Source organism: Leclercia sp. LSNIH8 (assembly GCF_002920195.1).
In the GTDB taxonomy this organism is placed as follows: domain Bacteria; phylum Pseudomonadota; class Gammaproteobacteria; order Enterobacterales; family Enterobacteriaceae; genus Enterobacter.
The window spans coordinates 1-57,126 of the sequence record NZ_PQJY01000010.1; the positions used below are offsets into that span (position 1 = coordinate 1).

At 56.8% G+C, this 57,126-nt stretch carries 54 protein-coding genes, 1 tRNA gene and 1 pseudogene; 39 read left to right on the top strand and 17 right to left on the bottom strand.

Features of this window, described 5'->3' with window-relative positions:
* From C3406_RS26315 to C3406_RS21435, 4 genes and pseudogenes are all read left to right on the top strand, one after another.
* On the top strand, window positions 1–2,368 hold a 2,368-nt coding region (locus C3406_RS26315), incomplete at its 5' end, for a hypothetical protein (RefSeq protein WP_199187379.1).
* 167 nt (window positions 2,369–2,535) lie between these two features.
* Window positions 2,536–3,884, top strand: a pseudogene (locus tag C3406_RS21425) (TolC family outer membrane protein).
* 137 nt (window positions 3,885–4,021) lie between these two features.
* A complete protein-coding gene (locus C3406_RS21430) occupies window positions 4,022–6,172 on the top strand; it encodes a type I secretion system permease/ATPase (protein ID WP_103825192.1) in 2,151 nt (716 codons plus the stop codon).
* Window positions 6,159–7,523: an HlyD family type I secretion periplasmic adaptor subunit gene (locus C3406_RS21435; RefSeq protein WP_103825187.1), complete on the top strand. Its 1,365-nt coding sequence runs from the start codon at window positions 6,159–6,161 to the stop codon at window positions 7,521–7,523. The genes C3406_RS21430 and C3406_RS21435 overlap by 14 nt, the downstream gene beginning before the upstream one ends.
* A gap of 45 nt (window positions 7,524–7,568) precedes the next feature.
* Here C3406_RS21435 and C3406_RS21440 read toward each other — a convergent pair whose 3' ends face one another.
* From C3406_RS21440 to C3406_RS21460, 5 genes are all read right to left on the bottom strand, one after another.
* Window positions 7,569–8,108, bottom strand: a complete 540-nt coding sequence (locus C3406_RS21440; RefSeq protein WP_103825186.1) for a DUF2058 domain-containing protein — start codon at window positions 8,106–8,108, stop codon at window positions 7,569–7,571.
* 89 nt (window positions 8,109–8,197) lie between these two features.
* Window positions 8,198–8,737, bottom strand: coding sequence for a cysteine hydrolase family protein (locus C3406_RS21445; protein ID WP_103825185.1), 540 nt, complete (start codon window positions 8,735–8,737; stop codon window positions 8,198–8,200).
* 164 nt (window positions 8,738–8,901) lie between these two features.
* Entirely contained in the window at window positions 8,902–9,123 is a 222-nt protein-coding gene (locus tag C3406_RS21450; protein ID WP_103180578.1) for a hypothetical protein, read from the bottom strand.
* 163 nt (window positions 9,124–9,286) lie between these two features.
* Window positions 9,287–9,358: transfer RNA gene (locus tag C3406_RS21455), tRNA-Arg, on the bottom strand.
* 75 nt (window positions 9,359–9,433) lie between these two features.
* The gene (locus C3406_RS21460) at window positions 9,434–10,375 is read right to left on the bottom strand and encodes a formate/nitrite transporter family protein (protein ID WP_103825184.1); all 942 of its coding nucleotides are present in this window, start codon (window positions 10,373–10,375) and stop codon (window positions 9,434–9,436) included.
* 315 nt (window positions 10,376–10,690) lie between these two features.
* Here C3406_RS21460 and mlaA point away from each other — a divergent pair, with 315 nt between their 5' ends.
* Window positions 10,691–11,443 carry a phospholipid-binding lipoprotein MlaA gene (gene mlaA, locus C3406_RS21465; RefSeq protein WP_103825183.1) on the top strand — a complete coding sequence of 251 codons (753 nt, stop codon included), beginning with the start codon at window positions 10,691–10,693 and terminating at the stop codon, window positions 11,441–11,443.
* 48 nt (window positions 11,444–11,491) lie between these two features.
* Here the strand turns inward: mlaA and fadL are convergent, their stop codons facing one another.
* A complete protein-coding gene (gene fadL, locus C3406_RS21470; RefSeq protein WP_199182754.1) occupies window positions 11,492–12,814 on the bottom strand; it encodes a long-chain fatty acid transporter FadL in 1,323 nt (440 codons plus the stop codon).
* A 371-nt stretch (window positions 12,815–13,185) separates the two neighbouring features.
* On the opposite strand from fadL, the gene C3406_RS21475 reads away from it, so the two are divergent.
* The 4 genes from C3406_RS21475 to sixA all read left to right on the top strand — a co-directional run bounded on the left by C3406_RS21475 (window position 13,186) and on the right by sixA (window position 17,779).
* Entirely contained in the window at window positions 13,186–13,470 is a 285-nt protein-coding gene (locus tag C3406_RS21475) for a YfcZ/YiiS family protein (protein WP_103825181.1), read from the top strand.
* Window positions 13,471–13,625: 155 nt separating this feature from the next.
* Window positions 13,626–14,936, top strand: coding sequence for an acetyl-CoA C-acyltransferase FadI (gene fadI / locus C3406_RS21480; protein ID WP_103825180.1), 1,311 nt, complete (start codon window positions 13,626–13,628; stop codon window positions 14,934–14,936).
* Window positions 14,936–17,083, top strand: coding sequence for a fatty acid oxidation complex subunit alpha FadJ (gene fadJ, locus C3406_RS21485; protein ID WP_103825179.1), 2,148 nt, complete (start codon window positions 14,936–14,938; stop codon window positions 17,081–17,083). The genes fadI and fadJ overlap by 1 nt, the downstream gene beginning before the upstream one ends.
* 210 nt (window positions 17,084–17,293) lie before the next feature.
* A complete protein-coding gene (gene sixA, locus C3406_RS21490) occupies window positions 17,294–17,779 on the top strand; it encodes a phosphohistidine phosphatase SixA (RefSeq protein ID WP_103180541.1) in 486 nt (161 codons plus the stop codon).
* 45 nt (window positions 17,780–17,824) lie between these two features.
* Here the strand turns inward: sixA and smrB are convergent, their stop codons facing one another.
* The gene (gene smrB, locus C3406_RS21495) at window positions 17,825–18,376 is read right to left on the bottom strand and encodes an endonuclease SmrB (RefSeq protein ID WP_103825178.1); all 552 of its coding nucleotides are present in this window, start codon (window positions 18,374–18,376) and stop codon (window positions 17,825–17,827) included.
* A 157-nt stretch (window positions 18,377–18,533) separates the two neighbouring features.
* On the opposite strand from smrB, the gene prmB reads away from it, so the two are divergent.
* The 6 genes from prmB to C3406_RS21525 all read left to right on the top strand — a co-directional run bounded on the left by prmB (window position 18,534) and on the right by C3406_RS21525 (window position 23,103).
* Window positions 18,534–19,466 (top strand): 50S ribosomal protein L3 N(5)-glutamine methyltransferase, encoded by a 933-nt coding sequence (gene prmB, locus C3406_RS21500; RefSeq protein ID WP_103825177.1) that lies wholly within the window; start codon window positions 18,534–18,536, stop codon window positions 19,464–19,466.
* 76 nt (window positions 19,467–19,542) lie between these two features.
* Window positions 19,543–20,628 (top strand): chorismate synthase, encoded by a 1,086-nt coding sequence (gene aroC, locus C3406_RS21505; protein WP_103825176.1) that lies wholly within the window; start codon window positions 19,543–19,545, stop codon window positions 20,626–20,628.
* A 2-nt stretch (window positions 20,629–20,630) separates the two neighbouring features.
* A complete protein-coding gene (mepA, locus tag C3406_RS21510) occupies window positions 20,631–21,455 on the top strand; it encodes a penicillin-insensitive murein endopeptidase (RefSeq protein ID WP_103825175.1) in 825 nt (274 codons plus the stop codon).
* Window positions 21,455–22,264: a sulfite exporter TauE/SafE family protein gene (locus C3406_RS21515; protein ID WP_103180532.1), complete on the top strand. Its 810-nt coding sequence runs from the start codon at window positions 21,455–21,457 to the stop codon at window positions 22,262–22,264. Before mepA ends, C3406_RS21515 begins: the two co-directional genes overlap by 1 nt.
* On the top strand, window positions 22,264–22,812 hold the full coding sequence (locus C3406_RS21520; protein WP_103825174.1) for an elongation factor P hydroxylase: 549 nt from the start codon (window positions 22,264–22,266) through the stop codon (window positions 22,810–22,812). Before C3406_RS21515 ends, C3406_RS21520 begins: the two co-directional genes overlap by 1 nt.
* A gap of 9 nt (window positions 22,813–22,821) precedes the next feature.
* On the top strand, window positions 22,822–23,103 hold the full coding sequence (locus tag C3406_RS21525; protein WP_103825173.1) for a YfcL family protein: 282 nt from the start codon (window positions 22,822–22,824) through the stop codon (window positions 23,101–23,103).
* Between the two features lie 97 nt (window positions 23,104–23,200).
* On the opposite strand, the gene mnmC is transcribed toward C3406_RS21525, so the two are convergent.
* A complete protein-coding gene (gene mnmC / locus C3406_RS21530; RefSeq protein ID WP_199183292.1) occupies window positions 23,201–25,204 on the bottom strand; it encodes a bifunctional tRNA (5-methylaminomethyl-2-thiouridine)(34)-methyltransferase MnmC2/FAD-dependent 5-carboxymethylaminomethyl-2-thiouridine(34) oxidoreductase MnmC1 in 2,004 nt (667 codons plus the stop codon).
* A gap of 157 nt (window positions 25,205–25,361) precedes the next feature.
* Here mnmC and fabB point away from each other — a divergent pair, with 157 nt between their 5' ends.
* Together fabB and C3406_RS21540 are read left to right on the top strand one after the other, a co-directional pair.
* The gene (gene fabB / locus C3406_RS21535) at window positions 25,362–26,579 is read left to right on the top strand and encodes a beta-ketoacyl-ACP synthase I (RefSeq protein ID WP_103180525.1); all 1,218 of its coding nucleotides are present in this window, start codon (window positions 25,362–25,364) and stop codon (window positions 26,577–26,579) included.
* A 68-nt stretch (window positions 26,580–26,647) separates the two neighbouring features.
* Window positions 26,648–27,826 (top strand): MFS transporter, encoded by a 1,179-nt coding sequence (locus C3406_RS21540; RefSeq protein ID WP_103825171.1) that lies wholly within the window; start codon window positions 26,648–26,650, stop codon window positions 27,824–27,826.
* 90 nt (window positions 27,827–27,916) lie between these two features.
* Here the strand turns inward: C3406_RS21540 and flk are convergent, their stop codons facing one another.
* Window positions 27,917–28,921, bottom strand: a complete 1,005-nt coding sequence (gene flk, locus C3406_RS21550) for a flagella biosynthesis regulator Flk (protein WP_103825170.1) — start codon at window positions 28,919–28,921, stop codon at window positions 27,917–27,919.
* Window positions 28,922–29,035: 114 nt separating this feature from the next.
* Here flk and pdxB point away from each other — a divergent pair, with 114 nt between their 5' ends.
* The 15 genes from pdxB to hisP all read left to right on the top strand — a co-directional run bounded on the left by pdxB (window position 29,036) and on the right by hisP (window position 43,085).
* The gene (gene pdxB, locus C3406_RS21555; protein ID WP_103825169.1) at window positions 29,036–30,172 is read left to right on the top strand and encodes a 4-phosphoerythronate dehydrogenase PdxB; all 1,137 of its coding nucleotides are present in this window, start codon (window positions 29,036–29,038) and stop codon (window positions 30,170–30,172) included.
* Window positions 30,173–30,239: 67 nt separating this feature from the next.
* A complete protein-coding gene (locus tag C3406_RS21560) occupies window positions 30,240–31,253 on the top strand; it encodes an aspartate-semialdehyde dehydrogenase (protein ID WP_103825168.1) in 1,014 nt (337 codons plus the stop codon).
* On the top strand, window positions 31,253–32,065 hold the full coding sequence (gene truA, locus C3406_RS21565; protein ID WP_103180516.1) for a tRNA pseudouridine(38-40) synthase TruA: 813 nt from the start codon (window positions 31,253–31,255) through the stop codon (window positions 32,063–32,065). Before C3406_RS21560 ends, truA begins: the two co-directional genes overlap by 1 nt.
* Window positions 32,066–32,093: 28 nt before the next feature.
* Window positions 32,094–32,753 carry a DedA family protein gene (locus C3406_RS21570; RefSeq protein WP_103825167.1) on the top strand — a complete coding sequence of 220 codons (660 nt, stop codon included), beginning with the start codon at window positions 32,094–32,096 and terminating at the stop codon, window positions 32,751–32,753.
* 142 nt (window positions 32,754–32,895) lie between these two features.
* Window positions 32,896–33,801, top strand: coding sequence for an acetyl-CoA carboxylase, carboxyltransferase subunit beta (gene accD, locus C3406_RS21575; RefSeq protein WP_103825166.1), 906 nt, complete (start codon window positions 32,896–32,898; stop codon window positions 33,799–33,801).
* 68 nt (window positions 33,802–33,869) lie between these two features.
* Entirely contained in the window at window positions 33,870–35,138 is a 1,269-nt protein-coding gene (gene folC, locus C3406_RS21580) for a bifunctional tetrahydrofolate synthase/dihydrofolate synthase (RefSeq protein ID WP_103825165.1), read from the top strand.
* Window positions 35,128–35,823 carry a cell division protein DedD gene (gene dedD / locus C3406_RS21585; RefSeq protein WP_103825191.1) on the top strand — a complete coding sequence of 232 codons (696 nt, stop codon included), beginning with the start codon at window positions 35,128–35,130 and terminating at the stop codon, window positions 35,821–35,823. The genes folC and dedD overlap by 11 nt, the downstream gene beginning before the upstream one ends.
* Window positions 35,824–36,020: 197 nt before the next feature.
* A complete protein-coding gene (cvpA, locus tag C3406_RS21590; RefSeq protein WP_039030950.1) occupies window positions 36,021–36,509 on the top strand; it encodes a colicin V production protein in 489 nt (162 codons plus the stop codon).
* Window positions 36,510–36,542: 33 nt separating this feature from the next.
* Window positions 36,543–38,060 (top strand): amidophosphoribosyltransferase, encoded by a 1,518-nt coding sequence (gene purF, locus C3406_RS21595; RefSeq protein ID WP_103825164.1) that lies wholly within the window; start codon window positions 36,543–36,545, stop codon window positions 38,058–38,060.
* An 89-nt stretch (window positions 38,061–38,149) separates the two neighbouring features.
* Window positions 38,150–38,719, top strand: coding sequence for a UbiX family flavin prenyltransferase (locus C3406_RS21600; RefSeq protein ID WP_103825163.1), 570 nt, complete (start codon window positions 38,150–38,152; stop codon window positions 38,717–38,719).
* A gap of 297 nt (window positions 38,720–39,016) precedes the next feature.
* On the top strand, window positions 39,017–39,799 hold the full coding sequence (gene argT, locus C3406_RS21605; protein WP_103180503.1) for a lysine/arginine/ornithine ABC transporter substrate-binding protein ArgT: 783 nt from the start codon (window positions 39,017–39,019) through the stop codon (window positions 39,797–39,799).
* 241 nt (window positions 39,800–40,040) lie between these two features.
* Window positions 40,041–40,823 carry a histidine ABC transporter substrate-binding protein HisJ gene (gene hisJ, locus C3406_RS21610; protein ID WP_103825162.1) on the top strand — a complete coding sequence of 261 codons (783 nt, stop codon included), beginning with the start codon at window positions 40,041–40,043 and terminating at the stop codon, window positions 40,821–40,823.
* An 83-nt stretch (window positions 40,824–40,906) separates the two neighbouring features.
* Window positions 40,907–41,593: a histidine ABC transporter permease HisQ gene (locus C3406_RS21615; RefSeq protein ID WP_103180501.1), complete on the top strand. Its 687-nt coding sequence runs from the start codon at window positions 40,907–40,909 to the stop codon at window positions 41,591–41,593.
* On the top strand, window positions 41,590–42,303 hold the full coding sequence (locus C3406_RS21620) for an ABC transporter permease (RefSeq protein WP_103825161.1): 714 nt from the start codon (window positions 41,590–41,592) through the stop codon (window positions 42,301–42,303). The genes C3406_RS21615 and C3406_RS21620 overlap by 4 nt, the downstream gene beginning before the upstream one ends.
* An 8-nt stretch (window positions 42,304–42,311) precedes the next feature.
* A complete protein-coding gene (gene hisP / locus C3406_RS21625; protein ID WP_103825190.1) occupies window positions 42,312–43,085 on the top strand; it encodes a histidine ABC transporter ATP-binding protein HisP in 774 nt (257 codons plus the stop codon).
* Between the two features lie 74 nt (window positions 43,086–43,159).
* On the opposite strand, the gene C3406_RS21630 is transcribed toward hisP, so the two are convergent.
* The 4 genes from C3406_RS21630 to yfcG are packed head-to-tail and all read right to left on the bottom strand — an operon-like array spanning window position 43,160 to window position 45,683.
* The gene (locus tag C3406_RS21630; RefSeq protein ID WP_103825160.1) at window positions 43,160–43,669 is read right to left on the bottom strand and encodes a GNAT family N-acetyltransferase; all 510 of its coding nucleotides are present in this window, start codon (window positions 43,667–43,669) and stop codon (window positions 43,160–43,162) included.
* A 57-nt stretch (window positions 43,670–43,726) separates the two neighbouring features.
* Complete coding sequence (locus tag C3406_RS21635; RefSeq protein WP_103825159.1) at window positions 43,727–44,620, bottom strand: TIGR01777 family oxidoreductase; 894 nt, start codon at window positions 44,618–44,620, stop codon at window positions 43,727–43,729.
* A 19-nt stretch (window positions 44,621–44,639) separates the two neighbouring features.
* Window positions 44,640–45,002 (bottom strand): dihydroneopterin triphosphate 2'-epimerase, encoded by a 363-nt coding sequence (gene folX / locus C3406_RS21640; protein ID WP_103180493.1) that lies wholly within the window; start codon window positions 45,000–45,002, stop codon window positions 44,640–44,642.
* Between the two features lie 51 nt (window positions 45,003–45,053).
* Window positions 45,054–45,683, bottom strand: a complete 630-nt coding sequence (yfcG, locus tag C3406_RS21645; RefSeq protein WP_103825158.1) for a GSH-dependent disulfide bond oxidoreductase — start codon at window positions 45,681–45,683, stop codon at window positions 45,054–45,056.
* A 144-nt stretch (window positions 45,684–45,827) separates the two neighbouring features.
* Here yfcG and yfcF point away from each other — a divergent pair, with 144 nt between their 5' ends.
* Genes yfcF through yfcD form a run of 3 tightly spaced genes read left to right on the top strand, consistent with a single transcriptional unit; the run spans window position 45,828 to window position 47,677 of the window.
* Window positions 45,828–46,472, top strand: a complete 645-nt coding sequence (gene yfcF, locus C3406_RS21650) for a glutathione transferase (protein WP_103825157.1) — start codon at window positions 45,828–45,830, stop codon at window positions 46,470–46,472.
* A gap of 55 nt (window positions 46,473–46,527) precedes the next feature.
* A complete protein-coding gene (yfcE, locus tag C3406_RS21655) occupies window positions 46,528–47,079 on the top strand; it encodes a phosphodiesterase (RefSeq protein ID WP_139157087.1) in 552 nt (183 codons plus the stop codon).
* A gap of 55 nt (window positions 47,080–47,134) precedes the next feature.
* Entirely contained in the window at window positions 47,135–47,677 is a 543-nt protein-coding gene (gene yfcD / locus C3406_RS21660; RefSeq protein ID WP_103825155.1) for an NUDIX hydrolase YfcD, read from the top strand.
* A 54-nt stretch (window positions 47,678–47,731) separates the two neighbouring features.
* Here the strand turns inward: yfcD and pta are convergent, their stop codons facing one another.
* Complete coding sequence (gene pta, locus C3406_RS21665; RefSeq protein WP_103825154.1) at window positions 47,732–49,870, bottom strand: phosphate acetyltransferase; 2,139 nt, start codon at window positions 49,868–49,870, stop codon at window positions 47,732–47,734.
* Between the two features lie 76 nt (window positions 49,871–49,946).
* Complete coding sequence (gene ackA, locus C3406_RS21670; protein ID WP_103825153.1) at window positions 49,947–51,149, bottom strand: acetate kinase; 1,203 nt, start codon at window positions 51,147–51,149, stop codon at window positions 49,947–49,949.
* Window positions 51,150–51,485: 336 nt separating this feature from the next.
* Between ackA and yfbV the strand changes: the two genes are divergently transcribed.
* From yfbV to C3406_RS21690, 4 genes are all read left to right on the top strand, one after another.
* Window positions 51,486–51,941 carry a terminus macrodomain insulation protein YfbV gene (gene yfbV, locus C3406_RS21675; RefSeq protein WP_103825152.1) on the top strand — a complete coding sequence of 152 codons (456 nt, stop codon included), beginning with the start codon at window positions 51,486–51,488 and terminating at the stop codon, window positions 51,939–51,941.
* 92 nt (window positions 51,942–52,033) lie between these two features.
* Complete coding sequence (locus C3406_RS21680; RefSeq protein ID WP_103825151.1) at window positions 52,034–52,528, top strand: YfbU family protein; 495 nt, start codon at window positions 52,034–52,036, stop codon at window positions 52,526–52,528.
* 11 nt (window positions 52,529–52,539) lie between these two features.
* Window positions 52,540–53,199, top strand: coding sequence for a sugar phosphatase (locus tag C3406_RS21685; RefSeq protein WP_103825150.1), 660 nt, complete (start codon window positions 52,540–52,542; stop codon window positions 53,197–53,199).
* A 77-nt stretch (window positions 53,200–53,276) separates the two neighbouring features.
* Window positions 53,277–55,109, top strand: coding sequence for an SLC13 family permease (locus C3406_RS21690; protein WP_103825149.1), 1,833 nt, complete (start codon window positions 53,277–53,279; stop codon window positions 55,107–55,109).
* Between the two features lie 75 nt (window positions 55,110–55,184).
* On the opposite strand, the gene yfbR is transcribed toward C3406_RS21690, so the two are convergent.
* Window positions 55,185–55,784, bottom strand: a complete 600-nt coding sequence (yfbR, locus tag C3406_RS21695) for a 5'-deoxynucleotidase (protein WP_103180476.1) — start codon at window positions 55,782–55,784, stop codon at window positions 55,185–55,187.
* Between the two features lie 93 nt (window positions 55,785–55,877).
* Window positions 55,878–57,092 carry a pyridoxal phosphate-dependent aminotransferase gene (locus C3406_RS21700; protein WP_103825148.1) on the bottom strand — a complete coding sequence of 405 codons (1,215 nt, stop codon included), beginning with the start codon at window positions 57,090–57,092 and terminating at the stop codon, window positions 55,878–55,880.
* Between the last annotated feature and the right edge of the window lie 34 nt (window positions 57,093–57,126).

Below are 57,126 nucleotides of genomic sequence, written 5' to 3' on the forward strand. Positions count from 1 at the left end.
GGAGGCGAGTCCTGATGAGGGTGCTGACTATGATGCACATGCGGATCAGGAGGCTGATGCTGATGCTGATGCTGATGCCGACGCCGATGCCGATGCCGATGCTGATGCTGATGCGGACGCGGACGCCGATGCTGATGCTGATGCGGATGCCGATGCCGATTCTGATGCGGATGCAGACGCCGATGCGGATTCTGATGCCGATGCCGATGCCGATGCCGATGCTGATGCGGACGCAGATGCCGACGCCGATTCTGATGCAGATGCAGATGCTGACGCTGATGCGGATGCTGACGCTGATGCGGATGCGGATGCCGACGCTGATGCCGATTCCGATTCTGATGCGGATGCAGACGCCGATGCGGATGCTGATGCCGATGCGGATGCTGATGCCGATGCCGATGCCGATGCGGACGCAGATGCGGATTCCGATTCTGATGCGGATGCCGATTCTGATTCTGATGCAGATGCGGATTCTGACTCCGACGCGGACGCCGATGCCGATGCAGATGCTGATGCCGATTCTGATGCAGACGCTGACGCGGATGCTGATGCAGATGCAGATGCAGATGCAGATGGAGACGCGGATGCCGATGCGGATTCTGACTCCGACGCGGACGCCGATGCCGATGCAGATGCTGATGCCGATTCTGATGCAGACGCAGACGCAGACGCTGATGCTGATGCTGATGCTGATGCTGATGCTGATGCGGATGCGGACGCCGATGCCGATGCGGACGCCGACGCCGATTCTGATTCCGATGCGGACGCGGACGCAGATGCAGACGCCGATGCGGATTCCGATGCTGATGCCGATGCGGATGCAGATGCAGATGCCGACGCTGATGCGGATGCCGACGCCGACGCTGATGCGGATGCAGACGCTGATGCCGACTCTGATTCCGACACCGACGTCAAACTGACCGTTACCGTCACTCCAGGCAGTAAGACGACCGAGACGACAGATGACCAGATCATCCACGTTAATGGCGGCAGCGGCGATCCTAACGGTTACGACATCCAGAACGGCGTGATTGTGGCGATCGGCAGCAACGTACATGTCTGGCTGACTCCGGATAGCCCGGACGGTAAGATCCAGGGCGACTTCGTGCCGAAGGCCGACAGCCCGGATCAGATCCACTACTACAACAGCCAGGGTAACGCCAATGCCAATAACGGCGACAAGACCTACACCGATATCTTTGTGGTCGGTGACCATACGGGTGGCTATTACCAGCAGGGTGACTGGCCGCAGGATCGCTATGAATTCCGGCCGCTCAACGGCATCACTGGCAACCAGGGCTTACCGCAAAGCAGCGTGGGTAAGGACTATATCTTTGTTCAGGGCAATGAGGCTGACTACACCGTTACCGGTGTCGACCATCCACAGAATGGTAAAAACAACGATATAGATAACCTGCATGTGGTTGATAACGAGACCGGGAAGTCACCGTTCCAGAATGCCAACGGCATCGAAGGCGTTGTTTTTGGTGACGGACCCTCCTCCACGCACGGCGGCAATACCACCGTCAGCTATACGGTGACGCTGAATCTGGATGTCAATCTCGAAAGCTCAGACAGCAGCGATCACCTTAACAGCATCACCCTGAGCGGTATCCCGGAAAACGCGACCTTTACTGGCAACTATGCGAGCGTCAGTTACAACGCCGAAGAGAAGAGCTACACCCTGACCTTTGACAACGACACCTCGCACTTCAACGGCCAGGTGAGCGTTGAACTGCCGGACGGTCAGAGCGATTTCGGGGAGATCGGGCTGAAAGTGGACTCTACCGCCGTCGATCAACACGAAACCGACTTCACCGTTGACGGGAAAGAGGGCGGAACGTTTGTCAGCGAAAGCCACGGTGGAGAAGAGCACGCCGATGATAACGTTGACGATCACCCTCTGATGGCTGACCACAGCGTTGAGGAGAATCATGTTGAAAGCGACAGTGAAGAGAATCACAAGCAGACGAGCAGCCTGACGGCTGATGAGCATGACGCCGACCACACTCTGGCGAACGGGGATCACGCCGCATCGTTAATCGATGACGACAACCTGATGCTCAATACCAGCAGTGTGGATAACAACGGCACGCCAACGGTCGATAATGCGCAGAGCGAGAACCTCACGCTCCAGAGCACGGATCAGGAGGAGCAGCTGAACTTTAGCGATCTCATTCATGATGAAGAGCATAACGATCTCAGCACGCTGATCCAGGCGGGGCCGCAGAGCGACACGGCGGAGGGCCCGGCGGAGGTCGAGCATGTCCCTGCTGAAGGCGGTGAGATCGCCGGAACGGAGGGGTATGACGCGGGTAACGACACGATGCTCGACAGCCTGATCGCCAAACCGGAAGAGCACGCCTGACTGGCGTCGCGCAGGGCTGGTCTGGCCTGCGCGGCAAACATTATTCAGGACAGACGAGGGATCCCGTCTGCCCGCAAAATCGCAGGGTACATTTTTCCCCCTCTCTCTGATGGGGTTTCTCTGGTGAATATTGACCAATAATCAAGGGATATGAAGGAAAAAATAAGATGAAACAGTATAGTCAGTTCGTTATAGGGGCTACCCTGGCGCTGAGCGCCACATATAGCCAGGCCACGACCCTGGAACAGGCCGTGAAAGACAGCCTGTTATGGCATCCGGAAGTTAACGCCTCGGTAAACAGCCGCTATTCCGCCGATCAGGATCTCCGCGCCGCCAAGGGTGGCTATCTCCCGACCCTGGATCTCACCGCCGGTACCGGCTGGGAGCAAACCGATAACGCCAGCACCCGCGGGGCAGGCGATCATCTGCGTGATTTGCACCGCAGCGAGTCCGCCATCAATCTGCGCCAGAACGTCTTCAACGGTTTTGCCACCACCAGCGAAGTGGGCCGCCAGAAAGCGACGGTCAACTCCCGCGCCTGGACGGTAATGAATACCAGCGAATCCACCGCCCTGCAGGCGATCCAGAGCTATCTCGATGTACTGATGCGCCAGAAGATGGTGGCGCTGGCAGAAGATAACCTGAAGAATCACGAGCGGGTGTTCGATCAGATCCGCCTGCGTACCGAGCAGGGGGTAGGGCGTCAGGCAGATTTTGAGCAGGCCCAGGCTCGTCTGGCCCAGGCGCGCAACAACCTGCTGACCGAGCAAACTAACCTCGAAGACGCTCGCGCTAACTACCAGAGTATCACCGGCAAAGAGCCTGACACTCTCGTCATGCCCGCCAAAATCGCGGTACCCGCCTCGCTGGAGGCCGCGCGGACCGTCATGCTGGCAAACAATCCGCTGCTGAAACAGGCCGATGCCGATGTGGAAGCGACCCGCCAGCAGTACGAGGCGGCAAAATCGCGCTTTATCCGGATGTGAATGTCGAAGTCGGGCGCACCATGGATAACAACATCGATGGGACCCGCGGACACAGCCAGGAGTGGCAGGCGATGCTGCGCATGCGTTACAACCTCTATAACGGCGGCAGCGACCAGGCGACACTCACCTCTTACGCCTACAAAATGAAAGAGGCTCAGGATGTGAAAAATAACGCCTAGCGTCAGCTGAACGAAGAGCTGCGTCTGGCCTGGAACGCCCTGAAAAACGCCGGGCAGCAGGTGCCGATCGCCAAAGAGTATGCCGATCGCAGCGTGCAGGTGCGTAGCGCCTACCAGGAGCAGTTCAGCCTTGGCGACCGGACCTTGCTCGATATGCTGGACAGCGAAAACGAGGTGTTCAGCGCCCAGCGCCGCTACGTCGAGCTGCAGTTTGTCGACATGTTTACCACCTACCGCATCAGCGCCCGTACCGGCGAACTGCTTAAGAGCCTGAATATTCAGCCGCCGACGGCAGCGGAGCCGCTCGCGCAAGCGAAATCTTCCCAGGCAGAACTGCCTGAATTAAAGTAAGACGCCCTGAGAGGCTGACGGGGTTGTTGCTGGCAGAGATAACGGCAACAACCCTCTCTTTTTTATCTGCGGTTCCCGTCCGCAGAACACTGAGGCAGAGAATGACGCCTGATATTGACTCCTCTGATCGCATCGAGATGACCCCGCAGGCGCAGGGCAGGCTGGATCCGCGGCAAAGCCATGACGATCCCCTGCTGGATGCGCTGATGATCGTCTGTAAATTGCATAACATTGTCACCAGCCGCAACGTCCTGACCGCGGGGTTGCCGCTGGCAGCCCACACCCTGACGACAGAGACCTTTCCCCGCGCCGCCGGACGGGCCGGGCTCAAGGCGCGGGTGGTACAGCGTGGGCTTGAAAACATCACCGCGCTCTCTCTGCCTGCCATTCTCCTGCTGAAGAACAATCAGGCCGCGGTGCTGATTGGCTGGGATGCGCAGCAGCGCGCCCGGCTGCTGCCCAGCGAAACGGAGGGCGGTGAGATCACCGTGTCGCCAGAGACGCTGGCGGAGAATTACAGCGGCCGGGTGATTTTTATCTCTCCGGAGCATGAGTTTGATGCCCAGCCGACGGCCACACTGCCGCGTACCAAAGCCTGGTTCCAGGATACGCTCAAACTGTCGAAATCCCTCTACCTGGATGCGGTGGTCGCCAGTTTCCTCGTCAACCTGGTGGCGCTCTCCGCTCCGCTGTTTGTGATGAACGTCTATGACCGGGTGGTGCCCAATCAGGCCACCGCCACGCTGTGGGTGCTGGCGATTGGCATCAGCATTGCCTTTGTGTTCGACTTTGTGCTGAAGATCCTGCGAGGAATTTGCCTCGATCTGGCGGGCAAAAAAACCGACCTGGTGGTCTCCTCGGCGCTGTTCGAGCGGCTGCTGGGGATGAAGATGAAGCTCCGCCCGCAGCGGGTGGGCAGCTTTGCGCAGAATTTCCAGGAGTTCCAGTCGATTCGTGATTTTCTGTCGTCGCTGACGCTGACCGCCTTTATCGATCTCCCCTTTACCCTGCTGATCCTGCTGGTCATTGGCATCATCGGCGGCCCGCTGGTGTTTATCCCGCTGCTCGCTTATCCGCTGGCGCTGCTGGTGAACTGGTTGATCCAGCGCCCGCTGATGTCGCGGGTCAGGAAAACCTATCAGCTCTCTAACGAACGCCAGGCGATGCTGGTGGAGACACTCACCGGTCTCGATGCCATCAAAATCAACAACGCCCAGAGCGAGCGTCAGTATCAGTGGGAACACCTCACCGGTCAGCTAAGCAAGCTGGAACTGCGGGTGAAGTCGCTCTCCTATGTGGCGGTGAACTTTACTGCCTGGCTGCAGCAGTTCAGCGGCGTGGCCCTGATCGTGGCCGGGGTCTACATCATTATCGGCGGCAACCTGAGCATGGGTGGGCTGATTGCCTGCTATCTGTTGCACCGTCGCGCCATGATGCCCATCGGCCAGCTGTGCAGCCTGATCACCCGCTACCAGCGCGCGCGAATGACCAAGGCCACCATCGACCGGATGATGGATCTTGAGCAGGAGGTGCAGGACGACGAAGTGCCGCTGAAGCGGGAAACTCTCTCCGGCGCCATTGAGCTGCGCGATGTGACCTTTATCTATCCCGGCAATCAGTATGCCTCGCTCAGCAACGTCTCGCTGACGATCCAGCCCGGCGAGAAGGTGGGGATCATTGGCCGCAGTGGGTCCGGGAAAAGCTCGCTGGCGAAACTGTTGGTCGGCTTTTACCAGCCGGACAGTGGAAATGTGCTGATCGACGGCATTGATGCCCGTCAGATCGATGTTCACGACTTGCGGCACAATATCGGCTACGCGCCGCAGGATATTCATCTGTTCAGCGGCACCCTGCGGGAGAACCTGGTGTACGGCGCCAGCTACGTTGATGACGAAACCATGCTGCGGGTGGCCACCCTGACCGGGGTGCACGAGTTTGCCCGTCGTCACCCCTCCGGTTACAACATGCAGGTGGGTGAGCGGGGAATGAGTCTTTCCGGCGGCCAGCGACAGGCTGTCGCCCTGGCGCGGGCGCTACTGCTCGACCCGCCGGTGCTGTTGATGGACGAACCCACTAGCTCCATGGATAACACCAGCGAAGATCTGATCAAAAAGGCGCTTGCGCCAGTGATTGCCAACAAAACGCTGCTGATGGTCACCCACCGTGCGTCGCTGCTGACGCTGGTGGATCGTCTGATTATTGTCGACAACGGCAAAATCATTGCCGATGGCCCGAAAGAGAGCGTCATGAGTGCGCTGAAGAAGGGACAAATTCATGCGAATCGTTGAGATGCTTAGCCGTCTGATGAGCTGGCTGTCAGGAGATAAACAGCCCGCGCCGTTTACCACCAACGAGGTCAACAAAGCGTTGCTGGATGATGCCCCCCGGGTGGTACGCGTCACGCTGTGGGCTATCTTCGCCTTTTTTATCGCCATGATCCTCTGGGCATCGCTGGCCAGCATTGATGAAGTCACACGCGGGGAAGGGCGGGCGATCCCCTCATCACGTCTGCAGAAAGTGCAGAACCTCGAAGGGGGGATCGTCGCCGAGGTCTTTGTGCATGAAGGCGAGGTGGTGAAAGCCGGCGCGCCGCTGCTGCGTCTGGATGATACTCAGTTTCGTTCCAACGCCGGGGAGAGCGAGGCCGATCGGCTGGCGCTGCAGGCGCGCATCCAGCGTCTGACCGCGCAGCTGAACGATGCCACAACCCTGACCCTGGCGCCGGAAATAGTGAAGCAGGCGCCGGAGATCGCCAGCGGTGAGATGGAGCTTTTCGCCAGCGTGAACAAACGCATTCAGAGCGAACTGGCGGGGCTTAATGAACAGCTGGTGCAGAAGAAGCAGGAGCTGCTCGACTTCCAGGGCAAAGCCAGCCAGTACCGTCGTAGCCTGGGGCTGCAACAGCAGGAGGTCGCCATGTCTGAACCGCTGGTGGCGAAAGGGGCGATCTCAAAAGTCGAAGTGCTCCGTCTGCGTCGTGGCGTGGTAGAAACCCAGGGACAGCTCGACTCCGTGACCCTTGCCATTCCCCGGGCGGAAGCGGCCATTAAGGAGATTGAGAGCAAAGTCAGTGAAACGCGCGGGCGTTATCGCAGCGAGGCGCTGGGGCAGCTCAACGAGGCGCGAACCGATCTCAGCAAAATAGAGGCCTCGGGCAAGGCGATTTCTGACCGGGTGAACCGTACCCTGGTCACCTCGCCGGTGCGCGGCGTTGTGCAGCAGCTGATGGTCAACACTATCGGCGGGGTGATCCAGCCGGGCAAAGACCTGGTGGAGATTGTACCGCTGGACGACAAGCTGCTGGTGGAGGCCAAAATCCGCCCGCAGGACATCGCGTTTTTACGTCCGGGCCAGGAAGCAACGGTGAAGTTCACCGCCTACGACTACACCATCTATGGCGGCCTGAAAGGGACGCTGGAGCAGATCAGCCCCGACACGGTAACCGACAAAGATGGGAAGAGTTTTTACGTGATTCGCCTGCGCACCGATAAAAACCATCTCGGCACGGATGAAAAGCCGCTGTTAATTATTCCGGGGATGGTGGCGTCGGTGGATATTATTACCGGTAAGAAAACGGTGATGGCCTATCTGCTGAAACCGATTCTGCGCGCCAGAGCGGAGGCGTTCCACGAACGCTAATAAGTATGGAGAAAGGCCACCTCGCCGGGAGGTGGCCTTTAAGTGTTACCACATCAAATCGTCAGGCACGACAAAATCGGCGTACGGATCGTCTTCATCCTTCGCTTCCTGCGTCAGTTCACCGCTGAAGACGATATAGCTCGCATCACGCTGGATAATTTTATTCGCCACAACGGCAGGGATGATGGCGTATTCGCTCTCGCGACCCGCTTCAGCAACCAGACGCGCAATCGCCAGACGGCCATTGATCAGCTGTTTTTGCGTGGTCTTATCCACAGTGATTTTTTTAATCAGATTGCCGTCGGTGAAGTTAAAGCCGATATCGCCTTTGGCAATGACGATGCGGTTCATTTCAATCAACTGCTTGATCTGCGCCTTATACTCTTTTGCCAGCGTCGCCTGCTTTTGCTGTTCGCTAAGCTCTTTGTCGCGCTCAATTTGCGCCTGCTTATTCACTTCTACCGCTTCCCGGGCCTCACGCGCCTGGACGCGGGACTTTTTAGCGGTGCGCTGCACTTTTTCCAGCTTTTTACTGCTGACTAAGCCAGCTTTCAGCATCTGCTCTTGTAGTGTGAGTTTGGTCATCGTCGTTTCTGAAATCTGTCAAATGATTGGCAGATTATACCCTGGAGCGTGAGGGGCGTGCCAGGAGATGGTCGCCCACGGCACACTATTCAGGACAGCTGTAGTTCCGTGGCGTCTGCCACCTGGGCAAAATCTGCCGCAAGCAGCGCAAGGGTGACATCATGAATGATTTTTGCGCTGAGCTGAGATTTTACCAGTTCAAAACTGAGCACCGCATCTTTTACTACCGTCATCTTTAACCCAAGGTCGGCACCCATTCTGACGGTGGAGTTCACGCAAAATCCGGCCACCGCGCCAATAACAACAACCTCTGAAATCTGCGCGTCCTGAAGATAAGGCATTAATTCCGTTGAGCTGAACGCGGAGGAGGTGTGTTTGATAAAGACCGGTTCGTTCGCTAATTCTTTGAAGGCATCCATGGGTGAGCTGGATGATAAGTGGGGATGGAAAAGTGAGCCCTGTTCAGGCGTCTGGTGGCGAACGTGGATGACGGGACGGCCTGATTTTCTGAATTTTTCAATTACAGAGGTCATGTTTTCAATGCTGTTATGCGGGAAGTAATCCACGCCCTGCTGAATTCTCTCTGTGACAAAATTCTGCATATCGATGATGAGTAGTGCTTTTGGCATTTGACCCTCTGTAAAACGGATGAGTGGCAGGGTTAGCTGCGCTCACGGGCAAGTAAACTGCCTCTCATGTGAACGAGACCGTTAAAGAATATCCGTTTTGCTCAGGGGTGTCAGCGCCCGGGTTTGGTGGGTTTGAGCCCCGATCTTTCGGGGCTCCGTAACGCTTAGCGAATGACGTTACCGCGCTGTACGCAATGCCCATCGTTGCAGTTAACGGCATCGACCCTGGCGGCACGATGATTTCTTGCCTGCGCGGTAACCGTTGCAGCCGCTACCGGGTGGGCGGAATTTGCGACCACGGCTGCGCGTTCTACAGGGTGAAACACAACCCCAGCAAAGGCTGAGCATGGGGCGATTAAAGCCAGCGCGATCAGGATCTTTTTCATCAACTTTCTCCGTTCAATTTTGTATTACCTGGTAAGCAGGGATACGTTCTGATGGCGGGAGAGTACATTACAGCAACCCGTTAAGTTGTGTTTATGGGTGCTATTGAACAGAAAGTAACTTACGAAGTTGCGGGAAAAAATGGTAAATCTGACGGCAGGAAAGTGTCCCCTGCAGGAATCGAACCTGCAACTAGCCCTTAGGAGGGGCTCGTTATATCCATTTAACTAAGGGGACAAAGCGGCACGAGTATAACGTCATTTATACAATGCGTTAAGCGCGTGACCGCCTGACTGCTTAAAGTGTCGCCACTCACACCGCTTTTTTGCCTTCTTCCTCTTTTTCCTGCTGGGCTTGCTCTTTCGCTTTTAGTTCAGCTTTACGCTTATTCGACATATCGTTGCGGATTTGCGCATGGCTGAGCAGGGCAAAAATAAAGGTACCGCCGCAGATGTTACCTGCAAGGGTAGGGAGCGCGAAGGGCCAGAAAAACTCGGTCCAGTGAATGGTGCCGTTAAATACCAGGTACAGGATCTCCACCGTCCCCACTACGATGTGGGTGGTATCGGCCAGGGCGATAAGCCAGGTCATCAGGATAATGACCACGATTTTCGCTGAACCGGCCGCCGGGAACATCCAGACCATGGTGGCGACAATCCAGCCGGAGATGATCGCGTTGGCGAACATCTCTGCCGGGCTGTTTTCCATCACCCCCATCCCGATTTTCACAAAGGCGTCGCGGGTGGGCTCATCAAATATCGGCATAAACTCGAACGCCCAGGCGGCGACACCGGTGCCGATAATATTGCCGAGCAGTACCACGCTCCACAGGCGCATCAGCAGGCCGAAATTACCCCAGGTTGGGCTTTGCATCACCGGCAGTACGGCGGTGACGGTATTCTCGGTGAAGAGCTGCTGGCGCGCCATAATCACGATAATAAAGCCAAAGGTGTATCCGAGGTTTTCGATGATTATGCCGCCGGGCACCCCTTCAAGCTCGACATGAAAAATCCCTTTTGCCAGCAGGGAAGCGCCCATCGATAATCCGGCGGCAATGGCCGACCAGAACAGCGCCATGGCGTCGCGCTCCAGCTCCTTTTCACCATCCTGGCGAATATGTTCGTGGATTGCCATTGCACGTGAGGGCAGGCGATCCTCGTCAACCTCAATCTTCTTTCCCCGGCGATTCTCCTCGCTTTCAACTTCCAGCTCTTCGGTATGGTTATCAATTTTTTCTTCTTTTAGCTCGTCCATCGCAATGCTCCATAGGTTGCAGATACCTTTAAGCGTAGCGCTTTTTCTCCCGCCGCCCGTGGGGAAGCTCTTAAATTCCTGTAATGGCAATAAAGGCGATACATCGCTGGCAAAGGCCGTATAAAATTGCCAGCCAAACGAAAACCTAAAGCCAGGCTATTCTGAGATCATACCAGAGAGTGTTTATTGCCCCGATTTGTGGTCGTAGACATCAGTAAACGCGCTGATACAATCACTTACACGTTTACAGACAGAGCGCGAAAGCGCCATGACGGATGGCTTTTGCTGATAGCCATACTTAACAGGGAGAAAGATATGAAACTTCGGCTGTCGGTGGTTGCGTTGAGCACCACGTTGCTGATGGGCTGCGCCAGCTCTGGCGAGCAGCAGGGGCGCTCCGATCCTCTGGAAGGATTTAACCGCACCATGTACAACTTCAACTACAACGTGCTGGATCCGTATGTGGTGCGTCCGGTTGCGGTGGCATGGCGGGATTATGTTCCACAACCTGCCCGTAACGGGCTGAGCAACTTCACCAGCAACCTCGAAGAGCCAGCGGTGATGGCGAACTACTTCCTGCAGGGCGATCCCTATCAGGGGATGGTCCACTTTACCCGCTTCTTCCTGAACACCCTGTTAGGTATGGGTGGCTTTATTGACGTTGCCGGGATGGCGAATCCGAAGCTGCAGCGCGAACAGCCGCACCGTTTCGGTAGTACGCTGGGTCACTACAATGTGGGTTACGGCCCGTATGTGCATCTGCCGTTCTACGGTAGCTTCACATTGCGTGATGACGGCGGTGATATGGTCGATACGCTCTATCCGGTGCTGTCGTGGCTGACCTGGCCGCTGTCGGTGGGTAAATGGACGCTGGAAGGGGTGGAGACGCGCGCGCAACTGCTGGATTCAGACGGTCTGCTGCGTCAGTCTTCCGATCCGTATCTCATGGTGCGTGAAGCGTACTTCCAGAATCACGACTTCATTGCTAATGGCGGTAAGCTGAAACCGGAAGAGAACCCGAACGCGAAAGCGATCGAGAATGAACTCTCCGAGATTGATGCGGAATAAAAAAGAAAAGGTGAGCACGAGGCTCACCTTTTTTTTATCCCTGCGTGATTAGAACGCGTAGTTGAAGTTCATGCCATAGAGCCAGGCTTTACCTTCAGAAGAGAACTCATACGGACCTTCCTGGAACGATACTTTCTGACCATGCATATAAGAGACACCCGCATCAATTGAGGCATCTTTGTTGAATGCATAGGTCGCACCGGCGCTCAGCCAGAAGCGATCCTGATCCGGAATGGAGATAGAGCGTTTGTCTGCCGGAACCGGGCTGTCATCGAAGGCGATACCGGTACGGAATGTCCAGTTATCGTCCATATAGTAGGTGGTACCCAGAGCGATACGGTAAGCGTCACGGAAGCTTTCGTCTTTATAGAAGAGCGTATCACCGCCGCTGTTAGTCGCTTTCAGCTCCTGGAACTGGCTCCAGCTCGTGTAGGTCAGGCTATAGTGGATGGCCCATTGCGGCGCGACTCTGTTATAACCGGACAGTTCCCACATCTCAGGTAAGTTCAGGGTCAGAGAACCGCCAGTGGTGCGGCCATCCGTCCCCATTGGCAGACCAAAGTTGCCGAGGATCTGGTTGTAGGCTGAAGGCAGGCTGCTCTTATAGTCGCCATCGAAATCGATTTTTACTTCAGAGCGGTAGGTCAAGCCGTAACGGTTGTTCTTGTCGATCTCATACAGAATACCGGCGTTCCAGCCAAAGCCCCACTCATCACCCTTCAGGTAGGCAATCTGGGTATCTCCCGGGATCCCCGCGACCTGTCGTGTCAGGCCAGGAGGCAATGCGCCGGAGCCTGCGACGATGCGACCCAGGTCGCCCGCGTAGCGCTCAATTTTTGCTTTCGCATACACGGCATCAAAGCCAACACCGAAACTCCAGTGGTTATCCAGGCGATAAGCACCGCTCAGGTTCAGGTTAAGGGTTTCCAGGTCGGTTTTACCGCCGTATGCCCCTGCCGCGTAGTTGTTATTGAATTCGGTCGCGAGTCCGTAGTTAGAGGTAACGGACGCGCCCCAGCCAAATTGTTCATTGATTGGCGCGACGAAGTGCAGGTTCGGAACCCATGCTGTTGGCGCGATATTATCCGCGTTCAGGCTGGCGCCCGTTGGAGAGCGTCCGGTGATATCCACACCAGGGTCAACAAAAATGGCACCTGCGGAGAAGGTTGGACGATCAAACATCATGATCAGGGCAGGGTTACGGCTCGCGTTTCCTGCATCATCAGCGATAGCACCTTCCCCGGAATAGGCGCGGCCCAGGCCTGAGGAAGAGAACTCATTCAACTGAAAGCCCGCTGACCATGCGGAGGTGGAGACAATTGCCACTGCGATTGCGAGCGCAGTTTTTTTGAACAGGGTTTTCTGGCTCATGACCATAACCTCATTGAGTTATTTTTATTCTATATTTGTTACATACCGTAACAGGAGCGCGAAGTGTAGGGTCTGTGGTAACACTTAGAAATCAGACCAGTGGCGAGAGTATAGGTCTGACCAGATGGAATGTTGCAAGTCTGTTTATAAATATTTACTGATATGTTTTTCGAAACGGGATCTGGTTGGCAAAATTGTGACCAGTTCGCTTACTCCGAACGGGTGATTTTTGTTTTAGATCATTTTAACGTGTGATATTGCTCACTTAGCGGCTTTTACGTCATTAACGACTGGAGCCACTACCGGGCGGGGCGTAAAATATCAGCATTGTATCTATTTCGCGCCGTGCGCGACGACAGAGGAAATCTACTATGAGTAAATGCAGTGCTGATGAAACCCCGGTTTGCTGCTGTATGGATGTGGGCACCATTGTGGACAACACGGATTGCACCGCCTCTTACAGCCGTGAGTTTACCCGCCGTGCCGACGCCGAAGAGACGCTGGCCGCGCTGACCGAAAAAGCCCGCAGCGTGGAGTCCGAACCGTGCGCAATCAACGCCAACTTCACCGAAGTGGAAGGGGGCGTTCGTCTGGACATCGACTTCGTGTTCAGCTGCGAAGCAGAATCCCTGATTTTTCAACTCGGTCTGCGTTAATCCCTTCCCGCGCCTCCCTTCCGGGAGGCGTTTCGTCTCCTCTCTGTGTGTTCGCTCGCAATTTTTCCTCTCCCCGATTGGCTAATGTAAAAATTTAGTTAAGACTGTTATCAGGTCAGACCACTTTGCGCATTTGTTATTCACAGGGGAGCGTTATGAGTCAGGCATTACCGCTAATCACCCGTCAGGGGGATCGCATTGCCATTGTCAGTGGATTACGCACGCCATTTGCCCGTCAGGCGACGGCGTATCATGGCGTACCTGCCGTCGATCTGGGAAAAATGGTTGTAGGGGAGCTGCTGGCTCGCAGTGAAATCCCCCCCGAGGTGATTGAACAGCTGGTCTTTGGCCAGGTCGTGCAAATGCCGGAAGCGCCGAATATCGCCCGTGAAATCGTGCTGGGCACCGGAATGAATGTCCACACTGATGCCTACAGCGTCAGCCGCGCCTGCGCCACCAGCTTTCAGGCGGTAGCGAACGTGGCAGAAAGCCTGATTACCGGTACCATTCGCGCCGGGATAGCCGGGGGCGCAGACTCCTCGTCCGTATTACCGATTGGCGTCAGCAAAAAGCTCGCGCGCGTGCTGGTGGACGTCAACAAGGCCCGGACCACCGGGCAGCGGTTGTCACTGTTCTCGCGCCTGCGTCTGCGCGATCTCCTTCCTGTTCCGCCCGCGGTCGCGGAATACTCCACCGGGCTGCGAATGGGGGATACCGCCGAACAGATGGCGAAGACCTATGGCATCACCCGTGAGCAGCAGGATGCCCTGGCGCACCGCTCGCACCAGCGCGCCGCTCAGGCCTGGGCCGAAGGCAAGCTGGCGGAGGAGGTGATGACCGCCTACACCCCACCATTCCGCGAACCGCTAAGCCAGGATAACAATATTCGCGGCACCTCTACGCTGGCGGATTATGCGAAACTGCGTCCGGCATTCGACCGCAAACATGGCACCGTCACGGCGGCGAACAGCACGCCGTTAACCGACGGCGCGGCAGCGGTGATCCTGATGACCGAATCCCGCGCCAGAGAGCTGGGCCTGAAGCCGCTCGGCTATCTGCGCAGCTATGCCTTTACCGCCATTGATGTCTGGCAGGACATGCTGCTGGGGCCGGCCTGGTCCACGCCGCTGGCGCTGGAGCGCGCCGGACTGACGATGGGCGATCTGACGCTCATCGACATGCATGAAGCCTTTGCCGCGCAAACTCTGGCCAACCTGCAACTGCTGGCAAGCGATCGTTTTGCCCGGGATGTGCTGGGCCGCGCCCACGCCACCGGTGAAGTGGACGAAAGCAAATTTAACGTGCTGGGGGGCTCCATTGCCTACGGTCACCCCTTTGCGGCGACCGGGGCGAGGATGATCACCCAGACGCTGCATGAGTTGCGCCGTCGCGGCGGTGGGTTTGGACTGGTCACCGCCTGTGCTGCGGGTGGCCTGGGTGCCGCAATGGTTCTGGAGGCAGAGTAATGGAGATGACAACGGCATTCACCCTGGACGTGCGTCCGGACAACGTGGCGGTAGTCACCATTGACGCCCCAGGCGAAAAGATGAATACCCTGAAAGCGGAGTTTGGCGGTCAGGTTCGCGCTATCCTCAAACAGGTCCGAGAAAACAAAGCCTTGCGCGGGCTGGTATTTATCTCGGCCAAGCCGGATAACTTTATCGCCGGGGCCGATATCAACATGATTGCCCGCGCTGAAAGCGCCCAGGAAGCGGAAGATCTGGCCCGTCAGGGGCAGCAGATCATGGCCGAAATTCACGCCCTGACCATTCCGGTGATTGCGGCGATCAACGGCGCCTGTCTCGGCGGCGGCCTGGAGCTGGCGCTGGCCTGCCACGGACGAATTTGTACCGACGACGCCAAAACGGTGCTGGGCCTGCCGGAAGTGCAGCTTGGCTTACTGCCGGGCTCAGGCGGCACCCAGCGCCTGCCGCGACTGGTGGGTGTCAGCACGGCGCTGGAGATGATCCTCGCCGGCAAACAGCTGCGTCCGCGTCAGGCCCTGAAAGTCGGGCTGGTGGATGAGGTGGTTCCGCATTCCATTCTGCTGGAGGCTGCCGTGGCGCGCGCGCTGAGAGGCAAACCCGACAGTCGCCGCTTACCGGTGCGCGAGCGTGTGCTGGCAGGGCCGCTGGGCCGTGCGCTGCTGTTTAAAATGGTGGCGAACAAAACCGAGCAAAAAACCCAGGGCAACTACCCGGCGACAAAACGCATTCTTGAGGTTATTCATACCGGTCTGACCCAGGGCAGCAGCAGCGGCTATGCCGCAGAAGCGAAAGCCTTTGGCGAGCTGGCGATGACGCCGCAGTCTCAGGCGCTGCGCAGCATCTTTTTTGCCAGCACCGACGTGAAGAAAGATCCCGGCAGCGAAGCCGAGCCTGCGCCGCTGGCATCAATTGGCGTGCTGGGCGGTGGGCTGATGGGGGGCGGGATCGCCTTCGTCAGCGCCAGCAAAGGCAAATTACCGGTGCGGATCAAAGACATTAACCCGAAAGGGATCAACCACGCCCTGCAGTACAGCTGGCAGCTGCTTGATAAAAAGGTCAAACGCCGCCATATCAAAGCCAGCGAGCGCGATCGCCAGCTGGCGCTGATCTCCGGCACCACTGACTACAGCGGATTCCGTCATCGCGATGTGGTGATTGAGGCAGTATTTGAAGATCTGGCGCTGAAACAGCAGATGGTGGCCGAGGTCGAAGCGAACTGTGCGCCGCACACTATCTTTGCTTCTAACACCTCGTCGCTGCCTATCGGCGATATTGCGGCCCAGGCCGCACGTCCTGAGCAGGTGATCGGGCTGCATTTCTTTAGTCCGGTCGAAAAAATGCCTCTGGTGGAGGTTATCCCCCATGCCGGAACCAGCCCGCAGACCATTGCCACCGTCGTTAAGCTGGCAAAAATGCAGGGCAAAACGCCGGTGGTGGTGGCTGATAAAGCCGGGTTCTACGTCAACCGCATTCTGGCCCCCTATATCAACGAGGCCATGCGCCTGCTGACCGAAGGCGAAAAGGTCGAGCATATCGATAATGCGCTGGTGAAGTTTGGTTTCCCCGTTGGCCCAATCCAACTTTTGGATGAGGTGGGAATCGATACCGGCACTAAAATTATACCTGTGCTGGAAAGCGCTTACGGCGAACGGTTTAGCGCGCCCGCAAACATTGTTTCTGCAATTTTGAATGACGATCGCAAAGGCAGAAAAAATGGCCGCGGTTTCTATCTTTACGACCCAAAAGGGCGTAAAAGCAAGAAGCGGGTCGACCCGGCGATTTATGGGCTTATTAAGTCTGGCGGCGAGGGCAAACTCTCTGCGACCCAGTGCGCGGAACGCTGCGTGATGATGATGCTCAACGAAGCGGCACGCTGCTTTGATGAGAAGGTCATTAAAAATGCCCGCGATGGCGACATTGGCGCCGTCTTTGGCATTGGTTTCCCACCTTTCCTGGGTGGCCCGTTCCGCTATATGGATAGCGTAGGTGCGGGTGAAGTTGTTGCGATTTTACAACGACTGGCTGTGCAATATGGGCCGCGGTTTACACCGTGTGACACATTATTGCAGATGGCGGATCAGGGGCTGCGATTTTGGCCAGCAAAGGAAACTGACCTTGTAAATTAAGGTCAAATAAGAGTAAATCCGCCGTTGAAGGGTCTGGTCCTGTCTAATTTGTAAACAGACATTGACTATACTTACGCCGTTGAGGTAAAAAACAGCGTTTCATTCAACGGATGGATCAGGCACAATGCCCGGCCATCGGGTTTTCTACCTCGTTATGTGTTCACACGGGGTAATAACACCGGTGATCCTGGTCAACAAAAGCGGTGCAATATGCAAGTTTTTATCATGCGTCACGGTGACGCGGCACTTGATGCTGCCAGTGACTCTGTACGTCCTCTGACGCCTTGCGGCTGTGACGAGTCCCGTCAAATGGCTACCTGGTTGAAAGGGCAAAAAGTGGATATTGAACGTGTCCTCGTCAGCCCGTTCTTACGCGCTGAACAGACGCTGGATGTGGTAGGGGAGTGTATGAACCTGCCAGCCAATGTCGATGTTCTGCCAGAGCTTACCCCGTGTGGCGACGTGGGTCTTGTCAGTGCCTATCTTCAGGCGCTGTGCAATGAAGGTGTCGCCTCTGCGTTGGTAATTTCCCATCTGCCGTTAGTCGGCTATCTGGTGGCTGAACTCTGCCCGGGCGAAACGCCGCCGATGTTCAGCACCTCTGCCATTGCCAACGTTACCCTCTCTGAAACGGGTGCTGGCGTCTTCAACTGGCAGATGAGCCCCTGCAATCTGAAGATGGCGAAAGCTATCTGATGTAAATCGGACCCAGGCGGGTAGCATGAGCCACCCGCCTGCCTCTCAGGGCAGCTCAGGCGGTTGCCACTCTTCCACTTCAATCAACACCAGCAAGGCGGCATCACCGCCATACTCTTTCGGTGCCTGATGAAATGCCATTACGTGTGGATGCTGAGCCAGCCACAGTGGGGTTTGCTGCTTGAGAATATGTTTGCCGTGGCCGTGCATCACGCAGGCACAAAAAACATGTTCGCGACGGCAGGCGGCAATCAGCGCGCCCAGCTCCTGTTTCGCCTGCATCTGGGTCAGCCCGTGCAGATCGAGGAACAGCTCCGGCGAATAATCTCCCCGACGCAGTTTTTTCAGCTCGAAATGGCTGACGTCCGCGCGCACATATTTCACCGCACCTTCCGTGTTCAGCAGCGGCTGAAACTCGTCGGAAAAGTAGTGGCTGGCGTCGGCCTGCTCCTGAATCAGCCGTTTTACCGGAACTTCACTCACTTTTTTGCGCTGCGGGCGGTGGACAATGGTGTCCTGCTTGATTTGACGCGTGCCGGTCATTAGCTGACGAAACAGCGTTTGATCCTCCTCGCTGAGCGATATTTTCTTTTTCATGGGGTCGTCTCATCTCTTATTTCCGACAGTGTACCTGACTCACTGCGCGGCAAAACGCATTTTTTACCCGCAAGCCGTTAGCGACAGTGCTGATTTATCGCCGTCTTCATGGCACACTAGCCGCCGAAAATTTAGCGAGCATGCCCTGGAGAACATAGTGGATAAAATTTTTGTCGATGAAGCGGTGAATGAGCTGCAAACCATTCAGGACATGTTGCGTTGGGCGGTCAGCCGTTTCAGCGCGGCCAATATCTGGTACGGCCATGGTACCGACAACCCGTGGGACGAGGCGGTACAGCTGGTTCTGCCATCCCTCTATCTGCCGCTGGATATTCCTGAAGATATGCGCTCCGCGCGCCTTACCTCCAGCGAAAAACACCGCATCGTTGAGCGCGTGATCCGTCGCGTTAACGAGCGCATTCCGGTAGCGTACCTCACTAACAAAGCCTGGTTCTGCGGCCATGAGTTTTTTGTCGATGAACGCGTGCTGGTGCCGCGCTCGCCGATTGGTGAGCTGATCAACAACCAGTTCGCTGGCCTGATTGACCATCAGCCTGAGCATATCCTGGATATGTGTACCGGCAGCGGCTGCATCGCCATTGCCTGCGCGTACGCCTTCCCGGAAGCGGAAGTGGATGCTGTCGATATCTCTCCTGATGCGCTGGCGGTAGCGGAACACAATATTGAAGAGCACGGTCTGATCCATCATGTCACGCCGATCCGTTCCGATCTGTTCCGTGACCTGCCAAAAGTGCAGTACGACCTGATTGTGACCAATCCGCCGTACGTTGACGCAGAAGATATGTCAGACCTGCCAAACGAATACCGTCACGAGCCAGAGCTGGGCCTGGCTTCCGGCTCGGACGGCCTGAAGCTGACCCGCCGCATTCTGGCCTGTGCGCCGGATTATCTCACCGACAACGGCATTCTGATTTGTGAAGTCGGTAACAGCATGGTACATCTGATGGAGCAATATCCGGATGTGCCGTTCACCTGGCTCGAGTTCGACAACGGTGGGGACGGCGTCTTCATGCTGACCAAAGCGCAGCTTATCGCCGCGCGCGAACACTTCAGCATCTACAAAGATTAATCCAACGGGCTTCGGCCCGTTTCACATTGCGCAAACACAGAAAGCTCAAATACAGAACAATGAAAACGGAGCCGTGATGGCAGGAAACAGTATTGGACAATTATTCCGTGTGACGACGTTTGGTGAGTCCCACGGGCTGGCGCTGGGCTGTATCGTTGATGGCGTACCGCCAGGCATCGAACTGACTGAAGCCGATTTACAGCACGATCTCGACCGACGCCGTCCAGGCACGTCACGCTACACCACCCAGCGCCGCGAGCCGGATCAAGTCAAAATTCTGTCAGGCGTCTTTGAAGGACGCACCACCGGTACCAGCATCGGCCTGTTGATTGAGAATACCGATCAGCGTTCCCAGGACTACGGTGCCATTAAGGATGTGTTCCGTCCGGGCCACGCCGATTACACCTACGAACAGAAATACGGTTTTCGCGACTATCGCGGCGGCGGACGCTCCTCCGCCCGTGAAACCGCCATGCGCGTCGCGGCAGGGGCCATTGCCAAAAAATACCTCGCACAGAAGTTTGGCATCACCATTCGCGGCTGTCTGACCCAGATGGGCGATATCCCGCTGGCGATCGCCGACTGGGAGCAGGTTGAACAGAACCCGTTCTTCTGCGCTGACGCCTCGAAGCTGGAAGCGCTCGATGAACTGATGCGCGCCCTGAAAAAAGAGGGCGACTCCATTGGCGCCAAAGTCACCGTGGTGGCTGACGGCGTCCCGCCGGGCTGGGGCGAGCCGGTCTTTGACCGCCTCGATGCTGATATCGCCCATGCGATGATGAGCATCAACGCGGTTAAAGGGGTGGAGATTGGCGACGGCTTTGACGTGGTTCAGCTTCGTGGCAGCCAGAACCGGGACGAGATCACAACCCAGGGCTTCCAGAGCAATCACGCGGGCGGCATTTTAGGCGGCATCAGCAGCGGGCAGCAGATTATCGCCAACATCGCGCTGAAACCGACCTCCAGCATTACCGTGCCGGGCCACACCATTAACCGCTCTGGTGAAGAAGTTGAGATGATCACCAAAGGACGTCACGATCCCTGCGTCGGGATCCGCGCAGTGCCGATCGCCGAAGCAATGCTGGCGATCGTGCTGATGGATCACTTCCTGCGCCAGCGCGCGCAGAATGCGGATGTGACGACCACCATTCCACGCTGGTAACCATGAAAAAAACCGCAATTGCTCTGCTGGCGCTGCTTGCCAGTGGAGCCGCTCTGGCGGCAACGCCATGGCAAAAAATCACCCACCCGATCGCGGGCAGCGCGCAGTCAATTGGGGCGTTCTCTAATGGCTGTATCGTTGGTGCGCAGGAACTTCCTCTGCAGTCAGATACGTATCAGGTGATGCGTACCGACCAGCGCCGCTACTTCGGCCACCCGGACCTGGTGCTGTTTATTCAGCGGCTGGGTAACCAGGTGCATAACCTGGGGCTGGGTACGGTGCTGATTGGCGATATGGGGATGCCGGCAGGCGGACGCTTTAACGGCGGCCACGCCAGCCACCAGACGGGGCTGGATGTCGATATCTTCCTCCAGCTGCCGAAAACGCGCTGGTCATCCTCGCAACTGCTGAAGCCGCAGGCGCTCGATCTGGTCTCCAGCGATGGCAAGCGGGTAGTGCCGTCGCGCTGGTCGCCAGAGGTCTCCAGCATGATCAAGCTGGCGGCGGAAGATAACGACGTCACACGTATCTTCGTTAACCCTGCCATCAAGCAGCAGCTCTGCCAGGATGCTGGCACCGACCGCGACTGGCTGCGTAAAGTGCGGCCGTGGTTCCAGCACCGCGCGCACATGCACGTGCGCCTGCGATGCCCGGCGGACAGCCTCGAGTGTGAAGATCAACCGTTACCGCCGCCAGGCGATGGCTGCGGCGCGGAATTACAAAGCTGGTTTGAGCCAGCGAAACCTGGACCCACCAAGCCTGAGAAGAAGACACCGCCTCCGTTGCCGCCTTCCTGCCAGGCGCTACTGGATGAGCATGCCCTGTGATGGACCAATTTGCTGAGTTGTTTATGGTATCGCCGCTGATGCTGGTGGCGCTGTTTTTCATCGCCATGCTGGCCGGGTTTATTGATGCCCTGGCCGGTGGCGGCGGGTTACTGACGGTTCCGGCCCTGCTGGCGGCGGGCATGAGCCCGGCCCAGGCGCTGGCGACCAACAAATTGCAGGCGTGTGGCGGATCGTTATCCGCCTCGCTCTATTTTATCCGCCGCAAGGTGGTGAGTCTGGCCGATCAGAAGCTCAACATCCTGATGACCTTTATTGGATCGACCAGCGGGGCACTGCTGGTTCAGCATGTGCAGTCCGATATTTTGCGCCAGATTTTGCCGATTCTCGTCATCTGCATTGGTCTCTATTTTTTACTGATGCCGAAACTGGGTGAAGAGGACAGGCAGCGCCGCCTGCACGGTCTGCCGTTTGCGCTGATCGCGGGCGGCTGCGTCGGCTTTTACGACGGCTTCTTCGGGCCCGGAGCCGGGTCGTTTTACGCCCTGGCGTTTGTCACGCTGGCTGGTTTCAACCTCGCCAAATCCACCGCCCATGCGAAAGTGCTGAACGCCACCTCTAATGTCGGTGGCCTGCTGCTCTTTATCATCGGCGGGAAGGTGATTTGGGCGACCGGCTTCGTGATGATGGCCGGACAATTTCTGGGCGCGCGGGCAGGTTCGCGTCTGGTATTAAGCAAAGGGCAACAGCTCATCCGTCCGATGATTGTCATTGTCTCGGCCGTGATGAGTGCCAAACTTCTTTATGACAGCCACGGACAGGAGATCCTCCACTGGTTGGGGATGAACTAATGAACAGTACGCATAAATACGAACAGCTGATTGAGATTTTCGATGGCTGCTTCGCACAAGATTTTAATACCCGTCTGATTAAAGGCGACGACGAACCGATCTATCTTCCTGCAGATGCAGAGCTACCGTACAACCGGATCGTCTTTGCCCACGGCTTTTATGCCAGTGCGCTGCACGAAATATCCCACTGGTGCATTGCCGGTAAAGCGCGCCGCGAGTTGGTGGACTTTGGCTACTGGTACTGCCCGGACGGGCGTGACGCTGCGACCCAGGGGCAATTTGAAGATGTGGAAGTGAAACCCCAGGCGCTGGAATGGCTCTTCTGCGTGGCGGCAGGATTTCCGTTCAACGTCAGCTGCGACAATCTCGAAGGCGACTTCGAGCCAGACCGTATTGCCTTCCAGCGCCGCGTGCACGCGCAGGTGATGGAGTACCTTGAGAAAGGCATCCCGGAACGTCCGGCGCGCTTGATCAAGGCTTTACAGAATTATTACCACACGCCGGACATCACGGCGGAACACTTCCCGTGGCCGGAAGATCTTAACTGAGGAAAGAAGATGATCGCAGAATTTGAATCACGCATTCTGGCGTTAATTGATGACATGGTGGAGCACGCCAGTGACGATGAACTGTTTGCCAGCGGTTATCTGCGTGGTCACCTGACGCTGGCCGTCGCCGAACTGGAAGCCGGTGACGACCACTCTGCGGACGCGGTGCATGCTGAAGTCTCCCGCAGCCTGGAAAAAGCGATTCTGGCTGGCGAACTCTCTCCGCGCGACCAGTCATTAGTGCTGGGGATGTGGGAAACCTTGTTTCAGAAAGCCAGCCTGACGTCATAAGTTAGCGCCTGGACATGTAGGCCGGGCAAGCGGATGCGCCGCCCGGCGTTAAAACGGCTCCTCTGCCAGACGCCCGGTGGCGCTAAGCTTACCGGGCCTACGATTTCACCATCTTCCCCTTCAACAACTTCCTCACCCATAACCGGTTCGGATTGAGCGCGGCCAGCGTGTGGCTGTCCAGTGGAATCGGCTCGTTACTCATCTGGGCGGCAAGAACCTCCGCCGTCAGCGGCGCCGTACAAAGCCCGCGGGAGCCCAGCCCGCCCAGCATAAACAGATTCCGGAACGCCGGGGCGCTGACCGCCTGGGATGTGTTGCTGGCGAGATCCTGATAAGCCGTCAGCGTGGCTTCATAGTCCGGTACCGCCCCGGTCATCGGCAGGTGATCGCGGGTGGCGCAGCGAATGCCGTTGCGCGCCTCGCCGGCGCTGACATCCACCTCACGCGCCCATGCCGCCTGCGGCAAACAGTCGATCAGACGCTGGCGATTATGCTGCTGGTCCTCATCGCTGTACTGCGGCTCGGTCTGGCCGCGATGATAGCTTGCGCCGATGCAGTGCTGGCCGTTGGCCGGATTTTGCGGCGTCAGATACCCGTCGTAGCAGAGCACCTGACGTAGCTGGCTCAGCTGCGGGGCCGCCGGGATATGGCTCACCTGGCCACCCACCGGGTAGACCGGCAGTGGTGCGGTCTGGCTGAACTGGCTGATGCCATGTCCGTTCGCCAGCACCACGCTGCCATGCTGCGCCTGCTCACCGTCGGCAAACTGCAACATCCACCGGGCGTCGGTCTGCGCCAGCGACGTTACCTTGCGGCCATAGTGCACCTGCAGGCCCAGAGTTTGCGCCAGCGCGATCGCCGCCGCGGTAAGCTGCGCCGGGCACAGCCAGCCGCCAAGCGGATACTGGATCCCGCCGCAGCCGGTGGGCACCCCGGTGCTCTCTTCCACCTGACGGGCGTTGACCGCAACCGCAATCTGCTCGGGCAGGCCCAGAGCGAGCATATGGTCAATTTTCTGCTGACTCTTCTCATCCCAGCCAAGCTGAGTCACGCCGCACCAGGCATGATCAAAGGCCACCGGTAGGGTGTCGTACAGGCGGCGGGCAAAGGTGAACGCCGCCGGGAAAAACTGGCTAAGCGCCGCATCGTGGGCGCTAAGCAAGGGATAGAGTGCCCCCTGACGATTGCCGGAGGCGCCCGCTGCCGGGGCATCGTCGGCGCAGTAGAGTGTTACCTGCCAGCCACGGCGCAGCAGCGCCAGCGACAGCAGCGCGCTGGCAATCCCGCCGCCCACTACGGCGGTTTCGCGCCCGTCGCTGGCCGGACGGGCAAACCACGGGGTGCGGGCAGGGGAGGGGCGATCCTGCTCCATCACCCCGACGAGCATTTCGCGCTTGCGGCCAAAGCCCTTGGTTTTTTTCATGGTGAAGCCTGCTTCCTGCAGGCCGCGACGGACAAACCCGGCGCAGGTGAAGGTGGCGAGCGTCCCACCGGGCCGCGCCAGACGCGCCATGGCGGCAAACAGCCCCGGGCTCCACATATCCGGGTTTTTGGCCGGGGCAAAACCGTCGAGGAACCAGGCGTCAACCTGCTGGTTCAGGGAGTCATCCAGCTTGTCGGTGAGTTCGTTAATATCCCCAAGCCAGATATCGAGCGTGACGCGCCCGCCGTCCAGCAGCAGGCGATGACAGCCTGCGATAGGCAGCGGCCACTGAGCCTGAAGCTGTTCTGCCCAGGGGGCTAATTCCGGCCAGTGCTGATGCGCCAGCCGGAGATCGTCGGCGGCCAGCGGGTATTTCTCAAAACTGATGAAATGTAACCTTTGCAGCGTAGCGTCAGGGTGCGCTGCACGAAAGCGATCGAACGCTTGCCAGAGGGTGAGGAAATTCAACCCGGTGCCAAATCCGCTCTCGGCCACCACAAAGAGATCGCGGGGATGCAGCGGAAAACGGGAATTCAGCTGATTTCCCTCGAGGAAAACATAACGTGTCTCCTCCAGTCCGTTATCATTAGAGAAGTAGACATCGTCAAAATCTCGGGAAACAGGTGTACCCTCAGCGTTGAATTCGAGGTTGGCGGGTTGTATAGCGTTTTGTTTCACGTAAGTTACTCGTCTGACAGGCTGTGCCGCGATCTTAACGATGTGCGTCTGATGGTGCAAATTTCCACAGAAATTGGCTGATCGGACTTGTTCGGCGTACAAGTGTACGCTATTGTGCGACTCGAAACTTAAATAGTGCGACTTACAGAGGTATTGAATGAAACGTGCAGTGATTACTGGCTTGGGCATCGTTTCCAGCATCGGTAATAACCAGCAGGAAGTCCTGGCATCTCTGCGTGAAGGACGCTCCGGGATCACCTTCTCTGAAGAGTTTAAAGATTCCGGCATGCGTAGCCACGTATGGGGTAATGTAAAACTGGACACCACGGGCATGATCGATCGCAAAGTGGTCCGTTTCATGAACGATGCCTCCATCTACGCCTATCTCTCTATGCAGGAAGCGATTGCTGACGCTGGCCTGAGCGAAGAGGTTTATCAGAACAACCCGCGTGTGGGTCTGATTGCTGGCTCCGGCGGCTCCTCTAAAGCGCAGGTGTTTGGTGCGGACGCGATGCGTAGCCCGCGCGGCCTGAAAGCGGTGGGTCCATACGTGGTGACCAAAGCGATGGGTTCAGCGGTTTCCGCTTGCCTGGCGACCCCGTTCAAAATCCACGGCGTAAACTACTCCATCAGCTCCGCTTGCGCGACCTCAGCTCACTGTATCGGTAACGCAGTAGAGCAGATCCAGCTGGGTAAACAGGACATCGTATTTGCTGGCGGCGGCGAAGAGCTGGGCTGGGAAATGGCCTGTGAATTCGATGCGATGGGTGCTCTGTCCACCAAATACAACGAATGCCCGGAAAAAGCCTCCCGTACCTATGATGCAAGCCGTGACGGCTTTGTTATCGCAGGCGGCGGCGGTATGGTCGTGGTGGAAGAGCTGGAACACGCTCTGGCCCGCGGTGCGCACATCTATGCTGAAATTGTTGGCTACGGCGCAACCTCTGACGGCGCAGACATGGTGGCTCCATCAGGCGAAGGTGCAGTGCGCTGCATGAAGATGGCGATGCACGGCGTTGATACCCCAATCGACTACCTGAACTCCCACGGTACCTCTACTCCGGTAGGCGACGTGAAAGAGCTGGGTGCTATCCGTGAAGTGTTCGGCGACAACAGCCCGGCTATCTCCGCTACCAAAGCCATGACCGGTCACTCCCTGGGTGCGGCTGGCGTGCAGGAAGCGATCTACTCTCTGCTGATGCTGGAAAACGGCTTTATCGCGCCGAGCATCAACATTGAAGAGATGGACGAGCAGGCCGCAGGTCTGAACATCGTGACTGAAACCACCGAGCGTGAACTGACTACCGTCATGTCCAACAGCTTCGGTTTCGGCGGCACCAACGCCACGCTGGTGATGCGTAAGCTGAAAGCATAAGCGTTTGAATGTATAGTAGAAGGGAGCCTGATGGCTCCCTTTTTTTATGCCTGAACATGGAGTTATGCATGACGGCCGTTACCAAAGATAAAAACGCCGCTTCCGGCAACGTCTCGCTGTTCCGTATCGCCTTTGCGGTATTCCTCACCTATATGACCGTCGGCTTGCCATTGCCGGTGATCCCGCTGTTTGTGCACCAGGAGCTGGGCTATGGCAACACCATGGTCGGCATCGCCGTGGGTATTCAGTTTTTAGCCACGGTGTTAACCCGCGGCTATGCCGGACGGCTGGCGGATCAGCACGGCGCAAAACGCTCGGCATTGCAGGGCATGTTCGCCTGCGCACTGGCGGGTGGCGCATGGTTACTGGCCGCGCTGCTGCCGGTGGAGGCGGCCTATAAATTCGCGCTGCTGGTGGTAGGGCGCTTAATACTCGGTTTTGGTGAAAGTCAGCTCCTGACCGGCACACTCACTTGGGGAATGGGGCTGGTCGGGCCCGCGCGCTCCGGCAAAGTGATGTCGTGGAACGGGATGGCTATCTATGGTGCGCTGGCTGCGGGTGCACCGCTGGGTCTTTTGATCAACAGTCAGTTTGGCTTTGCGGCGCTGGCCGCCACCACCATGGCACTGCCGCTGCTGGCCTGGGCGTTTAACGGCACGGTGCGTAAAGTTCCGGCCCATAAAGGCGAACGTCCTTCCCTGTGGAGTGTGGTGGGGCAGATCTGGCAGCCAGGCCTGGGCCTTGCGCTGCAGGGCGTGGGCTTTGCGGTGATTGGTACCTTCGTCTCGTTGTACTTTATGAGCCGCGGCTGGGCGATGGCCGGTTTTACGCTCACCGCTTTTGGCGGCGCGTTTGTTCTGATGCGGGTGCTGTTCGGCTGGATGCCGGATCGTTATGGTGGCGTGAAGGTAGCGGTGGCGTCGCTGGTGATTGAAACCGTGGGTCTGGTGTTGCTCTGGCAGGCGCCGAGCGCGCCGGTAGCCCTGCTGGGGGCAGCCCTGACCGGCTGCGGCTGTTCGTTGATCTTCCCGGCGCTGGGTGTTGAGGTGGTTAAACGCGTTGCCCCACAGGTGCGGGGCACAGCGCTGGGTGGCTATGCCGCCTTTCAGGATATCTCATACGGCGTGACCGGGCCGCTGGCGGGGCTGTTAGCCACCTCGTTTGGCTATCCGTCGGTCTTCCTGGCAGGGGCCGTTTCAGCGGTGGTGGGGATTGTGGTGACGCTGGTGGCGTTTCGGAAATCTTAGCGGTTTGTTGCCGGGTGGCGGCTACGCCTTACCCAGCCTACAGTTCGTGTTTTTGTAGGCCCGGTAAGCGTAGCGCCACCGGGCAAAACATCAGGCGACCAGCCAGAAAATCGCCAGCGCAATGATTAACGCGATCAACATCAGGCCTGGACGGGCAGAGAGCGTTCTGAAGGTTTCCACTACCGGGGCAAAGAGCGGGCTGTAGATCGGCTGGATATTGCGCACTTCCGTCACGCCAGCTTCACGCTCGGTACGGCGGACGAAGATCTCGTTGAGCAGATCCTGTACCTGGGCGGTGGTCAGCACCGTCTGCGGCGTCGCCTGCCAGTTCTGTCGGGCATAGTCCTGAATGCTGTCCCACTCCTGGGCCTCCAGCGGCTGTTTCAGCGCAGCCTGCAGAGTATGCAGCGTGGGCGCACTCTGGGTGCTCAGCGTCTGGCGTGCCTGCAGCCAGGTGGCAAGATGGGTAAACTGCCTGGCCGGGATTAACTCTCCCGCTTTCACCCCCGACAGTTCCAGCATCGACTGCCAGATGAGCTTGGTCGGCTCGCCCGTGGCGGCGGCAAGTTTGGTCACCATCTGCTTCAGCGTATTGTGTTCGGCAGGCAGCAGCGGGCGCTCCGTGGCCGGGCGCTGCTGCGGCTGCGGAATATTGAGCTGATTATTTTGCAACAGCGTCAGCACCGTTTTGAGCTGCTCGGGCGTCAGCTGGTTCAAAGCGGTCTGGCCATACTGCTGGCGAATAAAATCGCTGGCCGCCTGGCGGTTATTACCCTGAGTCAGCAGCTCCGTCAGCTGGGAGACCATCTGCCGGGTGGTATGGTTTTGCTGGGCGGTGTTCAGGCGCTGGTTGAGGTTTTGCTCCGCAGCAGGGAAGTGGCGCGACAGCATGGGCGCATCACTCTTTAATCCCAGATCGTGTTTGACCCCGGCCCACACTTCCGCACTCTGCTGCGACGTCAGGGCGATTAACCGGGTGATCAGACGTTCCAGTACAGTGCGTTGCTGTGTGGAGAGGGGCTGTTCGCCCGCGACGTGGGATGGACGCGGGCCATCACCCGGAGGTTGTGGCGGCGTACCTGAAATGGGCTGCATCGGCAAAAAATCCTTAAAGTCGTTACTCATCGTTAACCAGGTTTACGTATATGCCTGGCGGCCAGATTATGGCACACTTGACAGGTTTTCTTCCTCTCAAACAGGTACTCAGACGTGAAAATCCTCGTTGATGAAAATATGCCTTACGCCCGCGAGCTGTTCAGCCGCCTGGGTGAGGTTAAGGCCGTTCCTGGACGTCCCATTCCGCTCGCTGAGCTGGATGATGCCGACGCGCTGATGGTGCGCTCAGTGACCAAAGTGAATGAGGCGCTGCTGTCTGGCAAAGGGATCAAATTTGTCGGCACGGCAACCGCAGGAACCGATCATGTGGATGACGCGTGGCTGAAGCAGGCCGGGATTGGCTTTTCCGCCGCACCGGGCTGTAACGCTATTGCCGTCGTGGAGTATGTTTTCTCTTCTCTGCTGATGCTGGCCGAGCGTGATGGGTTTACGCTCACCAGCCGGACCGTAGGCATTGTTGGGGTCGGTAACGTCGGCGGTCGCCTGCAAAAGCGCCTTGAGGCGTTAGGTATCCGCACGTTGCTGTGCGATCCGCCCCGCGCTGACCGTGGCGATGAAGGGGATTTCCGCAGCCTGGATGAGCTGGTGGCCGAGTGTGACGTGCTCACCTTCCATACGCCGCTGTTTAAAGACGGGCCGTATAAAACGCGCCATCTGGCAGACGACGCTCTGATTAGCCGCCTGAAGCCGGGCACCATCCTGATTAATGCCTGCCGTGGCCCGGTGGTGGATAATGCGGCCCTGCTGCAGCGCCTGGAAGCGGGTCAGGATCTGAGCGTGGTGCTGGACGTGTGGGAGCCGGAGCCGGATCTCAACGTGGCCCTGCTGGACAAAGTGGATATCGGTACCGCGCATATCGCGGGTTACACCCTCGAAGGTAAAGCCCGCGGCACCACCCAAGTGTTTGAGGCGTACAGCGCGTTTATCGGTAAATCCCAGCAGGTGGCGCTGGATACCCTGCTGCCAACCCCGGATTTTGGCCGCATTACCCTGCACGGCCCGCTGGATCAGGGAACGCTGAAAAGGCTGGTGCATTTAGTGTATGATGTGCGCCGCGATGACGCGCTGCTGCGAAAAGTAGCGGGTATACCGGGTGAGTTTGACAAGCTGCGTAAGCATTACGTTGAGCGCCGCGAATGGTCCTCTCTGTATGTGATGTGTGATGATCCTGCTGCGGCGTCGCTGCTGCATAAGCTGGGTTTCAACGCCGTTCATCACCCGGTTCGTTAATGTCTTCTTAATGCTCCCTGGCGGATACCCCGCCAGGGACGCTTTTATATTTCTGGAGTAAACCACCATGTCTGAAGGCTGGAACATTGCCATACTGGGCGCAACGGGCGCCGTGGGCGAAGCCCTGCTCGAAACCCTTGCTGAGCGTCAGTTCCCGGTGGGCGACATCTATGCCCTGGCGCGTAATGAGAGCGCGGGCGAGCACCTGCGTTTTGCGGGTAAATCCGTCATGGCTCAGGATGCGGCTGAGTTCGACTGGACCCAGGCGCAGCTGGCCTTTTTCGCGGCCGGGGTCGACGCCTCCGCAGCATATATTGAAGAGGCCACCAACGCGGGCTGTCTGGTCATTGATTTGAGCGGCCTGTTTGCCCTTGAGCCGGACGTACCGCTGGTGGTGCCGGAGGTGAACCCCTTCGTGCTGGCCGACTACCGCAACCGTAACATCATCGCCGTCCCGGACAGCCTGACCAGCCAGCTGCTTAGCGCCCTGAAACCGCTCATCGACGAAGGTGGCTTGTCCCGTATCGCCGTAACCAGCCTGATGTCAGTCTCTGCCCGCGGTAAAAAAGCGGTGGATGCCCTGGCGGGGCAGAGCGCGAAGCTCCTGAACGGTATTCCGGTGGATGAAGAGGATTTCTTTGGCCGTCAGCTGGCGTTCAATATGCTGCCCTTGCTGCCGGATCGTGAAGGCAGCGTGCGCGAAGAGCGCCGTATCATCGATGAAGTGCGTAAGATCCTGCAGGATGACGGGCTAATGATCTCCGCCAACTGTGTACAGTCGCCGGTGTTCTACGGCCATGCCCAGATGGTGAGCTTTGAAGCCATGCGTCCGCTGGCAGCGGAAGAGGCGCGCGACGCCTTTGGCCGCGGTGAAGATATTGAGCTGTCTGAAGAGAGCGAATTCCCGACCCAGGTGGGCGACGCAACGGGCAACGCGCGTCTCTCCATTGGCTGTGTACGTAACGATTACGGTATGCCGGAGCAGATCCAGTTCTGGTCGGTCGCCGATAACGTGCGTTTCGGCGGCGCGCTGATGGCGGTGAAAATTGCCGAGAAACTGGTGCAGGAGTATCTCTACTGATGTCTGAAGTGGAGCAAAAGCCCGTTCATAAGATTGCCCTCGGTATTGAGTACGATGGCAGTAAATATTATGGCTGGCAGCGTCAGAATGAGGTGCGCAGCGTCCAGGAAAAGCTGGAAAAAGCGCTCTCTCAGGTGGCGAATGAGCCCATCAATGTCCTGTGCGCGGGGCGTACCGACGCCGGTGTCCATGGTACGGGGCAGGTAGTGCATTTTGAAACCACCGCAGTGCGAAAAGATGCGGCCTGGACGCTGGGGGTAAATGCGAATTTGCCTGGTGACATCGCGGTGCGCTGGGTCAAAAATGTGCCGGATGATTTTCATGCGCGCTTCAGCGCCACCGCGCGCCGCTACCGCTACATCATCTATAACCAGCGTCTTCGTCCGGCGGTGTTGGGCCAGGGCGTCACCCATTTTTACGAGCCGCTGGATGCCGATCGCATGCATCGCGCGGCGCAGGCGTTGATCGGCGAAAACGACTTCACCTCGTTCCGTGCCGTGCAGTGCCAGTCTCGCACGCCGTGGCGCAACGTGATGCACATTAACGTCAGTCGGCATGGCGCGTATGTGGTGGTGGACATCAAAGCGAATGCCTTTGTTCATCATATGGTCAGGAATATTACAGGCAGCCTGATGGAAGTAGGCGCCGGACACCAGCCGGAGAGCTGGATTGCAGAGTTGCTGGCAGCGAAGGACAGAACCCTGGCAGCAGCAACGGCGAAAGCGGAAGGGCTCTATCTGGTCTCGGTCGATTACCCGGATCGTTTTGACCTTCCAAAACCGCCAATGGGCCCGCTGTTCTTAGCGGACTGATAGCCGTGGCAATAAAGGTTTAGACAATATGGATTTAATTCGCTTTCTGATCGATTTCATTCTGCATATCGATGTTCACCTGGCAGAGCTGGTCGCTGATTATGGCGTCTGGGTGTATGCCATTCTGTTCCTGATCCTGTTTTGCGAAACCGGGCTGGTGGTGACGCCCTTCTTACCGGGCGATTCGCTGCTGTTCGTGGCGGGCGCGCTGGCGTCGCTGGAGACCAACGACCTTAACGTTCACCTGATGGTGGTGTTAATGCTGATTGCCGCCATCCTTGGCGATGCGGTGAACTACACTATAGGGCGGCTGTTCGGCGAGCGGTTGTTCAGTAACCCGGACTCGAAGATTTTCCGTCGCAGCTATCTCGATAAAACCCATGCGTTTTATGAGAAACACGGCGGTAAGACCATCATTCTCGCGCGCTTTGTGCCCATCGTCAGAACCTTTGCCCCGTTTGTTGCGGGTATGGGTCATATGTCGTACCGTCAGTTCGCGCTTTATAACGTCACCGGCGCGCTGCTGTGGGTGCTGAGCTTTACCTACGCGGGTTATTTCTTCGGGACCATTCCTATGATCCAGGAAAACCTTAAGTTGCTGATCGTAGGGATTATTGTGGTTTCCATTCTGCCGGGCGTCATCGAAGTGATTCGTCACCGTCGCGCGGCGGCAAAACAAGCAAAATAAAGGCACGACTGCGGTTCGACCACTTTTTTATCCAAAGTTTCGGGCTGTTATGTTTTAATGTGCAACATTCATGGTCTGTCGGGGGCAAAAATGGCATTATGCGCCCCTTGCAGCAAACCTGGTTCAGGCAGAAAGGTTATCAATGAGCTGGATTGAACGAATTAAAAGCAATATCACCCCAACCCGCAAAGCGAGTATTCCTGAAGGGGTGTGGACTAAATGTGACAGCTGTGGCCAGGTCCTGTACCGCGCCGAACTGGAGCGTAATCTCGAAGTTTGTCCGAAGTGCGATCACCACATGCGTATGTCGGCGCGTAACCGCCTGCATAGCCTGCTGGATGAAGGTTCTCTGGTTGAACTGGGTAGCGAGCTTGAGCCAAAAGATGTGCTGAAGTTCCGTGACTCCAAGAAATACAAAGACCGTCTGGCCTCTGCGCAAAAAGAGACCGGCGAGAAAGATGCCCTGGTGGTGATGAAAGGCACCCTGCACGAGATGCCGGTTGTCGCGGCGGCGTTTGAGTTCTCCTTTATGGGCGGCTCAATGGGCTCCGTAGTAGGCGCACGCTTCGTGCGTGCCGTTGAGCAGGCGCTGGAAGACAACTGTCCGCTGATCTGCTTCTCCGCCTCCGGTGGTGCCCGTATGCAGGAAGCGCTGATGTCGCTGATGCAGATGGCAAAAACCTCCGCAGCGCTGGCGAAAATGCAGGAGCGTGGTCTGCCGTACATCTCCGTGCTGACCGACCCAACCATGGGCGGCGTATCGGCAAGTTTTGCGATGCTGGGCGATCTGAACATCGCTGAACCGAAAGCGCTGATCGGCTTTGCCGGCCCGCGCGTTATCGAACAAACGGTACGTGAAAAGCTGCCGCCGGGCTTCCAGCGCAGTGAGTTCCTTATCGAGAAAGGCGCTATCGACATGATCGTTCGCCGTCCGGAAATGCGCCTGAAACTGGCCAGCATTCTGGCGAAGCTGATGAATCTGCCATCGCCGAGCCCGGATGAGCCGCGCGAAGGCGTGGTAGTACCGGATCAGGAACCCGAGGCCTGATAACTGAAAAGGGCAGGGCCAGTGGCGCTGCCCTTTTGCTTTCTAACCGTAACTGAAAAGCGCGCAACATGGAAAATACTACTCTTCCCCAAGCCACGTCGCCTCTGGCCGCGTGGCTTTCTTATCTGGAAAACCTGCACAGTAAAGCCATCGACATGGGACTTGAGCGCGTCAGCCAGGTCGCGGCGCGCCTTGATGTTCTGAAACCGGCTCCCTTTGTCTTCACCGTGGCGGGCACTAACGGCAAAGGCACCACCTGCCGCACGCTGGAAGCGATGCTGATGGCGGCGGGCTACAAAGTAGGGGTCTACAGCTCGCCCCATCTGGTGCGCTATACCGAGCGCGTGCGGGTGCAGAATACAGAATTAGCCGAATCCGCCCACACCGCCTCGTTTGCAGAGATCGAAGCCGCGCGCGGCGATATTTCGCTGACCTATTTTGAATATGGCACCCTGTCGGCGCTGTGGCTCTTTAAGCAGGCGCAGCTGGACGTGGTGATCCTCGAGGTCGGGTTAGGCGGGCGTCTGGATGCCACTAATATTGTCGACCCGGATGTGGCGGTAATCACCAGCATCGCGCTGGATCATACTGACTGGCTGGGGCCCGATCGCGAGAGCATTGGCCGTGAAAAAGCCGGTATTTTCCGCCCGGGCAAACCCGCTATCGTCGGCGAACCCGATATGCCGCACACTATTGCTGACGTGGCGCAGGAGAAAGGGGCGCTGTTGCAGCGCCGTGACGTGGACTGGCGCTACAGCGTGACGGAAAGCGGCTGGCGCTTTGAAGATGCAGCGGGCGCGCTGGATAACCTGCCGCTGCCCCAGGTACCGCAGCCAAATGCCGCCACGGCGCTGGCCGCACTGCGTGCCAGCGGTCTGGTAGTAAGCGAGCAGGCGATGCGCGACGGCATTCAGCATGCGATTCTGCCGGGGCGTTTCCAGATAGTCAGCGAATCACCACGTCTGATTCTGGATGTGGCGCACAACCCCCATGCCGCGGCGTATCTCGCAGGACGTCTCAAATCGTTGCCAAAAACCGGGCGTGTGCTGGCGGTTATCGGTATGCTTCATGATAAAGATATTGGCGGCACGCTGGCCTGCATGGAGAGTGTGGTCGATAGCTGGTATTGTGCCCCTCTGGAAGGCCCACGCGGGGCGACTGCCGAACAGCTGATGGCGCATCTCGGCGCAGGGCAGCGCTTTGATAGCGTGGCGCAGGCCTGGCGCGCGGCGATGGCCGATGCCAGACCAGAAGATACCGTGCTGGTGTGTGGTTCGTTCCACACGGTGGCACATGTCATGGACGTAATGGATGCGGGGAGAACCGGTGGCAAGTAAGTTTCAGAACCGTTTAGCAGGTACCATTGTGCTGGTGGCGCTGGGGGTGATTATTCTCCCTGGGCTGCTTGATGGACAGAAAAAACATTATCAGGATGAATTTGCGGCGATCCCGCTGGTGCCGAAACCGGGCGATCGGGATGAGCCGGACATGCTTCCGGCGGCGACACAGGCTCTGCCTGCACAGCCACCAGAAGGCGCAGCTGAAGAGGTGCGCGCAGGCGATGCCGCGGCGCCATCGTTAGATCCGGCGCGTCTGGCAGCCGGAAACAACAACGAGCTGGATCCCGTTCCGGCGCCGGTAGAGCAGTACGCGCCGAAACCGGTGCAAAAACCGAAACCGGTTGAGAAGCCGCAGCGCGATAACACCAGCCAGCAGCTGGCGGCAGCGACAGAAACCCCACCGGCCAAACCGGCGGCAGAAGAGAAACCGGCCCCGACCGGTAAAGCCTACGTTGTGCAGCTCGGCGCCCTGAAAAACGCCGATAAGGTCAACGAGGTGGTGGCCAAACTCCGTGGCGCGGGGTATCGCGTTTACACTTCACCTACCACACCGGTACAGGGTAAAATCACCCGTATTCTCGTAGGGCCGGATGCGTCGAGAGACAAGCTGAAGGGATCGCTTGGAGAGCTGAATAAACTCTCTGGTTTGAGCGGCGTGGTGATGAACTACAGCGTGAACTGAGGGTTTCTCTCATTTACGGGATAAGGCAAAAACAGGCGCAGCAGATTGCCTGAGAAGGTAACCCGCCTGGGGCGCTGAATATTTTTTCAGCGCTTTTTTTATTTACGCGCGGGAAGGAAATCCCTACGCAAACGTTTTCTTTTTCTGTTAGAATTCGCCCCGAACTGGATGACAGGGCGTTTGATCGTGGGACACATATGGTCTGGATTGATTACGCCATCATTGCGGTGATAGGTTTTTCCTGTCTGGTTAGCCTGATCCGTGGCTTTGTTCGTGAAGCGTTATCGCTGGTAACCTGGGGCTGTGCCTTCTTTGTTGCCAGTCATTACTACACTTACCTGTCTGTCTGGTTCACGGGCTTTGAAGATGAACTGGTTCGAAATGGGATTGCCATCGCGGTGCTGTTTATCGCGACGCTGATTGTCGGCGCCATTGTTAACTACGTGATTGGCCAGCTGGTTGAGAAAACCGGGTTGTCAGGAACGGACAGGGTGCTGGGGATCTGTTTCGGGGCGTTGCGAGGCGCGCTGATTGTTGCCGCGATACTGTTCTTCCTTGATACCTTTACCGGGTTCTCAAAAAGTGAAGACTGGCAGAAATCGCAGCTTATCCCGCAGTTCAGCTTCATCATCAGATGGTTCTTTGACTATCTGCAAAGCTCGTCGAGTTTTTTGCCCAGGGCATAAACCCTGAGATGTGGCTTAACGAGGAAATGACGAATGTGCGGTATTGTCGGTATCGCCGGTTTCATGCCGGTAAACCAGTCTATTTATGACGCATTATCGGTGCTTCAGCACCGTGGGCAGGATGCTGCGGGTATCATCACCATTGATGCACACAACTGCTTCCGTTTACGTAAGGCTAACGGCCTGGTAAACGATGTGTTCGAAGCCCGCCATATGCAGCGTCTTCAAGGCAACATGGGTATTGGTCACGTTCGTTACCCGACTGCTGGCAGTTCCAGCGCCTCTGAAGCTCAGCCGTTCTACGTTAACTCGCCGTATGGCATCACGCTTGCCCACAACGGCAACCTGACCAATGCTCACGAGCTGCGTAAGAAGCTGTTTGAAGAGAAGCGTCGTCACATTAACACCACTTCTGATTCTGAAATCCTGCTCAACGTCTTTGCCAGCGAGCTGGATAACTTCCGCCACTATCCGCTGGAAGCTGACAACATTTTTGCCGCGGTAGCCGCCACTAACCGCCTGATCCGTGGCGCTTATGCCTGCGTCGCGATGATTATCGGCCACGGTATGGTCGCCTTCCGCGATCCTAACGGCATCCGCCCCCTGGTGCTGGGCAAGCGCGATATTGGCGACGGCCGCACCGAGTATATGGTGGCCTCCGAAAGCGTGGCGCTGGATACCCTGGGCTTTGAGTTCCTGCGTGACGTCGCACCTGGCGAAGCGGTGTACATCACCGAGAAAGGCCAGCTGTTTACTCGTCAGTGTGCGGAAAACCCGGTCAGCAATCCGTGCCTGTTCGAATATGTCTACTTCGCCCGTCCGGACTCCTTCATCGACAAGATCTCCGTCTACAGCGCCCGTGTGAATATGGGAACCAAGCTCGGCGAGAAGATTGCCCGCGAGTGGGAAGACCTGGATATCGACGTGGTCATCCCTATCCCGGAAACCTCCTGCGATATCGCCCTGGAGATGGCGCGTATTCTGGGCAAACCTTACCGCCAGGGATTCGTAAAGAACCGCTACGTTGGCCGCACCTTTATCATGCCGGGCCAGCAGCTGCGCCGTAAATCGGTGCGCCGCAAGCTGAACGCCAACCGCGCCGAGTTCCGCGACAAGAACGTGCTGCTGGTGGATGACTCCATCGTGCGTGGCACCACCTCAGAGCAGATTATCGAGATGGCCCGTGAAGCGGGTGCGAAGAAGGTCTATCTGGCCTCTGCGGCACCGGAGATTCGCTTCCCGAACGTGTATGGCATCGATATGCCTACCGCCAACGAGCTGATTGCCCACGGTCGTGAAGTGGATGAGATCCGCCAGATCATCGGCGCCGACGGCCTGATTTTCCAGGATCTGAACGATCTGATCGACGCGGTGCGTGCCGAGAACCCGGATATTCAGCAGTTCGAGTGCTCGGTGTTTAACGGTATCTACGTGACCAAAGATGTGGATCAGGGCTACCTGGACTACCTCGATTCGCTGCGCAACGACGATGCGAAAGCCGTGCAGATGGCGAACGATCTCGAAAGCTTAGAGATGCACAACGAAGGTTAATCGTTATCGCAGGCGAGGGCATCTGCCCTCGCTTGCAACTCCCGCCAAAATCCTGCACAGTCAGCCCTGTAACAGCAAGGGCGAACATCATGAAACGATTAATAGTAGGGATCTCAGGGGCCAGCGGTGCGATTTACGGTGTCCGTTTGTTGCAGGTATTGCGCGACGTCGCCGAGGTTGAAACCCATCTGGTAATGAGCCAGGCTGCGCGTCAGACCCTCTCTCTCGAAACCGATTACTCCCTGCGTGACGTTCAGGCGCTGGCCGATGTGGTGCATGACGCGCGCGATATCGCCGCCAGCATCTCCTCCGGGTCGTTTAAAACGGCGGGCATGGTGATCCTGCCTTGTTCCATCAAAACTCTCTCCGGTATCGTCAACAGCTATACCGATACGCTGGTGACCCGCGCGGCCGATGTGATATTAAAAGAGCGTCGTCCGCTGGTATTGTGCGTGCGTGAAACCCCGCTGCATCTGGGCCATCTGCGCCTGATGACCCAGGCCGCTGAACTGGGGGCGGTGATCATGCCGCCGGTGCCGGCGTTTTATCACCGTCCGCAAAGCCTGGATGATGTGATTAATCAGACCGTGAACCGGGTGCTCGATCAGTTCGACATTGACCTGCCGGACGATCTCTTTACCCGCTGGCAGGGCGCCTGACGGTAAAGCTGTTCTGCCAGAGTGCAGCTCACCGCAACATGCCCTGTTTCAGGGCAATTCTGCAACAGCGATCATATCCTCAACATTTAATCCCTTTTTTCCTTTCCAGGCACTGCGGTTCGTTTGGCAGACCTGCTATCTTTCACCATTAAGGCAATCCTGCAACCTTTCATTAACATATTTAACGCCGTAATTTTGCGTTATGTGCAATGTGGCATAAGACCTGCAAGAGATTGCCTGCAACAACACACAACACAATCTATTACATAAGAAAATCACGACACTTGAGGGTAATGTATGAAGAAGACGGTTCTGGCTCTGTCTTTGCTGGTGGGATTAAGCGCTGCAGCAAGCAGCTTTGCAGCGCTCCCACAGAACGTACGTATCGGTACAGACGCAACCTATGCCCCGTTCTCATCGAAAGATGCGAAGGGGGATTTCGTTGGGTTTGATATCGACCTGGGAAATGAGATGTGCAAACGCATGTCCGTGAAATGCACCTGGGTGGGCAGCGACTTCGACGCGCTGATCCCGTCTCTGAAAGCCAAGAAGATTGACGCGATCATCTCCTCGCTCTCGATTACTGAAAAACGTCAGCAGGAGATCGCCTTCTCTGAGAAGCTCTACGCGGCGGATTCACGTCTGATTGCGGCGAAAGGCTCCCCAATCCAGCCAACCATTGACTCGCTGAAAGGCAAGCATGTTGGCGTGCTGCAGGGCTCAACGCAGGAAGGCTATGCGAACGCTAACTGGCGTGAGAAGGGCGTGGACGTGGTGGCGTACCAGAACCAGGATCTGATTTATTCCGATCTGGCGGCAGGACGTCTGGATGCGGCTTTCCAGGATGAAGTCGCCGCGAGCGAAGGCTTCCTGAAACAACCGGCAGGTAAAGAGTTTGCCTTTGCTGGCCCGTCCGTTAAGGACAAAAAATATTTCGGCGACGGCACCGGGATCGGCCTGCGTAAAGACGATGCCGAGCTGAAAGCGGCCTTTGACAAAGCTTTTACTGAACTGCGTAAAGACGGTACCTACGACAAACTGGCGAAGAAATACTTCGACTTCAATGTTTACGGCGATTAACCGGAACTGACGGGTGCGCACCATAATGGCTCCCCGTTATGGTGCGACAATGGCCTTTGCGAACCAGGATGGTGCAAATCATGCGCCGCGTTGGTTATAAAGTGAATAGTTAAGCACTCGCAATGCACTTTTTCGCGCCTGCCGGGCATAATCTTTTGCCTTGCCGCGGCGATTAGTGGCACATTAAAGGCACCCTGTCGACGTTAAAATCCCGTAAGAAGACAGTCTGTTGAGGATAGATATGAAAAAACTGGTTTTGTCACTTTCCCTGGCTCTGGCCTTTTCCAGCGCTACCGCGGCATTTGCAGCAATTCCGCAAAAAGTTCGTATTGGTACTGACCCGACTTATGCACCCTTCGAATCGAAGAATGCGCAGGGTGAACTGGTAGGATTTGATATCGATTTGGCTAAAGAGCTGTGCAAACGTATCAAAACAGAGTGTACCTTCGTTGAAAACCCACTGGATGCGCTGATCCCTTCGCTGAAAGCGAAAAAAATCGACGCCATTATGTCTTCCCTCTCTATCACCGAAAAACGCCAGCAGGAGATTGCTTTCACCGACAAGCTTTATGCAGCGGACTCACGTCTGGTGGTAGCAAAATCTTCCGATATTCAGCCGACCATCGAATCACTGAAAGGTAAACGTGTGGGCGTGCTGCAGGGCACCACTCAGGAGACCTTCGGCAACGAGCACTGGGCACCAAAAGGGATTGAAATCGTCTCTTACCAGGGCCAGGAGAATATCTACGCTGACCTGACTGCGGGCCGTATTGACGCCGCCTTCCAGGATGAAGTGGCAGCCAGCGAAGGCTTCCTGAAACAGCCGGTTGGTAAAGATTACAAGTTCGGCGGGCCGTCCATCAAAGACGAGAAACTCTTCGGCGTGGGCACCGGTATGGGTCTGCGTAAAGAGGATAACGAACTGCGTGAAGCGCTGAACAAAGCCTTTGCCGAGATGCGCGCCGACGGCACTTACGAAAAACTGGCGAAGAAATACTTCGACTTTGATGTCTACGGTGGTTAATCCCTCCACTTAATAACGTGCGGCCCCTCCCGTCCCGGGAGGGGAAAAGACACGGCTACACCACTCACGACAGGGCAGGCGGTATGCTGTACGGATTTTCTGGCGTAATTTTACAAGGCGCATTGGTCACCCTTGAACTGGCCCTCAGTTCGGTGGTGCTGGCCGTGTTAATAGGCCTTGCAGGCGCGGGCGCGAAGCTCTCTGCGAATCGGGCGATGGCGCTGCTGTTTGAGGGCTATACCACCCTGATCCGCGGGGTGCCTGACCTGGTGCTGATGCTGCTGATCTTCTACGGTCTGCAAATCGCCCTTAACGGCATTACGGATGCCATCGGTATGGCGCAGATTGATATCGATCCGATGGTGGCCGGTATCATCACCCTGGGCTTTATCTACGGCGCCTATTTTACCGAAACCTTCCGCGGGGCCTATCTCGCGGTGCCGAAAGGGCATATCGAAGCCGCTACGGCCTTCGGGTTTACCTCCTCACAGACGTTTCGCCGCATTATGTTTCCGGCCATGATGCGCTTTGCGCTGCCGGGGATTGGTAACAACTGGCAGGTTATCCTCAAAGCGACGGCGCTGGTCTCCTTACTGGGGCTGGAAGATGTGGTAAAAGCCACGCAGCTGGCAGGCAAAAGCACCTGGGAGCCGTTCTACTTCGCGATTGTCTGCGGGGTGATTTATCTGGTGTTTACCACTGTCTCCAATGGCGTGCTGCTGCTGCTCGAACGTCGCTATTCCGTGGGTGTGAAGAGGGCTGACCTGTGATCGAAATTATTCAGGAATACTGGAAATCCCTGCTGTGGACCGACGGATACCGCTTTACCGGTGTGGCGATCACCCTCTGGCTGCTGATTTCTTCTGTGGTGATGGGCGGGATCCTGGCGATTTTCCTCGCCATTGGCCGCGTCTCCAGCAATAACTACATCCGCTTCCCCATCTGGCTGTTTACCTACGTGTTCCGCGGTACGCCGCTCTATGTGCAGCTGCTGGTCTTCTACTCCGGGATGTACACGCTGGAGATCGTCAAAGGCACCGAGATGCTGAACGCGTTCTTCCGCAGCGGGCTGAACTGTACCGTGCTGGCCTTAACGCTGAACACCTGCGCCTACACCACCGAGATCTTTGCCGGCGCGATCCGCTCCGTGCCGCACGGTGAAATTGAGGCGGCGCGGGCGTATGGCTTCTCCTCCGTGAAGCTCTATCGCTGCATTATTCTGCCGTCGGCGCTGCGTATTGCGCTGCCTGCCTACAGCAACGAAGTGATTTTAATGCTGCACTCCACCGCGCTGGCCTTTACCGCCACCGTGCCGGATCTGCTGAAGATTGCCCGTGATATTAACTCGGCGACCTACCAGCCGTTTACCGCCTTCGGGATCGCGGCAGTGCTCTATTTAATCATCTCTTATGTCCTGATTAGCCTGTTCCGCAAAGCGGAAAAACGCTGGTTGCAGCATGTCAAACCTTCGACGCACTGAGAATGAAGATGGCTGAGAACAAATTAAACGTTATCGATTTGCACAAACGCTACGGCGAACATGAAGTGCTGAAAGGGGTGTCGCTGCAGGCAAATGCGGGCGATGTGATCAGTATTATCGGCTCCTCAGGATCGGGTAAAAGTACCTTCCTGCGCTGCATTAACTTTCTTGAAAAGCCGAGTGCCGGCTCGATTGTGGTCAGCGGTGAGAACATTAATCTGGTGCAGGACAAAGACGGTCAGCTGAAGGTGGCGGATAAACACCAGCTGCGGATGTTGCGTACTCGTCTGACGATGGTGTTCCAGCACTTTAACCTCTGGAGTCACATGACGGTGCTGGAGAACGTCATGGAAGCGCCGGTGCAGGTGCTGGGCTTAAGCAAGCAGGAAGCCCGTACCCGGGCGGAGAAATACCTGGCGAAAGTGGGTATCGACGAACGCCAGCAGATGAAATACCCGGTGCATCTCTCCGGCGGTCAGCAGCAGCGTGTCTCTATCGCCCGTGCGCTGGCGATGGAGCCGGGAGTGCTGCTCTTTGACGAACCTACCTCCGCGCTCGATCCCGAGCTGGTGGGCGAAGTGCTGCGCATCATGCAGCAGCTCGCCGAAGAGGGGAAAACCATGGTGGTGGTGACCCACGAGATGGGCTTTGCCCGTAACGTCTCCAACCACGTGATTTTCCTCCATCAGGGCGTAATCGAAGAGCAGGGGCATCCGGATGAGGTATTAGGTAACCCGAAGAGCCCGCGTCTGCAGCAGTTCCTTAAGGGATCGTTGAAGTAGTTTGTTGCCCGGTGGCGCTACGCTTACCGGGCCTACAAAACCGTAGGCCGGGCAAACACAGTGCCGCCCGGCATTCAGGCCGCACTCACCTCCAGTCGGTACACCCAGTCGTCATACCGCACCCCATTAATCTCATACGCTTTTTCCAGTACCTGGGTGCGCACAAAACCCGCTTTCTCTAACACCCGCACCGACCCGCCATTATCCGCCAGTACCCAGGCATTAACCGCCCTGACGCCCACCCGGATAAATGCGTATTCACACACGGCGCGCAGCGCCTCGCTGGCAATTCCCCGGCCCTGGGCGGCGGCAATCACGGTGTAGCCAATATCGGCTTCTTCAGGGTAGCGGGCGCTGATCTGCAGGCCAATATCCCCGAGCGGGGTAGCATCATTATGGGCGCGGATCACAAAGGTGTGCGGGGCGGTAAGACGGGCAGCAAACAGGCGTCGGGTCTCTTTTTCCGGAGCGATCGTGGCCATATAGCGCATGATCTCCGGGGATTCGCGCAGAGTATGGAAAAAGGGCCAGTCAGAGGGCTCAAAAGGGGAGAGCGTCAGCCGGGAAGTAGTAATTGTTGCCATCGAAGCGCCTTGAACAGAGAGCGGACGTAACAAATTAACATGGCTGACAGAGTAAGTTTAACCTACCACATCTCCCAGGGTCTCTTCTAAGTCGTACCACCTGAAAGCAAAGCCGGAGGCTTCCAGGCGCTTCGGCAGCGCACGCTGTCCGCCCAGCACCAGCACGGAGGATTCCCCCATCAGCAGGCGGATAGCGGTGGCGGGCGCGCGAACTACAGCAGGGCGATGCACCGCATGGCCCAGCGCATGGGCAAACTGCTCGTTACGCACCGGGTAGGGGGAGACCATATTGAACGGGCCGCGCAGATCGTTATCCAGCAGCCAGAGAATGCCGTTGACCATATCGTCGATATGGATCCACGCCAGGTACTGACGCCCGTTACCGACCGGGCCGCCAAGACCCAGCTTAAATACCGGCAGCATCTTGCCGAGAATACCCCCTTTGGGGGCCAGCACCACGCCGGTGCGCAACAGGCACACGCGGGTCTTTTCGCTCTGCGCGCCGCAGGCAATCTGCTCCCAGCGGGCGCACAGCTTATGGGTAAATTCATTGTGCGGCGGCTCCTCTTCGGTCACCACCACTTCGCCTAAATCGCCGTAATAACCTGAAGCCGAACCGGAGATAAACACCGAGGGCGGCGTGTCGCTGGCCTTAACCATATCAACCAGCCGCTGGGTGATGTTCCAGCGACTGTTGCACAGACGCTGTTTATGCTCTTTTGTCCAGCGCTTGTCGGCGATGGGCTCGCCTGCAAGATTGATGACGGCATCAAAGCCGTTAAGATCCTGGTGCTCCGTCAGCCCTTTCCAGATATCGATGCCGGAGCCGAGTAGCTGGCGCGCCTTCTCAGGGCTACGCGTGACCACAGTCAGCTCATGGCCTAATACCTGCAAACGTGGGATTAAATGCCGGCCAATCAGGCCGGTGCCGCCGGTTACCAGGATCTTCATACCACCTCCAGGGTTGCGCTTAGCGTTGCCAGCTTAACGTCATAGAGACGGAGTCGGCGTAACGCAGCGCGTGAAGTTTATCGATCTCGACTTCAGCATAGGTGACCCAGTGATGTTCGCGTGCGATATCCAGCACATCCTGAGTTAATTTTTCCAGTAAAGAGAAGCGGTTATTCTCCACCAGATGAATGATGCTTTTGGTAATGGTGCGATAGTTCAGCGCATCATTAATGTCTTCACTGGCGCGGGCTTTGTCTGCCGGATAGTGGATCGTCACGTTAATAACGATATCCTGGCGATTAGCACGCTCCTCTTCTTTGATTCCAATAAAGGTGCGCAGGCGTAAATTTTTAATACGAATAATTGCGTCTTGCTGGGACATTGCAGGCTTCCTCCGTGTCATTATCGACACCATAATACATGAGGAAAGCGTTTATATCTGCTGCACTTTTTGCATTGCACGCTCGGTTGCCGGGCGGGTGCGGATACGCTCAAACCAGTTGTTCACCGCGGGCCATGATGCCAGATCGACGCGATGGTTTTCATGGGTATTGACCCACGGCCAGCAGGCGATATCTGCGATGCTGTAGTGTTCACCCCCCAGCCACGGCGATTTTTCCAGACGTTTATTCAACACATTATAAAGCCGCTGCGTTTCGACCTGAAAACGTTCGATGGCATAGGCGATAGGCTGTGGCGCAGCATGGTTAAAGTGGTAGTTCTGACCAATCATCGGCCCCAGGCCGCCAACCTGCCAGAAGAGCCACTGCAGCGTGACGTGGCGTTCACGTAATTCCCCACTCAGCAGCTTGCCGGTTTTTTCAGCCAGATAGAGCAATATTTCGCCGGACTCAAACAGGCTCAGCGGGGTACCGCCATCCTCCGGATCGTGATCGACAATCGCCGGAATTTTATTGTTGGGGGAAATGGCGAGAAACTCGGGGCGGAACTGTTCGCCTTTGCTGATATTGACCGGCAGGATGCGGTAGTCCAGCTGGGCCTCTTCCAGAAAAAGAGTGATCTTATGCCCGTTGGGAGTAGGGGCGTAATAAAGGTCAATCATCGCAACTCCTGTCATAGCGCTTTTTTCTGCATAGAATTGAGTATAGGTGGTGATGATAAATCGTGAGTTTTCATCAAGTGACAGCCGGGACAGGAGGTTATATTTTGGATATCTCTCCATCACCTGAAACCTTATGAGGACGTTATGAGCCAACCTGCGATTACCCTGTGGTCAGATGCCGACTATTTTTCACCCTACGTGATGAGCGTGTACGTCGCGTTGGCCGAAAAGGGATTGCCCTTCGCCCTGAAGACCATCGACCTCAGCCGGGGAGAAAACCGGCAGCCGCAGTGGCAGGGCTACGGGCTGACCCGTCGCGTACCGGTGCTCGAGGTGGACGGGTTTGAACTCAGCGAATCCTCTGCGATTACCGAATATCTGGAAGAGTGTTTTGCGCCGCCGGAATGGGAGCGGATCTATCCGCTCGATCTGCAAAAACGCGCCCGCGCGCGCCAGATTCAGGCGTGGCTGCGCAGCGATCTGATGCCCATCCGTGAAGAGCGTTCTACCGATGTGGTGTTTGCCGGGGTGAAAAAACCGGCCCTGAGCGAAACTGCCCAGCGGACGGCAAGCCAGCTGATTGATACCGCCACCTCGCTGCTGGCCCACGGCAATCAGAATTTATTCGGGGAGTGGTGCATTGCGGATAGCGATCTGGCGCTGATGCTCAACCGCCTGGTGCTCAATGGTGACGACGTACCGCAGCAGCTGGTGGATTACGCCAGCTTCCAGTGGCAGCGCGCCTCAGTGCAGCGTTATGTGGCGCTTTCAGCGAAGCGGGCTGGCTGATAAGGCCTGCTGATTCAGGTATGATGGGGCGGCTTTTCACTACAAGGAGTCACTGATGAAGCTGATGTTTGCATCGGACATTCACGGCTCGCTACCGGCGACCGAAAAAGTGCTTTCGCTGTTTAACCAGAGCGGGGCGCAATGGCTGGTGATCCTCGGCGATGTGCTGAATCACGGCCCGCGCAACCCGCTTCCTGAAGGCTATGCGCCTGCTGAGGTTGCAGAGCGGCTAAACGCTTTTGCCTCGCGCATTATCGCCGTACGGGGCAACTGCGACAGCGAAGTCGACCAGATGTTACTGGACTTTCCCATCACCGCCCCGTGGCAGCAGATCTTGCTGGAGGACTGCCGTCTCTTTATCACCCACGGCCATCTGTTTGGTCCGGATAATCTGCCCGCGCTGAATGCTGGCGATGTACTGGTTTATGGTCATACTCATATTCCGGTAGCCGGGAAGAAGGGCGACATTATTCATTTCAACCCTGGCTCCGTCAGCCTGCCTAAAGGCGGGTTTCCACCCAGCTATGGGATGCTGGAAGAGGGCCATTTGTGCGTTATGACGCTGAATGACAGCCAGGTTATTGCAGAGTCCAGGATTAATCCGTAACTTACTCCTCAACAGTAAACGCGCCGTGAGAGCGCTTTAAAGAGAAGGTTTCCCGATGGTGGAGCAGAGTCATTTGGCAAGTACTGAGTGGGTAGATATAGTCAGCGAAGACAATGAAGTCATCGCCCAGGCGAGCCGCGAGCAGATGCGGGCGCAGCGCCTGCGCCATCGCGCAACCTATATCGTGGTGCATGATGGTATGGGCAACATTCTGGTGCAGCGCCGTACCGAAACGAAAGATTTCATGCCCGGCATGCTCGATGCAACGGCTGGCGGCGTGGTGCAGGCCGATGAGCTGTTACTTGACTCCGCCCGCCGAGAAGCGGAAGAGGAGCTGGGGATTGCCGGTGTGCCGTTTGCCGAACACGGTCAGTTCTATTTTGAAGACAGTCACTGCCGCGTCTGGGGAGGCCTCTTCAGCTGCGTCTCCCACGGTCCGTTTGCGCTGCAGGAAGAAGAGGTCAGCGAAGTGTTCTGGATGACCCCGGCGGAGATCACTGCCCGTTGCGATGACTTCACGCCTGATTCGTTAAAAGCGCTGGCGCTGTGGATGAGTCGTAACGCCAACAACGAACCGGCTAAGCAAGAAGAAGCGTAATTCTGATAATAAAAAAGGCGACCCTGGGGTCGCCTTTTTACGTTTGGCAGCAGCTTACTGCTGTGAAGCCTGGATCGCGGTCAGTGCGATGGTGTAGACGATATCGTCTACCAGCGCGCCACGAGACAGGTCGTTCACTGGCTTGCGCATACCCTGCAGCATCGGCCCGATGGAGATCAGGTCGGCAGAACGCTGTACCGCTTTGTAAGTGGTGTTACCGGTGTTCAGATCCGGGAAGATGAACACGGTAGCACGACCGGCAACCGGCGAGTTAGGCGCTTTGGATTTGGCCACGTCAGCCATTACTGCGGCGTCATACTGCAGCGGGCCATCGATAACCAGATCCGGGCGTTTTTCCTGCGCCAGGCGGGTGGCTTCACGTACTTTCTCTACGTCGCTACCTGCACCAGAGTTACCGGTAGAGTAGGAGAGCATCGCTACGCGCGGTTCGATACCGAAGGCAATCGCGGAGTCAGCGGACTGGATCGCAATTTCTGCCAGTTGTTCAGCGGTTGGATCCGGGTTGATCGCACAGTCACCGTAAACGTAAACCTGTTCCGGCAGCAGCATGAAGAACACGGAAGAGACCAGAGAGCTGCCTGGTGCAGTTTTGATCAGCTGCAGCGGCGGACGAATGGTGTTCGCGGTGGTGTGAACAGCACCGGAAACCAGACCGTCAACTTCGTCCTGTTCCAGCATCAGGGTACCGAGAACCACGTTGTCTTCCAGCTGTTCGCGGGCAACGGCTTCGGTCATGCCCTTGCTCTTACGCAGCTCAACCAGACGGGCAACATAGCTTTCGCGCACCACTTCTGGATCCACGATTTCGATACCCGCACCCAGCTCAACGCCCTGGGACGCTGCGACGCGGGTGATCTCATCCGGGTTACCCAGCAGCACACAGGTCGCGATACCGCGCTCGGCACAGATTGCTGCGGCTTTAACGGTACGTGGTTCATCACCTTCAGGCAGAACAACGCGTTTGCCCGCTTTACGCGCCAGCTCGGTCAGCTGGTAACGGAAGGCTGGTGGAGAGAGACGACGGCTGCGCTCGGAGGTCGCGGTCAGGGATTCAATCCAGTCAGGATTGATGCAACCGGCCACATATTCCTGCACTTTCTCGATACGCTGGTGGTCATCAGCTGGCACTTCCAGGTTGAAGCTCTGCAGGCTCAGGGAGGTCTGCCAGGTGTTGGTGTTCACCATGAAGACCGGCAGGCCGGTAGCAAATGCGCGTTCGCACAGTTTGCTGACGCGTGGGTCCATTTCATAGGCACCGGTCAGCAGGATCGCACCGATCTCCACGCCGTTCATCGCGGCCAGACAGGCTGCAACCAGCACGTCAGGACGGTCTGCAGAGGTCACTAGCAGGGAACCTGCACGGAAGTGCTCCAGCATGTGCGGAATGCTACGCGCACAGAAGGTTACGGACTTCACGCGACGGGTATTGATATCGCCTTCGTTCACGATGGTGGCGTTCAGGTGGCGCGCCATGTCGATAGCACGAGTGGCGATCAGATCGAAGCTCCACTGCACCGCGCCCAGCACTGGCAGCGGGCTGTATTCCTGCAGCTTAGCGGGATCGATTTTCACGATTTTCGCTTTGGAGGAGTCGTCGAAGATTTCGGACAGGTCAGGGCGGGTACGGCCTTGCTCATCAACCGGGGCGTTCAGTTTGTTCACAATCACGCCGGTGATGTTGCTGTTTTTTGCGCCGCCGAAGCTGCTGCGGGTCAGCTCAATACGCTCTTTCAGCTGTTCCGGGGTATCGGTACCCTGGGACATCACAAACACGATTTCCGCGTTCAGCGTCTTGGCGATTTCGAAGTTCAGAGACTGGGCAAACTGATGCTTGCGCGTCGGAACCAGGCCTTCTACCAGCACCACTTCCGCATCCTGGGCGTTAGCGTGGTAGTTAGCGATGATCTCTTCCATCAGCACATCTTTCTGGTTGCTGGAGAGCAGAGACTCAACGTGGCTCATCTTCAGCGGTTCAGCGGCTGGCAGGTTAGAGTTTGCACGAACAATTGTGGTGGTCTGGTCTGGTGCGTCGCCACCAGCACGTGGTTGAGCGATTGGCTTAAACACGCTCAGACGAACGCCTTTGCGTTCCATCGCACGGATCACACCGAGGCTGACGCTGGTCAGGCCTACGCTGGTTCCGGTCGGGATCAGCATAATAGTACGGGACACGATTTATCCTCTTTCGTTACCGCCGAAAACGGGCGGGCTTCAAAACAGCACCGCCAGCATTGCTGGCGGTGTGGAATCAGGCAGTCAGACGGCTCGCGTCTTGCGCGATAACCAGCTCTTCGTTGGTTGGGATAACCATTGCAAGCGTGGTGCCTTCTTTGTTGATGAAGCCAGACTTACCGAAGCGCGCGGCCAGGTTACGTTCATGGTCAACATCAAAGCCCAGCACGTCCAGTTTGCCCAGGGAGAGCTCGCGCACCATTGCCGCGTTCTCACCGATACCACCCGTGAAGACTACGCCATCCAGACGACCGTCCATCAGTGCAGTGTAAGAACCGATGTACTTGGCCAGACGGTGGCAGTAAACGTCCATTGCACGTTTAGCGTCTTCTTTCTCTGCGTAGTTGTCTTCAACGTAACGGCAGTCGCTGGTCACTTCGGTCAGACCCAGCAGGCCAGACTCTTTGGTCAGCATCTTGTTGATATCTTCTACGCTCATACCCAGGGTATCGTGCAGGTGGAAGATGATCGCCGGGTCGATATCACCGGAGCGAGTACCCATGACCAGGCCTTCCAGCGGGGTCAGACCCATAGAGGTATCAACACATTTGCCGTTACGGATAGCAGAAACGGAACCGCCGTTGCCCAGGTGGCAAGTGATGATGTTCACTTCTTCTACCGGCTTGTTCAGCATTTTTGCTGCTTCTTGCGTGACGTAGAAGTGGCTGGTGCCGTGTGCGCCATAGCGACGAACGCCGTGCTCTTTGTACAGTTTGTACGGCAGGGCATAGAGGTAAGACTCTTCCGGCATGGTCTGATGGAACGCGGTATCAAATACGGCCACGTTCTTGTCTTTCAGCTGCGGGAAGGCTTTCAGTGCTTCAGCGATACCGATCAGGTGAGCCGGGTTATGCAGCGGTGCAAAAGAGGCTGAGTCTTTGATGCCCTGAATAACGCTGTCATCAATGACCACAGATTTGGTGTACTTCTCGCCACCATGAACAATACGGTGACCGATTGCGGTCAGCTGAGCGGACAGTTCCGGTTTTTGTGCCAGGATAGTGTTAACGATAAAGTTCAGCGCTTCGCTGTGAGCGGCGCCTGCACCTAAAGCCGCTTCCTGTTTGCTGCCGTCCATTTTCCACTTCAGACGTGCTTCAGGAAGATGGAAACATTCGGCCAAACCAGAAAGGTACTCTTCACCGTTAAGCGCATCGATGATGGCGAATTTGAGGGAAGAGCTACCGCAGTTCAGAACCAGTACTAACTTACTCGACATGGAAGTACCTATTATTGATACGTGGCTAAAAAAACGTCAGTGAGTCCAGGATCGTAGCGCAAGATATCGCTGACATTTATGATTAACATCATGCCGGAAGGACATTCTGGCATCATGAAAAGAATACATATGATTTTATGCCATTTTGCGCATTTTTCCGGCAATGGCATAATATGCGATAATTTGACGAGTGAACGTTCCTCGTCTAAGGCCTTTGCAGGCCGGCACAGGATACCTGATACTGGGTAGCGCTGACAAAAGTTTTTGAACGTTGTCATGACCAGTTGTGGTTTTGCACGATTTTTTTAATCTTTATATGTGAAGTTGAGGTAAGCCATGTCGACACCCGAGCATCCATCCGTGAGCTTTTTTAGCCTTTTTCGCCGGGGGCAGCACTATGCAAAGACGTGGCCTCTGGAAAAGCGTCTGGCGCCCGTCTTTATTGAAAACCGCGTGATCCGCGCCACTCGTCACGCTATTCGCCTGATGCCGCCTCTCGCAGTCTTTACCCTGTGCTGGCAGATTGCGCTGGGCGGGCAGCTTGGCCCTGCCGTTGCTACCGCGCTGTTTGCCCTGAGCCTGCCGATGCAGGGGCTGTGGTGGCTTGGTAAACGCTCGGTCACACCGCTGCCGCCATCCGTGTTGTCCTGGTTCTATGAAGTACGCGGCAAATTGCAGGATGCCGGTCAGGCGCTCGCGCCGGTAGAGGGAAAACCCGATTATCAGGCGCTGGCGGATACGTTGAAGCGGGCATTTAAGCAACTTGATAAAACATTTCTTGATGACTTGTGATTGATCATCGAAACGATGATCAAAAGAAGGCACAGTAACCCACCGTTACCGTGTCTTTTTTTAAAGCTGCCATGCGCAACAGGAGTCGAAAGATGGAAATGACCCACGCTCAACGTCTGATTTTGTCCAATCAGTACAAAATGATGACTATGCTTGATCCCGACAACGCAGAGCGCTATCGCCGCTTGCAGACTATCGTCGAACGTGGCTTTGGTTTACAAATGCGCGAGCTGGATCGCGACTTTGGCGAACTGAAAGAAGAGACCTGCCGCCAGGTCATCGACATCATGGAGATGTACCACGCCCTGCATGTCTCCTGGACCAACCTGAAAGATGCCCAGACCATCGATGAACGTCGTGTCACCTTCCTGGGTTTTGATGCGGCCACCGAATCCCGTTACCTGAGCTATGTCCGCTTTATGGTCAATGTCGAAGGTCGCTATACCCATTTCGATGCCGGTACCCATGGCTTTAATGCCCAGACCCCAATGTGGGAAAAATATCAGCGCATGCTCAGCGTGTGGCACGCTTGCCCGCGCCAGTACCACCTGAGCAGCAACGAGATCCAACAAATTATTAATGCCTGACGGAGGTAGATGTGCAGTGTAAAGGTTTTCTGTTTGATCTGGACGGTACGCTGGTCGATTCGCTACCGGTTGTAGAACGCTCCTGGTGCCGTTGGGCCGACAGACATGGCATCGACCATCAGGACGTACTGAATTTTATCCATGGCAAACAGGCCATAACCTCTTTACGGCACTTTCTCCAGGGAAAAAGTGAAGCGGAAATTCAGGCGGAGTTCACCTGGCTTGAGCAGGTCGAGGCTACCGATACCGACGGTATCACCGCGCTGCCAGGGGCACAGGCGCTGCTCAGGCATCTGAATGAAGCGGGGATCCCCTGGGCTATCGTCACCTCCGGTTCGGTTCCTGTAGCCCATGCGCGCCATAAAGCGGCAGGCCTGCCGTTGCCGGAAGTCTTTATCACCGCGGAGCGGGTCAAGCGCGGCAAGCCAGAGCCCGATGCCTTTTTACTGGGCGCGGAGCTGCTGGGGCTGGCGCCTGAAGAGTGTGTGGTGGTAGAAGATGCCGCAGCCGGCGTGCTGGCGGGCCTCAATGCCGGAAGCCACGTCATTGCCGTCAATGTCCCCGCTAACTCGCCGCGTCTGGATGAGGCGGATTTTGTGCTCACCACGCTGGAGGCACTCGCCGTCAGCCGTGAGCCCGACGGGAATGTAACAGTCACCCGGAAAATGTAATCACATGATTTAGCCCCACATTGTTGGGGCTTTTTTATGGCACTATCTGATGCACTCTTTTCTGACAAGGATCTGTTGTGAACGGTGAACTTATCTGGGTGTTAAGCCTGCTTCTTATCGCCATTATTCTTTTTGCAACCGGCAAAATCCGCATGGATGCCGTGGCGCTGCTGGTGATCGTCGCTTTTGTGCTGAGCGGCACCTTAACCCTCCCGGAAGCCTTTTCCGGCTTTAGCGATCCCAACGTGATTCTGATTGCCGCCCTGTTTATTATCGGCGACGGCCTGGTGCGGACCGGCGTGGCAACCAGTATGGGCTCGTGGCTGGTGAGTGTGGCGGGCAACAGCGAGACCAAAATGCTGGTCTTTTTGATGCTCACCGTGGCTGGACTCGGGGCCTTTATGAGCTCCACCGGGGTGGTGGCTATCTTCATACCGGTGGTGTTGAGCGTCTCCATGCGCATGCAGATTTCGCCGTCGCGCCTGATGATGCCGCTGAGCTTTGCCGGGCTGATCAGCGGCATGATGACGCTGGTGGCGACTCCGCCGAACCTGGTGGTCAACAGTGAACTGTTGCGTGAAGGCCTGGACGGTTTCAGCTTCTTCAGCGTGACGCCGCTGGGACTGGTTATCCTGGTGATGGGCATTGTCTATATGCTGTTAACCCGCTTTGCCCTGAAAAGCGAAAAGCAGGATAAAACTCGCGACGGCTGGAAGCGCCGCACGTTTCGCGATCTGATCAAAGAGTATCGCCTCACCGGGCGCGCGCGCCGTCTGGCGATCCGCCCCGGTTCACCGCTGATTGGGCAACGCCTGGACGATTTGAAACTCCGCGAACGCTACGGGGCCAACGTCATCGGCGTGGAGCGCTGGCGCCGTTTTCGTCGGGTTATCGTTAACGTAAATGGTGTATCGGAGTTTCGCGCCCGGGATGTGTTGCTTATTGATATGTCTTCGGCAGAGGTCGATCTGCGCGAATTTTGCAGCGAGCAGCTGCTGGAGCCGATGGTCCTGCGCGGGGAGTACTTCTCCGATCAGGCGCTGGATGTGGGGATGGCCGAGGTCTCGCTGATCCCTGAGTCGGAGCTGCTCGGCAAAACCATTCGTGAAATCGGCTTTCGTACCCGGTACGGTCTGAACGTGGTGGGGTTAAAGCGCGACGGCGAGGCGATGGATGGCTCGGTGGTGGATGAGCCTCTGGAGCTGGGGGACATCTTCCTGGTCGTGGGTAACTGGAAGCTGATTACCCAGCTGGGGCAGAGAGGGCGAGACTTTGTGGTGCTCAACCTGCCTGTTGAGGTCAGCGATGCATCCCCGGCCCACAGCCAGGCACCGCACGCCATTTTTTGTCTGGTGCTGATGGTCGCCCTGATGCTGACCGACGAAATCCCTAATCCAGTGGCGGCGATCATCGCCTGTCTGCTGATGGGGAAATTCCGCTGTATCGACGCTGAAAGCGCTTACAAAGCGATTCACTGGCCGAGCATCATTTTGATCGTCGGCATGATGCCCTTTGCGCTGGCGCTGCAAAAAACCGGCGGTGTCGATTTAGTGGTGAAAGGACTGATGGAGTTGGGCGGCGGCTATGGCCCTTACATGATGCTGATGTGCCTGTTTGTTATGTGCGCCACGATCGGGCTGTTTATCTCCAACACTGCAACTGCCGTGTTGATGGCGCCTATTGCGCTGGCGATGGCGAAATCGATGGGAGTCTCACCTTATCCGTTTGCCATGATGGTGGCGATGGCCGCTTCCGCGGCGTTTATGACGCCGGTGTCGTCACCGGTTAACACTCTGGTGCTGGGGCCGGGAAGATACAGCTTCAGCGACTTCGTGAAGCTTGGCGTGCCCTTCACGATCCTGGTGATGGTGGTGTGTGTAGTGATGATCCCGGTGTTGTTCCCGTTCTGACAGTTTTGCCCGGCGGCGCTACGCTTGCTGCCTGGAAACCGTAGGCCCGGTAAGCGAAGCGCCGCCGGGCATAACTCACAACGGTGAATCCTGACTGATCTCATCCAGCGAGAGCTGGAAGCTCGGGACAAACACCTCCATGAAGTAGTCCATCTCCTCGCTACGGCGCGCTTCGAGCGTCTTCTCCAGACGCGTTTTCGCCAGTAAAAACTCGTGATTACCGGCAGAGAGCTCTTCCAGACACTTCAGGTAGGCGCAGAGCGCATCGGCCTGCTTCACAATGAAATGCTCCTCTTCGCTGTAGCTCTGCTCGTCTATTAACGGGGCAAAGATATCGCGAAGCTCGTCCGGCACCATGTCGACCAGCTTCTGCTGGGCGATTTTTTCAATCGCCTTGTACTCCTGGGCGATTTGCGAGTTGAAGTATTTCACTGGCGTGGGCAGATCGCCCGTCAGCACTTCTGAAGCATCGTGGTACATCGCCAGCAGTGCGATACGTTCGGCGTTTAGCTGACCATTGAACTTACGGTTTTTGATGGCGGCCAGCGCGTGAGCGACCATCGCCACCTGCAGGCTGTGTTCGGAAACGTTCTCGGTGCGCACATTGCGCATCAGCGGCCAGCGGTTGATCAGTTTCAGTCGGGAAAGATGGGCGAAGAAATGACTCTGACTCATAAGTTACCTTAAATCTGCACAGCGACAGGTTTCATTGTGAGGGGAGGGGCGGTGAGATGCAAATCGGGCTGCCAGTGGCAGCCCGAGAGTTGTTTACTGATGGTATCCGCCGAGGAAGCGTCCAAACCGGGTGATGGCCATTTCCAGCTCATCTTCACGCGGCAGCGTTACGATACGCACATGGTCCGGCCACGGCCAGTTAAATGCCGTTCCCTGTACCAGCAACACTTTTTCCTGCAGCAGGAAGTCGAGCACCATCTTCTGATCGTCAAAGATGTTGAAGCGTTTGATATCGATTTTCGGGAACATATAGAGGGCGCCGTTTGGCTTCACGCAGGAGACGCCCGGAATATCGTTGATCAGCTCCCACGCGCGTTGACGCTGCTCATACAGACGCCCGCCCGGCACGATAAATTCGCTGATGCTCTGATAGCCACCCAGCGCGGTCTGGATCGCATGCTGCGCAGGGACGTTGGCACACAGACGCATGGAGGCCAGCATCTCCAGCCCTTCGATATAGCCTCTGGCGTGTTTCTTCGGCCCGTTCAGCACCATCCAGCCCTGGCGGAAGCCCGCAACACGATAGGTCTTTGACAGGCCGTTAAAGGTAACGGTCAGCAGATCCGGCGCCAGCGCGGCAATAGAGTGGTGCTGCGCTGCGTCATACAGAATTTTGTCGTAGATCTCATCCGCGAAAATGATCAGGTTATGCTGGCGGGCCAGCTCGACGATCTCCAGCAGCAGCTCTTTGGAATAGACGGCGCCGGTGGGGTTGTTCGGGTTGATGATGACGATGCCGCGGGTGCGCGGCGTAATTTTGGCACGAATATCATCCAGATCCGGGAACCAGTCAGCCGATTCGTCACACAGGTAGTGCACCGCTTTACCGCTGGAGAGAGAGACCGCTGCGGTCCAGAGCGGGTAGTCCGGAGCCGGAACCAGCATTTCGTCACCGCTGTTCAGCAGGGCCTGCATCGCCTGGACAATCAGCTCGGAAACACCGTTACCAATATAGATATCTTCTACAGTCACATCGCGCATACCCTGCGCCTGATAGTGCTGCATGATGGCTTTACGCGCAGAGTAGAGACCTTTGGAGTCGCTGTAGCCTTGCGCCGTCGGCAGGTTGCGAATCACATCAACCAGAATTTCATCCGGTGCATCAAAACCAAATGGCGCCGGGTTGCCGATATTGAGCTTAAGTACTTTATTACCTTCTTCTTCGAGGCGCTTTGCCTCTTTAAGAACCGGGCCACGAATGTCATAACAAACGTTATCTAACTTGCTGGATTTTTCGATGGGCGACATGAATCTTTGACCTTTTCACTGTTATTGCGACGTC

Bases quoted from the DNA above. Each gene is read 5' to 3' on its own strand.
- C3406_RS21430 (WP_103825192.1), top strand. From the start codon at position 4,022: ATGACCCCGCAGGCGCAGGGCAGGCTGGATCCGCGGCAAAGCCATGAC.
- C3406_RS21435 (WP_103825187.1), top strand. From the start codon at position 6,159: ATGCGAATCGTTGAGATGCTTAGCCGTCTGATGAGCTGGCTGTCAGGA.
- C3406_RS21440 (WP_103825186.1), bottom strand. From the start codon at position 8,108: ATGACCAAACTCACACTACAAGAGCAGATGCTGAAAGCTGGCTTAGTC.
- C3406_RS21445 (WP_103825185.1), bottom strand. From the start codon at position 8,737: ATGCCAAAAGCACTACTCATCATCGATATGCAGAATTTTGTCACAGAG.
- C3406_RS21450 (WP_103180578.1), bottom strand. From the start codon at position 9,123: ATGAAAAAGATCCTGATCGCGCTGGCTTTAATCGCCCCATGCTCAGCC.
- C3406_RS21460 (WP_103825184.1), bottom strand. From the start codon at position 10,375: ATGGACGAGCTAAAAGAAGAAAAAATTGATAACCATACCGAAGAGCTG.
- mlaA (WP_103825183.1), top strand. From the start codon at position 10,691: ATGAAACTTCGGCTGTCGGTGGTTGCGTTGAGCACCACGTTGCTGATG.
- fadL (WP_199182754.1), bottom strand. From the start codon at position 12,814: ATGAGCCAGAAAACCCTGTTCAAAAAAACTGCGCTCGCAATCGCAGTG.
- C3406_RS21475 (WP_103825181.1), top strand. From the start codon at position 13,186: ATGAGTAAATGCAGTGCTGATGAAACCCCGGTTTGCTGCTGTATGGAT.
- fadI (WP_103825180.1), top strand. From the start codon at position 13,626: ATGAGTCAGGCATTACCGCTAATCACCCGTCAGGGGGATCGCATTGCC.
- fadJ (WP_103825179.1), top strand. From the start codon at position 14,936: ATGGAGATGACAACGGCATTCACCCTGGACGTGCGTCCGGACAACGTG.
- sixA (WP_103180541.1), top strand. From the start codon at position 17,294: ATGCAAGTTTTTATCATGCGTCACGGTGACGCGGCACTTGATGCTGCC.
- smrB (WP_103825178.1), bottom strand. From the start codon at position 18,376: ATGAAAAAGAAAATATCGCTCAGCGAGGAGGATCAAACGCTGTTTCGT.
- aroC (WP_103825176.1), top strand. From the start codon at position 19,543: ATGGCAGGAAACAGTATTGGACAATTATTCCGTGTGACGACGTTTGGT.
- mepA (WP_103825175.1), top strand. From the start codon at position 20,631: ATGAAAAAAACCGCAATTGCTCTGCTGGCGCTGCTTGCCAGTGGAGCC.
- C3406_RS21515 (WP_103180532.1), top strand. From the start codon at position 21,455: ATGGACCAATTTGCTGAGTTGTTTATGGTATCGCCGCTGATGCTGGTG.
- C3406_RS21520 (WP_103825174.1), top strand. From the start codon at position 22,264: ATGAACAGTACGCATAAATACGAACAGCTGATTGAGATTTTCGATGGC.
- C3406_RS21525 (WP_103825173.1), top strand. From the start codon at position 22,822: ATGATCGCAGAATTTGAATCACGCATTCTGGCGTTAATTGATGACATG.
- fabB (WP_103180525.1), top strand. From the start codon at position 25,362: ATGAAACGTGCAGTGATTACTGGCTTGGGCATCGTTTCCAGCATCGGT.
- C3406_RS21540 (WP_103825171.1), top strand. From the start codon at position 26,648: ATGACGGCCGTTACCAAAGATAAAAACGCCGCTTCCGGCAACGTCTCG.
- flk (WP_103825170.1), bottom strand. From the start codon at position 28,921: ATGCAGCCCATTTCAGGTACGCCGCCACAACCTCCGGGTGATGGCCCG.
- C3406_RS21560 (WP_103825168.1), top strand. From the start codon at position 30,240: ATGTCTGAAGGCTGGAACATTGCCATACTGGGCGCAACGGGCGCCGTG.
- truA (WP_103180516.1), top strand. From the start codon at position 31,253: ATGTCTGAAGTGGAGCAAAAGCCCGTTCATAAGATTGCCCTCGGTATT.
- C3406_RS21570 (WP_103825167.1), top strand. From the start codon at position 32,094: ATGGATTTAATTCGCTTTCTGATCGATTTCATTCTGCATATCGATGTT.
- accD (WP_103825166.1), top strand. From the start codon at position 32,896: ATGAGCTGGATTGAACGAATTAAAAGCAATATCACCCCAACCCGCAAA.
- folC (WP_103825165.1), top strand. From the start codon at position 33,870: ATGGAAAATACTACTCTTCCCCAAGCCACGTCGCCTCTGGCCGCGTGG.
- cvpA (WP_039030950.1), top strand. From the start codon at position 36,021: ATGGTCTGGATTGATTACGCCATCATTGCGGTGATAGGTTTTTCCTGT.
- purF (WP_103825164.1), top strand. From the start codon at position 36,543: ATGTGCGGTATTGTCGGTATCGCCGGTTTCATGCCGGTAAACCAGTCT.
- C3406_RS21600 (WP_103825163.1), top strand. From the start codon at position 38,150: ATGAAACGATTAATAGTAGGGATCTCAGGGGCCAGCGGTGCGATTTAC.
- argT (WP_103180503.1), top strand. From the start codon at position 39,017: ATGAAGAAGACGGTTCTGGCTCTGTCTTTGCTGGTGGGATTAAGCGCT.
- hisJ (WP_103825162.1), top strand. From the start codon at position 40,041: ATGAAAAAACTGGTTTTGTCACTTTCCCTGGCTCTGGCCTTTTCCAGC.
- C3406_RS21615 (WP_103180501.1), top strand. From the start codon at position 40,907: ATGCTGTACGGATTTTCTGGCGTAATTTTACAAGGCGCATTGGTCACC.
- hisP (WP_103825190.1), top strand. From the start codon at position 42,312: ATGGCTGAGAACAAATTAAACGTTATCGATTTGCACAAACGCTACGGC.
- C3406_RS21630 (WP_103825160.1), bottom strand. From the start codon at position 43,669: ATGGCAACAATTACTACTTCCCGGCTGACGCTCTCCCCTTTTGAGCCC.
- C3406_RS21635 (WP_103825159.1), bottom strand. From the start codon at position 44,620: ATGAAGATCCTGGTAACCGGCGGCACCGGCCTGATTGGCCGGCATTTA.
- folX (WP_103180493.1), bottom strand. From the start codon at position 45,002: ATGTCCCAGCAAGACGCAATTATTCGTATTAAAAATTTACGCCTGCGC.
- yfcG (WP_103825158.1), bottom strand. From the start codon at position 45,683: ATGATTGACCTTTATTACGCCCCTACTCCCAACGGGCATAAGATCACT.
- yfcF (WP_103825157.1), top strand. From the start codon at position 45,828: ATGAGCCAACCTGCGATTACCCTGTGGTCAGATGCCGACTATTTTTCA.
- yfcE (WP_139157087.1), top strand. From the start codon at position 46,528: ATGAAGCTGATGTTTGCATCGGACATTCACGGCTCGCTACCGGCGACC.
- yfcD (WP_103825155.1), top strand. From the start codon at position 47,135: ATGGTGGAGCAGAGTCATTTGGCAAGTACTGAGTGGGTAGATATAGTC.
- ackA (WP_103825153.1), bottom strand. From the start codon at position 51,149: ATGTCGAGTAAGTTAGTACTGGTTCTGAACTGCGGTAGCTCTTCCCTC.
- yfbV (WP_103825152.1), top strand. From the start codon at position 51,486: ATGTCGACACCCGAGCATCCATCCGTGAGCTTTTTTAGCCTTTTTCGC.
- C3406_RS21680 (WP_103825151.1), top strand. From the start codon at position 52,034: ATGGAAATGACCCACGCTCAACGTCTGATTTTGTCCAATCAGTACAAA.
- yfbR (WP_103180476.1), bottom strand. From the start codon at position 55,784: ATGAGTCAGAGTCATTTCTTCGCCCATCTTTCCCGACTGAAACTGATC.
- C3406_RS21700 (WP_103825148.1), bottom strand. From the start codon at position 57,092: ATGTCGCCCATCGAAAAATCCAGCAAGTTAGATAACGTTTGTTATGAC.